The sequence below is a fragment of the Sulfitobacter sp. 1A13421 genome (assembly GCF_043557285.1).
GTDB lineage: Bacteria > Pseudomonadota > Alphaproteobacteria > Rhodobacterales > Rhodobacteraceae > Sulfitobacter > Sulfitobacter faviae.
The window spans coordinates 451,715-508,035 of record NZ_JBIFFQ010000002.1 but is presented as its reverse complement, the minus strand read 5'-3'; the positions used below and the strand labels follow the sequence as shown (position 1 = coordinate 508,035).

The window sequence follows — 56,321 nt, the reverse complement described above, 5'->3', positions numbered from 1 at the left end:
ATTCGTCGAACGCGGATCGACGGCGACCCTTGGGAGGGGCCGGAGGTGCCGCTTGGCGAGGAGAGTGAACGCTATCTCTTACGCGTTTACGAAGGCAACGAGCAACGGCGGGAGGTGCTGGTCGATACGCCGCGGTGGACCTACAGCACTGCGGCACGGGCGGCGGATGGCGTCAGCGGAGCGTTTGACGTGAGGGTGGCGCAGGTCTCGGCCACATATGGCGCGGGGCCGACTACAGGTTTGACCGTTTCCGGATAGGCCCGCGCGTTATCACGATTTTGATCATGTGCGGATTTACAAATGGTCCTACGCTATTGCATGAGCTACCCTTACGGCAGAGTGAAGGAGCCCGTGCCATGGCGCAGACACGCAGAAATATCTCGAAAGTGGACCCGGTTTGGGACCAGATTCAGCAAGAGGCCGAGGATGCGGTGCGTGATGAGCCGTTGATCGGCGGCTTTGTACATGCCTGTATCCTGCACCATAAATCGATCGAGAATGCGCTTTCCTACCGCATCGCGGCCAAGCTTTCGTCGAACGAGATGTCGATGATGGTCGTGCGTGAGATGGTCGAAGAAGCCTATGCCGAAGACCCGGACCTCGTCGCCGCGGCGCGTGCCGATCTCGTGGCCATCTATGACCGCGACCCGGCCTGCCACCGGTTGTTGCAGCCGATTCTGTATTTCAAAGGCTATCAGGCGGTGCAGGCCTACCGTGTGGGCCACTACCTCTATGCCAAGGGCAAGCGCGATCTGGCCTATTTCATCCAGATGCGGGTGAGCGAGATTTTTGGCGTGGATATCCATCCGGCGGCCAAGATGGGCAAGGGCATCATGATCGACCACGCGCATTCCATCGTCATCGGTGAGACGGCGGTGGTGGGCGACAACGTCTCGATGCTGCATTCGGTGACCCTTGGCGGCACCGGCAAAGAGGAAGAGGACCGTCACCCCAAGATCGGCAATGGCGTGTTGATCGGTGCAGGCGCGAAGGTTTTGGGCAATATCTCTATCGGTCATTGCAGCCGCATCGCGGCGGGGTCGGTGGTGCTGGAGCCTGTGCCCGCCTGCAAAACCGTCGCCGGGATCCCCGCGCGGATTGTTGGGGAGGCGGGTTGCGATCAGCCGTCGATGTCGATGAACCATCTTTTCGGGCCAGACGCCGAATAACGGCAGATGCCAATATCGCAATAAAAAGCCGGGGCATGCCCCGGCTTTCTTCGTTTGTGAGGTGCAGCCCTTAGGCCAGCATGATCATCGGATTTTCAAGGTTCTTGACAATCGCGTTCAACAGCTGGGCCCCGAGCGCCCCGTCGATCACGCGGTGATCGACCGAGAGGGTCACGGACATTACCGTTGCCGCCGTGATCTCACCGTCCTTGCCGATGATGGGCTTTTTGACACCAGCCCCCACGGCGAGAATTGCGCCATGCGGCGGGTTGATGACCGCGTCGAAGTTGTCGATCCCGAACATGCCGAGGTTGGAGATGGCGAAGCTGCCGCCCTGATACTCATGCGGAGCGAGCTTGCGTTCGCGAGCGCGGGTGGCGAGGTCTTTCATCTGCGCCGAGAGGGTCGAGAGCGACTTGGTGTCGGCGTCCTTCAAGACGGGGGTAAAGAGGCCGCCTTCGATGGCCACGGCCACGGCCACGTCCGAAGGCTTGAGCTTCAGGATGCGATCCCCGGCCCAAACGGCGTTGGCATCGGGCACCGATTGCAGCGCCAGCGCGCAGGCTTTGATAATGAAATCGTTAACCGAGAGCTTCACGCCGCGGGCTTCGAGCTGCTTGTTCAGGTCGCTGCGGAAGGACAGCAGCGCGTCGATCTGGATATCGCGGCGCAGGTAGAAATGCGGGACCGTCTGCTTGGCCTCGGTGAGGCGCGCGGCGATGGTCTTGCGCATCCCGTCGAGCTTGACCTCTTCGACCTCGCGGTCCTCGTACATCTTGCGCACGGCGTCTGAGGAGGGGCCAGCGGGGGCAGGCTGTGTCACCGGCGCGGCGTCTTTGGCGGCGGCGGGGCTGTCGGCCTCGGCAGCTGTCGGCTGGGCGCTTTCCACATCGGCTTTGACGATCCGGCCGCGCGGGCCGCTGCCTTCGATTTGGGTGAGGTCCAGCCCCTTGTCCGCAGCGATCCGGCGGGCGAGGGGGGAGGCGAAGATGCGCCCGCCCTTGTCGTCTTTGGGGGCGGCGGGGGCTTTGGCGTCGCTCTTGGTCGGCGCGTCATTCGCCTCCGTCGCACCGCGGCCATAGCCGGCTTCGGGCGTCTCAGCTTCGGCGGCTTTGGCCGCTTCCTCGGCCTGAGGCTTCTCTTCTTTGGCCGGGGCGGCGCTGTCGATATCATCGGCGCTTTCGCCTTCCTCGAGCAGCACGGCGATCGGCGTGTTCACCTTTACGCCTTCGCTGCCTTCCTCGATCAAGATTTTGCCGATAGTGCCTTCGTCGACGGCTTCGAACTCCATCGTGGCCTTGTCGGTCTCAATCTCGGCGAGGATGTCGCCCGAGGCGACCTCGTCCCCCTCTTTGACCAGCCATTTGGCGAGCGTGCCTTCCTCCATCGTGGGCGAAAGGGCGGGCATGAGAATTTCTGTAGGCATGATCCGCTCCTTACCGGTAGGTGACTTTGCGCACGGCCTCAATCACCTCGTCGGTGGTGACCAGCGCGTGTTTTTCGAGGTTGGCGGCATAGGGCATGGGCACGTCCTTGCCGGTGCAGGTGATGACCGGGGCGTCGAGGTAGTCGAACGCCTCCTGCATGATCTCGCCGCTTATGTAGCCGCCGACCGAGCCTTGCGGCCAGCCTTCTTCGACCGTCACGCAGCGGTTGGTCTTCATCACGGATTTAAGCACCGTTTCGGTGTCCATCGGGCGCAGGGTGCGCAGGTCGATGACCTCGGCCTCGATACCGTCTTCGGCCAGTTTCTCGGCCGCTTCCAGCGCATAGGTCATGCCGATGCCGAAGCTGACGATGGTGACATCCGCGCCCTCGCGCCAGATCCGGGCCTTCCCGAAGGGGACGGTGTAATCCTCGATATCCGGCACGTCGAAGCTGCGGCCGTAGAGGATCTCGTTCTCAAGGAAGATCACCGGGTTCGGGTCGCGGATAGCGGTCTTCATCAAGCCTTTGTAATCGCTCGCCGAATAGGGCATCGCGACCTTGAGGCCGGGGATCTGCATGAACCATGCGGCGTAGTCTTGGGAGTGCTGGGCGCCGACGCGGGCCGCCGCGCCGTTGGGGCCGCGGAAGACCATGGGCGCGCCCATCTGGCCGCCGGACATATAAAGCGTCTTGGCCGCGGAGTTGATGATCTGGTCCATCGCCTGCATGGCGAAGTTGAAGGTCATGAATTCGACGATGGGGCGCAGACCGCCGAAGGCCGCGCCGACGCCGATGCCGGCAAAGCCGTGCTCGGTGATCGGCGTGTCGATGACGCGCTTGGCGCCGAATTCGTCCAGCAGACCTTGGGAAATCTTGTAGGCGCCTTGGTACTCGGCCACTTCCTCGCCCATGAGGAAGACGTTCTCGTCGCGGCGCATTTCCTCGGCCATGGCGTCGCGCAGGGCTTCGCGCACGGTCTGTTGCTTCATCTCGGTGCCCTCGGGCCAGTCGGGGCTGGTGTCGGGCTCGGGCTGCTTCTTGCCCTCGGCAGGCGCTTCGCGGTCATCGTCCGAGGATTTGGCCTCAGCGGGCTTAGCCTCTTCGCCCTTATCCTCGGCGGGGGCGGATTTCGCGGTGTCGATGTCGTCGGCGCTTTCGCCTTCTTCGAGCAGCACGGCGATGGGGCTGTTCACCTTCACGCCTTCGGTGCCTTCCTCGACGAGGATCTTGCCGATGGTGCCTTCGTCCACGGCTTCGAATTCCATCGTGGCCTTGTCGGTCTCGATCTCGGCCAAGATGTCACCAGAGGAGACTTCGTCGCCTTCCTTGACCAGCCATTTCGCCAGCGTGCCTTCTTCCATGGTGGGGCTGAGGGCGGGCATGAGAATTTCGGTTGCCATTGCTTCAGGCCTCCTGCGGAACTTCGGTTGCGTAGATATCGGTCCAGAGCTCTTCAAGCGCGGGCTCCGGGCTTTCCTTGGCGAAATCGGCGCTTTCGTTCACGATTTTCTTGATCTCTTTGTCGATTGCTTTCAGGTCATCCTCGGTCGCGTGGTTGCCTTCGAGCAGCAGGGTGCGGACCGATTCAATCGGGTCACGCTCGTCGCGCATTTTCTGGACCTCTTCGCGGGTGCGGTATTTCGCGGGGTCGGACATGGAATGGCCGCGGTAGCGGTAGGTCTTGATCTCAAGGATATACGGCCCGTTTTCGCGGGCGTGGGCCACGGCCTTTTGACCGGCCTCTTTTACCGCCAGCACGTCCATGCCGTCGACCGCCTCACCGGGGATGCCGAAGGCGCGGCCGCGCTCCCAGATCTCGGCCGAGGAGGTCGAGCGCTGCTGCGAGGTGCCCATGGCGTATTGGTTGTTCTCGATGACAAAGATCACCGGCAGCTTCCAAAGTGCTGCCATATTGAAGGTCTCATAGACCTGGCCCTGGTTCGCCGCACCGTCGCCGAAATAGGTAAAGGTGACGCGCCCGTTGCCCTTGTATTGATCGGCAAAGGCAAGGCCCGCGCCAAGCGGCACCTGCGCCGCTACAATGCCGTGACCGCCATAAAAATGCTTCTCTTTCGAGAACATATGCATCGAGCCGCCCTTGCCCTTGGAATAACCGCCCTCGCGGCCCGTCAGCTCGGCCATGACGCCATTGGGGTCCATGCCGCAGGCCAGCATATGGCCGTGGTCTCGGTAGGAGGTGATGCGCTTGTCGCCTTCCTCGGCGGCGGCCTCAAGGCCGACAACGACCGCTTCTTGTCCGATATAGAGGTGACAGAACCCCCCGATCAGCCCCATGCCGTAAAGTTGTCCGGCTTTCTCTTCAAACCGCCGGATCAGCAGCATGTCGCGGTAGTAGCTGGTCAGCTCCTCCGCCGAGACATTGGGTTTCTTGCTCGATTTCCTCGCGGCCATGGACGTCTCCTCCGTCGGCTTTGGTCAGGTGCCAAAAGTAGTTTAGCGTTAAACTATTCCCTAACGCATTCCAGAATGGATTGCGAGAGACTTTGTGACGTGGTGCGCGCACCACGGCTGACAAGGCGAAGGAGGCCAGAGATTTCGTATGATTGCAAGGCCGCAGGCGCAGGGCAGGGGCCAAGAGACGATAAGCCGCGAAAGCTCAGCGAATGACGATCTCATCGGTGCGGACCATGCCCAGCACTTTGCGCGCGCGTTCATCCAGAAGATCAAGGTCGAGGTAGTCGTCCGACAGGCGGCGGGTCAGGTTTTCCATCCGGGCCACCTCAGCGCGGACCTCCGCCAGACGGTCGCTCAGCTTTTGGTTCTCGGCCACGATCTCGGTCCGACGGAACAGGCCGAAATCCCCCTGCACGGCGGCAAAGGTGAAATACAGGCTCAGCGCGAAAGCGATTGCGAAGAACAGTAATGTGCCGAAAGCCGGTCGGGTGTTGCGTGTCATGGTACTGCCTCTGCGTCTCTTGGCGGACGTGACACCAGTATGCCACAGGCGATTCGTCATGGGAATCCCACAATTGCGGGAAACCCGTTGTTTTTAGCGGTAAACGCCTTTTTACGCAGCCGACCCATCCAATGCGGCGACGCCGGGCAGGGTCTTGCCTTCCATCCATTCAAGGAAAGCGCCCCCGGCGGTGGAGATATAGGTGAAATCATCCGCCACGCCCGCTTGGTTCAGCGCCGCGACCGTGTCACCGCCCCCGGCGACGGAGGTCAGCTTGCCCTCGCGGGTCTTGGCGGCGGCTGCCCGAGCGGCGGCGACGGTGGCGGTGTCGAAGGGCGGAATTTCAAAGGCCCCCATGGGGCCGTTCCAGATCAGGGTGCGCAGTTCGGCGAAGGCCGTCTCGACCAATGCGACAGTCTCAGGGCCCGCGTCGAGCACCATCTGATCTGTCGCGAGCTTCGCATCGGGGCCAAGCGGGGCGACCTCATGGGCCGCACCCTTGGCGAACTCCCGCGAGACCAGACCGTCGACGGGCAGGATGACCCGGCAGCCTGCCCTCTCGGCCTGCGCCATGATGTCCTTGGCCGTGTCGTAATAGTCTGGCTCTTCCAACGATTTGCCCAGATCGGCCCCGAGTGCGGCGAGGAAGGTGTTCGCCATGCCGCCGCCGATGACCAAGACGTCGAGCCGGTTCACGAGGTTCTCCAAAAGCGCGATCTTGGTGGAGACTTTGGCCCCGCCCACGACAGCGCCCACCGGGCGCTCGGGCTTGGCCAGTGCCGTCTCCAGCGCCGAGAGCTCCGCCTGCATCAAACGGCCCGCGCAAGCGGGCAGCAGCCGCGCCAGCGCCTCGGTCGAGGCATGGGCGCGATGCGCGGCAGAGAAAGCATCGTTGCAGTAGATATCGCCGAGCGCGGCCAATTGGCGGGCGAAATCTTCGTCATTGGCTTCTTCACCGGGGTAGAAGCGGATGTTTTCCATGAGTTGCAGATCGGCCTGCGCGTCGCCTGCGGCGTCCAGCGATGGCAGGAATGCCACGTCGCGGCCCAGTGCCTTTTCCAGCGCGGGGAGGACTTGGCGAAGGCTCATTTCCTCGACGACCTTGCCCTTGGGCCGTCCGAAATGCGCCAGCAGCGTCACCTTTCCGCCGCGCGACAGGATGTCGTCCACCGTGGGCACAATCCGCTCGATCCGCGTGGCATCGGTGACGCGGCCCTCTTCGACCGGCACGTTGATGTCGACCCGCAAGAGCACGCGCTTGCCGCCCAGTTCCATATCGTCCAGTGGTTTCCAGCCCATCGGTCTTCTCCCAATCCAATCTCTTGCGCTGTGTTTTGCTGTTATCTGGCCTCAGGTCAATGCGCGGCTTGGCAATCGCGGCCAAGCTCCTTAGGTATCTGGCAAAGACAAACCAAAGGATTGCCCCATGGCCGAGATCAAAGACCCCGAGAACACCATCCTGATGGAGCTGAAAGGCGGCACCGTCACCATCGAATTGATGCCCGACCTTGCGCCCAAACATGTGGAGCGGATGAAGGAACTGGCCCGCGCCGGGAAATATGACAACGTCGCCTTCCACCGCGTGATCGAAGGCTTCATGGCCCAGACCGGCGACGTGGCCAACGGCAACATGGAAGACAACTTCAACCTGCGCGCGGCCGGCACCGGCGGCTCGGACCTGCCGAACCTGCCCGCAGAATTCTCCAAAGTGCCCCACGCACGCGGCACCATCGGTGCGGCCCGTTCGGCCAACCCCGACAGCGCCAACAGCCAGTTCTTCATCAACTTCAAGGACAATGACTTCCTCAACGGTCAATACACCGTTTACGGGCAGGTCATTTCCGGCATGGAGCATGTCGATGCGATCACCCGGGGCGAGCCGCCTGCGAACCCTGACCGCATGATCTCCGTCAAGGTGGCCGCAGATGCGTAAGATCGCCACCTCCAGCGCAGTTCTCGCGCTTCTCGGCTCGGCGGCCATGGCCACCGGGCTCGAGATTGAGGTCGCGGGCGAGGCCAATGGCACCGTCAAGATCGACCTGCTCGAAGACGTGGCGCCCAAACATGTCGCGCAGATCACCGAACTGGCCGAAGAAGGCGCCTATGACGGGGTGGTCTTCCACCGCGTGATCGACGGTTTCATGGCGCAGACCGGCGACGTGCAGTTTGGCCGCGCCGATGGCGACACCGCACGCGCCGGCATGGGCGGCTCCGAGAAGCCCGACCTAAAGGCCGAGTTCTCGGACATCGCCTATGAGAAAGGCGTCGTCGGCATGGCCCGTAGCCAGAGCCCGAACAGTGCCAACAGCCAGTTCTTCATCATGTTCGACGAAGCACCTTTCCTCAACGGTCAGTACACCGTTGTCGGCAAGGTCACCGAAGGGCAGGACGTGGTCGATGCCATCAAGCGCGGCACCGGCCCGAACGGCGCCGTCGTGGGCACGCCGGACGTGATGAAAACGGTCACCGTGACCGAGTAACGTCCCAACTAACATTGCGTGGGGTGGGCTTGCCCTCTCCACGCATCGGCCAGCTCAGGCCGTGATGAAATGAGCGTTATCGCCAGTGGTCTGCCAGCAGCGCAGCGCGGCGCATATTCCGAACTACTGATATTGGCGAAGCGGGCAGGGTGCAGCGTAAACTGTCCCCCCAAAAGCAAACAGGCGCCGCATTGTCTGCGACGCCTGCGAATGTTCAGCCTGCCGAAACCTTAGGACGCGGGGTTCGGCTTCTGCGCGGGTGCGGATTTCGCGCCGGGGTTCAGCGGGTCGTCCTGACGCTGCACGGAGCCTTCGAAATGCGCGCCGGATTCGATCGCGATGGTCTTGTGGATGATGTCGCCCTCGACCCGCGCGGTCGATGTCAGGCGCACCTTGAGGCCCCGCACGCGGCCCACGATACGGCCATTGATCACCACGTCATCGGCAACCACTTCGCCCTTGATCGTCGCCGTCTCACCGATGGTCAGCAGATGCGCGCGGATGTCGCCTTCGACTGTGCCTTCAACCTGAACGTCGCCCGTCGTTTTCATGTTGCCGGTCACATGCAGGTCCGAAGACAGAACGGACGCAGGCGGCTTGGCCTTGGGCGCGCTGGCCTTGAATTCGCTCTGCTTAGAGGGCGCGGGGGCCGAGGATGCACCGGAGGGTGCCGGTTTGGACACATCTGCATCCTGAGGGGCGGGATCGTTGATTTTGCTTTTAGAAAACATCGTTTGCAGCCTTGATATAGATCATGGGGTTAACAGCCTTGCCACCTACGCGGACTTCATAGTGGAGATGGACACCGGTGACCCGTCCTGATGCTCCCATATCACCAATATGTTGCCCGCGCGAGACTCTTTGACCAACTTTCACGCGCAGCTTGGACATGTGGGCATAACGGGTCTCAATGCCGAACTCATGCTGGATCTTGACCAGACGGCCATAGCCCGAGGACCAGCCTGCGTGAATCACCACGCCATCGGCGGTCGCATAAAGCGGCGTGCCCATCCCGGCGGCAAAGTCGACGCCCTTGTGCATCCGGCGGCCGCCGGTCTTGGGGTCGCGGCGATAGCCGAACTGGCTGGTGAAGCGGAAAGCGTTTTTGACCGGGTTCGCGAAGGGCGCCTTTTCGGCGGCGATGCGGTAGAGGTTCAACCGGTCCATCTGGCCCAGCAGCTTGTTCGCGCGCAGTGTGTCGGGGCTCAGCTCTTCGCCGCGGGTGGTGAAGGACAGCGGCGTCATCGGCCCGCCTTGGCCCGAATAGCCCCGGCGCACGGTAGCGAGGATACGGTCGGTCGGCATGCCCGCGCTGCGGAACATCTTGTCAAGCGGGGCGACGGAAACGCTCATCGCCTCTTCAAGCTGGCGGAAGATCGCGTCGTTCTGATCGCGCATCAGGGCGATTTCTTGGGCCATCTCATCGGCCTGCAAAAGCGCATCCTGCGCGTCGACCACGACTTTGTCACGCTCCGCTGCCGTCCGGGCAAGGGCTTGGGCAAGGAAATCGACCGGCGCTTGATCGGCATCGGCGCGCAGGCTGCCCGCTTCGCCGTTCTCAAGGCTGCCTTCCAGTTCGGCCAGTTTCAGCCGGGCCTTCTGGCGGTCTTTCATCGTGTCGCGCAGGGTGGATTGGATCACCTCGATCCCGGTCTCCAATTCGCGGCGGCGCGTCTCAGAGGCCAGCAGTTCGGACTGCATGACGGAAATCTGCGTCAGCGCGGCGTTAAAGCGGTCTTGGGCGGCAAGCGCCTCTTCGGCGCGCAGGTCGCGCTGCGCGGAAAGCTCGTTCAGCCGGGCCTGATAGGTGCGCTGGTCGCGTTTGGCCTGTTCGCGAAAATTGCCGGAGCCAATGCTGTCCATCAAGATGATGGCGGTGGCAATGATGGCCCAAGAGACCAGAAAGGCCGATCCCGCCAGCCCGAGGATTTGCGTGCCGGGCCGCAGGCGGATGAAACGTGTGTCGCTGTCGGATTTCAGAAAGACGCGGCGTTCGGGAAAGTAATGCTCAAGCAGAGCATGCGTCTTGATGGCAATCCGTGTGCGCACGTTTTCGTCCTTTGTCCCGTCCCGTCGGTGCGCGGGGCTCGGCCCCTTCGCGCCCAACGTGAATAGCCAGTGCCCGCGAATGGGGCAACCCTATTGACCCGCGCCTGCGCGGCATTCCCCCATTCGTCCGAAAAAGCGCTTTTTAATTGGCAAAAATCCGCCGATACCAAGCACTTGCTGCGTCAGGCCTGGTTCAGCTTGGCCCGCCATCCGCGGTCAGGGGCCAGTAGAAATCGGGCGGGATTCCCGCCTCAGCGCGCTTTTCCTCGTTGAAGGGCGGCTTCAGATCGCCGTGGAAATACTTGCGCACGAGGGCATGAAAACGGTCCTTTGGGTCGTCGTCATGACGGCCACAGAGGAAGTGAAACCACTTGCTGCCATAGGCCACATGGGCAACCTCTTCGGCATAGATCGTCTCAAGCGCGGCCACGGCGCTGTCGGCCTTCGCTTTGCGGAAAATCTCGATCATGCCGGGGGTCACATCAAGACCGCGGGCCTCCAGCACCATGGGCACCACGGCGAGGCGGCCCATCAGATCGTCCACCGTGTCTTCGGCGGCGCGCCACATGCCGGCATGGGCGGGCATGGCACCGTAATGGCTGCCCATTTCCTCAAGACAGTCGCACATCAGGTTGAAATGTTTGGATTCGTCATCAGCTGCTTTGACCCAATCGTCATAAAAGCCCAAGGGCAGCGGCACATGGGAGAAGCGGGCGATCACATCCCAATGCAGATCAACGGCGTTCAACTCGATATGCGCCACGGCATGGAGCAGCGCCGCGCGGCCCTCGGGTGTGCCGGGGCGGCGGCGCGGGACGTCGCGGGGCGAGAGCAACTCGGGCTGTGCGGGCCGGGCAGGGTGCAGCGGCGGGTCGGCGCGGCCCACTTCGGGGCGTTCGCCGGCCTCGCGGGCCGAGAGCCACTGCGCCGCATATTTCCGCGACAGCGCCGTCTTCTCGCGCCCATCCGCCGTGCGCAGCACCGCCTCGGCCATTTCCGCCAGCGGCATCATGCGCCGCGCACCGCGTCGAGCACGGCATCCACATGGCCCGGCACCTTCACCTTGCGCCAGACCTGCGCGATCTGCCCTTCGACGTTGATCAGATAGGTCGCGCGTTCGATGCCCATGGATTTCTTGCCGTACATATTTTTCTCGACCCAAACCTCATAGGCTTCGGTCACCGCGCCATCGGTGTCAGACAAAAGCGGCACCGTCAGCGCATGTTTGGCAGCGAATTTGTCGTGTTTGTCCATACTGTCGCGCGAAATGCCGAAGACCTGCACGCCTGCCTCGGCGAAGTCAGGCAAACGCTCGGAAAAGCCGATCGATTCCTTGGTGCAGCCGGGCGTGTCGTCGCGCGGGTAGAAGAACAGAACCACCGGCGCGCCGCGCCAGGAAGAGAGCGTGATCTCGCCACCGCCAGTCACGGGAAGGGTGAAATCCGGGGCCGGTTGGCCGGGCTGGGGTCCGATCTGCGACATGGGGCGGTTCCTTTGGCTTGTGAAGGGTCGTTCAGGGCTGTCATACTGCATCTGATTTGACAACGTCAAAGCCGCCCCAGAGAGCCGCCCTATCCGAACCGGAGCCCGATGCGCGACCCGTCCCTTTCCAGCCCCCCTGCGCCAGATGGCGAAGGGCCGCCGCGCCGCCGGTCGCGCCGCCGCGCGGGGATCGTCTCGGCTGTGGTGCTGGTGCTCTTGGCGGCGCTGACCACCGGGGCGGCGGTCTATTTCACCGGGCGTCCGATTCCGGCGCCGCTTTGGGTGCAGACACGGATCGAGGCGCGGATTGCTTCGGCCCTGCCTCATGCGCGGGTGGATTTCGGCGCGATGGAATTCGTCGTTGACGAGGGTTGGCGCCCCCGCGTGCGTTTGCAAGACATCTTTGTCACCACGCCCGAGGGGGACGAGATTGTCAGTTTCAATGAGTTCAAGGCCAGCCTGTCGATGCGGTCCCTGCTGCGCGGTGTGGCGCAGCCGAGGGCGATTTCGCTATCGGGCGTGGTGGCCAATCTGCGCCGCGGGGCGGATGGCCGGGTGAGCCTGAGCGCCGGGGCCGGGATTGCGCCACCCGAGCGGGAGGCGGCGACCCTGCCGCAACTTATCGGCCAGATCGACGAGGTGCTGGCCGCACCCGCGCTCTCCGCCCTACGCTCGGTCGAGTTGCGCGCCCTGACGCTTCGGTTCGAGGACGCCCGCGCGGGCCGCGCTTGGACCGGGGATGGCGGGCGGCTGCGGCTGTCGCGTAGCGGCGATGCGCTTGACCTCTCCGCCGATCTCGCGGTGCTCAGCGGGGGCGCGGGGGTGGCCACGCTCACCGCCAATTACAGCGGCCAAATCGGTGAGAATGCCGCGACCTTTGGCGTGACCTTCGACGGGGTCGATGCGCGCGACATCGCGGCGCAGGGGCCTGCCTTTTCGTGGCTCGAAGTGCTGCGGACCAATATCTCGGGCGCGGTGCGCAGCGGCATCGACAGCACGGGCCGTTTCGCGCCGATCAACGCCTCTTTGCAGATCGGCAAGGGCGTCTTGCAGCCCAACCCGCAGACCAAGCCTATCCCCTTCGATGGGGCGCAGAGCTATTTCAGCTACGACCCCGCGCGCCAATTGCTTCGCTTTGACGAGATGTCCCTCGACAGCCCTTGGGTCTCGGGCAATATCACCGGCAGCTCGCAACTGGGCGATGTCCCGGGCGGCATTCCGGGGCGGATGGTGGGGCAGTTCAGTCTGCGCGATCTTCGGGCCAATCCGGCGGAAGTCTACCCCGAAACGGTGGCTTTGGATCAGGCGGATATCGACTTTGAACTCAGCCTTAATCCGTTTCGCCTGAAACTGGGCCGTCTGGAGATCAGCGATCAGGGCCGCAACCTGCGCCTTGATGGCGCGTTGGTGGCCGAGGCGGCGGGCTGGAACCTGTCTCTCGATGGGCGGATGGACCGGCTCAGCCCCGAACGCCTGCTGGCGCTCTGGCCCGAGGGGGTGAAACCCAAGACCCGCAAATGGCTGGATGAGAACCTTCACGCGGGCCGGATGCGCAACCTCGATCTGGCGCTGCGCATGGCACCGGGGCAGGCGCCGCAGACCTATGTTGCCTTCGACTATGCCGGGGCCGAGGTGCGGTTTCTGAAGACCCTGCCGCATATCACCGATGGCCGCGGCCATATGAGCCTGCTCGACAACCGCCTTGTCGTCACGGTGGACGTGGGCGAGGTCATCGCGCCGCAGGGCGGGGCGGTGACGCTGGATGGATCCTCCTTCATCATTCCCGATGTGCGGGTGAAAGACGGCAGCCCTTCGGTGATCCGGCTTAACACACGGTCCACCCTGACCGCGGCGCTGTCGCTGCTGAACCAGCCGCCGATGCGGGTGATGGAGAAGGCAGGGTTGCCTGTGACGCTCGCGGATGGGGAGGCGGTGCTGAAAGGCACGCTGGCGCTGCCGTTGAAAAAGGGCGGCAAGCCCGAAGACGTGCGCTATCACTTCGCGGGAGACCTGCTGGCGCTCTCGACCGATACGCTGGTCAAAGACCGCAGCCTTCAGGCCAGCAAACTGTCCATCACCGCCGACAATGACCGTATAACCATCGGCGGCGCGGGGCGTATCGACGGCGTGGGCTTCGACGGGGAATGGTCGCAGGCGATCGGCCCCGGCTCGGACGAAAGCCGCCTAACCGCGCAGGTGGCGCTGACCCCGGCGGGGCTCGAAGCCTTTGGCGTGGCACTGCCCCCCGGGAGCCTTCGTGGCGAGGGGCGCGGGCAGATTGCCGTGGACCTCAAGAAGGGCGAAGCGCCGCGCTTCACCTTGCAAAGTGATCTGGCGGGTTTGGGCGTCTCCGTCCCGCAACTGTCATGGAGCAAGGCGCCGGGCACCAAGGGCGAGTTGCGACTGGCGGGGCGTTTGGGCGAGACGCCGAATATCGACGCCTTTCAATTGAACGCGCCGGGGCTGCGGGTGGCGGGCTCCATCGACCTTGCCCCCGGCGGCGCATTGGACCGGGTGCGGATCGACCGGCTGCGGCGGGGCGACTGGCTGGATATCCCGTTGCAACTGTTCGGGCAGGGCAAGGGCAACCCGGTGCAGGTGGTGCTGGGCGGCGGCACGCTCGACATGCGCCGGGCCGAGTTCGGCGGGGCCGAGGGGCAAGCTGGGCCGCCGATGCGCGTGGCGCTGGACCGGTTGCAGATCACCGACACGATCTACCTGACCGATCTTTCGGGCACATTCGACACCGCCAAGGGGACGGACGGCGCATTCACCGCGCGGCTCAATGGCGGCACGCCGGTTCAGGGGCGGGTGCTGCCCCAAGCGGGGCGCAGCGCGGTGCGGGTGGTCTCGGACGACGCAGGTGGGGTGCTGCGTTCGGCTGGATTGGTGAAACAGGTGGTCGGGGGGAACCTGTCGCTCACCCTGCTGCCCGTGGGTTCGGGCGGCGCCTTTGACGGGCAGCTTACGGTCAGCGATGTCGCCATTCGCGACGCGCCGGGGATCGCGGCGCTGGTCAATGCCATCTCGGTCGTCGGGTTGATTAACGAGCTCAACGGCGATGGGATTTACTTTGACGATGTGGAGGCAAATTTTCGCCTGACCCCGAACCGATTGACCCTGACCGAGGCCAGCGCCGTGGGCGCTTCCTTGGGCCTGTCGATGGATGGGGTCTATGCGCTCGACAGCGGCTTGATCGACATGCAGGGCGTGATCTCTCCGGTCTATATGTTCAACGGGATCGGGTCGCTCTTTACCCGCAAGGGCGAGGGGCTGATCGGGTTCAATTACCGGCTCACGGGGGCCGCGAAAGACCCCAGCGTTTCGGTCAATCCGCTCTCGGCACTCACCCCCGGCATGTTCCGCGAGCTGTTTCGCCGTCCGCCGCCCCAGCCGCCACAGGTGCAGGGCCAAGCGAATCCGGTTGCCCGGGTGCCGGAGGAACGCTAAGCGCCGAAGCGACCCTGCCGCCAGACCCGGAGCCGCGCCGATGAAGCTTTCCGATTTCGATTTTGACCTGCCTGAGACCCTGATCGCCACCCGCCCTGCCAACCCGCGTTCCTCCGCGCGGTTGCTGGTGGCGGAGGGTGACACGCTGCACGACCGGCGCGTGACCGACCTGACCGACTGGCTGCGCCCCGGCGACCGATTGGTGCTGAACGACACCCGCGTGATCCCCGCGCGGCTGAGCGGCATTCGCCACCGCACCTCGGCCCAAGGGGCGGTGCAGGCCAAGATCGAAGTCACCCTGTTGGAGCCGCGCGGGGACGGCACTTGGTCGGCGCTGATCAAGCCGCTGCGCAAGCTGAAGATCGGCGAAGAGGTCGTCTTTTCCGACAATCTGCGGGCGACGTTGGAGGCGGTGGAAGACGGGCAGGGGCATCTGCGGTTTAACTGCGCGGGCGATGATTTCGACGCGGCGCTTAATGCCGCGGGGGCGATGCCGCTGCCGCCCTATATCGCCGCCAAACGCGCCGCTGATGCGCAGGACATGACCGACTACCAGACCGTCTTTGCCCGCCACGCGGGCGCGGTCGCGGCGCCCACAGCCTCGCTGCATTTCGACGAACCGCTGCTCGAAGCACTGGCCGCGAAGGGCATCACCTTTAGCCATGTTACCCTGCATGTCGGCGCGGGCACCTTCCTGCCGGTCAAAGTCGACGACATCTCGGAACACAAGATGCACGCCGAATGGGGCCGGGTTAGCGCAAAGGCCGCTGAAGAGATTGCCGCCACCCGCGCCGCCGGAGGGCGCGTGATCCCCGTGGGCACCACCGCCCTGCGCCTGATTGAGACGGCGGCGCGCGAGGGTGAGATCACCGCATGGGAAGGCGACACCGACATCTTCATCACGCCGGGGTTCAAGTTCAACGTGACCGACGGGCTGATGACGAATTTCCACCTGCCCAAATCCACGCTGATGATGCTGGTCTCGGCCCTCATGGGGGTGCAGCGGGTGAAGGACATCTATGCCCATGCCATCGGCGAGGGCTATCGCTTTTTCTCCTACGGCGATTCCTCCCTTCTGCTGCCTGAGGCGCAAAAACCCGCTTGAATGTCGCACTAGGGGGTGACTAGCCTGCGAATGCCGTCCATGGGAGGGCTTGGGCGAACAAGGAATTGACTGATGATTCAAGTGGTTTCAAGCGCATGGGCGCTTTTGCTGGGCATGTGCCTGTTGATGGTCGGCAACGGCATGCAAGGCACGCTGCTGGGTATCCGCGGCGGCATCGAAGGCTTCTCGACCTTCCAGATGTCGATCGTCATGTCGGCCTATTTCGTGGGCTTCCTCGGCGGATCGCGCATGGCGCCGGGGATGATCCGGCGGGTGGGCCACGTGCGGGTCTTCGCGGCATTGGCTTCGCTGATCTCGGCGGTGATGATCATCTATCCGACCTTCCCCAACACCATCGTCTGGTCGCTGGGCCGGGTGCTGATCGGCTTTTGCTTCTCCGCCGTCTACGTCACAGCGGAAAGCTGGCTGAACAACGCCGCCACGAACGAAAACCGCGGGCAGGCGCTCTCGGCCTATATGATCGTGCAGACACTGGGCATCGTGATCGCGCAGGCGCTTTTGCTGACCGCCGATCCCTCGGGCTTCGTGCTCTTCGTCATCCCCTCGGTGCTGGTGAGCATCGCGGTGACCCCGATCCTTTTGTCGATTAGCCCGACACCGCCTTTTGATACCACCAAGCCGATGAGCCTGCGCGAGTTGATGGACTTCTCGCCGCTGGGCTGCGTCGGCATGTTTCTTCTCGGCGGCGTATTCTCCGCGCAGTTCGGCATGGCGGCGGTTTACGGCGCCGAAGCCGGGCTGAGTGTCGGGCAGATTTCACTTTTCGTGGCCATGTTCTTCGTCGGCTCCGTGATCCTGCAATATCCCATCGGCTGGATCTCGGACCGCATGGACCGCCGCAGCCTGATCGTCATCGTCGCCACGCTCGGCGGTATCGGCTCGGTCATCGGGATGACGCTGGGCCATGTCTTCCCGATACTGCTGGCCACGGCCTTTCTGGTGGGGGGCATGTCGAACCCGCTCTACTCGCTGCTCATGGCCCACACCAACGACTTTCTTGAGCATGAGGACATGGCCTCGGCCTCGGGCGGGATGATATTTATCAACGGCTTGGGCGCGGTTCTGGGCCCGGTGATCACCGGTTGGATGATGGGCACGGCGCTTGGGCCGGGGGGCTTTTACCTGTTCACCGCCGTGCTTTTCGCCGCTCTGGCCGCCTATGCCTCCTACCGCAAGACGCAGCGTGCCGCGGTGCCGGTCGATGAGACGGGCAACTACGTGCCGATCTACCCCTCGGCCACTGCCGTGGCCGTGGAGATCGCGCAGGAATATATCATTGAAACGGAACAGGAGGCCGCCGAGGAGGCTGCCCAAGAAAACGCCGAAGCAGAGAAAAACGCCCCTGATAGCGATAACGATGTCGCGGATGACATAAAACGTGACTAGGCTTTTGCGGTAAGACGTTCTTAACTTTAACGAAACGCCCAGATTGCGGCAAAGGAGTGTGCGGGATGGCTGCCACAAATGCAGAACCCCAAGATGTACTAAATTTCTGGCTCGACGACGTAGGTCCGGCCGGATGGTACAACAGTTCCGAAACGCTGGATGCCGATATCCGCGCGCGTTTCGAGGGGCTTTGGGATGAGGCGCAGGCTGGCAAGCTGAACCATTGGCTGACCAATCCCACCGACGCGCTGGCCTTTCTGATCCTGACCGATCAATTCCCGCGCAACATGTTCCGCGACACGGGCAAGGCGTTTTCCAGCGACCGTACCGCGCTGGCGGCGGCAAAGCTGGCCATCGAAAAGGGGTGGGACATGCGGGTTGAGGCGCCCGCGCGGCAGTTCTTCTACCTGCCGCTGATGCATTCCGAGAACCTCTGCGATCAGGACCGCTGCGTCCGTCTGATGTGCGGGCGGATGCCGAAAAGCGACGGCAGCAACCTGTTGCATGCCCGCGCCCACCGCGAAGTGATCCGCCAGTTTGGCCGTTTTCCCTATCGCAATAAGGCGCTGTCACGCAGTTTCAGCGCGCAGGAGACATCCTATCTCGACGCGGGCGGCTATGGGCGGACGGTCAAGGACCTGCGCGCGGAACTTCAAGCGGCCTGAGCCTTGGGTAGGCCGGGGCAACACGCGTGGTTGTGGCGATTGCAAATATGGTTTAGCGGTAAACTATATTTGCAAACCCTAACGCGAGGTCCTTGCCATGGCTGCCAAATCCTTTGATCTGATCGTGATCGGTGCGGGGCCGGGCGGCTATGTCGCCGCGATCCGTGGCGCCCAGCTTGGGCTGAAGGTCGCGGTGGTCGAGCGGGAGAATCTCGGCGGCATCTGCCTGAACTGGGGCTGCATCCCCACCAAGGCGCTGTTGCGCTCTGCCGAAGTGTTCCACCTGATGCACCGGGCCAAGGATTTCGGTCTGGCGGCGGATAAGATCGACTATGATCTTGCCGCCGTGGTCAAACGCTCGCGCGGCGTGGCCAAACAGATGGAAGGCGGGGTCAAACACCTCCTGAAGAAAAACAAGGTCGAGGTCTTCATGGGCGAAGCCTCGATCCCCGCGAAGGGGAAAGTCTCCGTCAAAACCGACAAGGGCGGCGAGGAGTTGACGGCCAAGAACATCGTGCTGGCCACCGGCGCACGGGCCCGTGAATTGCCGGGGCTAGAGGCAGACGGCAAACGCGTCTGGACCTACCGCCACGCCCTGCAACCTGTGCACGACCCCAAGAAACTACTGGTTATCGGGTCCGGTGCCATCGGCATCGAATTTGCGAGCTTTTACAACACCCTTGGCGCCGATACCACGGTGGTCGAGGTGATGGACCGCGTGCTGCCTGTCGAAGACGAAGAGATTTCGAAGTTCGCCAAAAAGGCATTCGAAAAACAGGGCATGACCATCATGCAAAAGGCCACGGTCAAGAAGCTCGACCGTGCGGACGACAAGGTCACCGCCCATATCGAACGGGACGGCAAGGTCGAGAAGCTTGGGTTTGACACCGTGATCTCAGCCGTTGGCATCGTCGGCAATACCGAAGGGCTGGGGCTGGAAGAGCTCGGCGTCAAGGTTGACCGCACCCATGTCGTGACGGATGAATATTGCCGCACCGGGGTCGATGGGCTCTTTGCCATCGGCGACATCGCGGGGGCGCCTTGGCTTGCGCATAAGGCCAGCCACGAGGGCGTCATGGTGGCCGAGCTGATCGCGGGCCAGAAACCCCATCCCGTCAAACCCGAAAGCATCGCCGGCTGCACCTATTGCCACCCCCAAGTCGCCTCCGTCGGTTTGACCGAGGCGAAGGCCAAAGAGCAGGGCTATGACATTAAGGTCGGGCGCTTCCCCTTCATCGGCAATGGCAAGGCCGTGGCTTTGGGGGAGCCTGAGGGGCTGGTGAAAACCATCTTCGACGCCAAAACCGGCGAACTTCTGGGTGCGCATATGGTCGGGGCCGAGGTGACGGAGCTGATCCAAGGCTATGTCGTGGGCCGCCAGTTGGAGACCACGGAAGAAGACCTGATGAACACCGTCTTCCCGCATCCGACGCTCAGCGAGATGATGCATGAATCCGTGCTCGACGCTTTCGACCGCGTGATTCATATGTAAAGCGCGCGGGGCAGGGCGCGCCCAACGCGACTTGCCCCGTCGCACTTCGGCCAAACCGTCGGGAGCCATGTCGTGGTCAGCCTAAACCGTGTCGTCATGCACCGCAGCACCCGCCGGATGATTGACCGTTTGAACCCTGAAACGCTTGATGCCGCCGAGATCTCCGGCAAGTTCGGCAAACGGTTCACGTTCAAGAGCTACACCCAGTTCGCCTATCCGACCTATGACATCTGCGTAGGTCCCTTCACCGATCCTGCGAGCGGTGCCGTGCGGCAGTTCGATCTGATCCTCGCCAATCAGGTTTGGGAGCATCTCGACCGGCCCTTTACGGCCTTGGGGCATGTTCAACAGATGCTCAGGCCGGGGGGATATTTCTGGATCGCCGTGCCGTTTTTCATCCCCTTTCATGCCGCCCCAAATGACAACTCCCGTTGGTCCGCCCGGGGCCTGAAGAACCTGCTGATCGAAGCCGGGTTTGAGGCGCATCGGATCACCGCCAAACAATGGGGCAACCGCGCCGCCGCCGCACGCAATCTAGAACCCGACTGGCCCCCGGCTTTCGACAAGACCACGGATGATCTGACCAACGACCCCAAGATGCCGCTCTGCGCATGGGCGCTGGCTCAAAAGGCTTGAGGGCAGATGGCTGAACACACCTCCTTTCTGCGCGTCTTTGCGCTTTGGGCCGCGGGGCTGGGGGCGGCTGCGCAATATGGCAAGATGAGTGTCATCTTCGACCTGCTGCCGGATATCTACCCGCAGGCCGGGGCGGCGCTCGGGTTCTTGGTCTCCTTGGTGGGCGGTGTCGGTATCCTCCTTGGTGTCGTGGCGGGGCTGGTGGTCGCCCGGGTCCGCTATCGCCGCGCGCTTCTCTTCGCCCTCTGGCTCGGCGCGGCCGTGTCGGCTTTTCAGGCGTTCTTGCCGGGTTTTGGTTGGATGCTGGCCAGCCGCGTCGTCGAAGGGCTGTCACATCTGGCCATCGTCGTCGCCGCGCCGACCCTCATCGCGCAGCTTAGCGTTGTGAAAGACCGCGGGTTTACCCTGACCCTCTGGGGCACCTTCTTTGGCGTCGCCTTCGCGGTCCTGACGCTTTTCGGCCGTCCGCTCGCTTTGACCTTGGGTGTGCCAGCGCTTTTCGCCGTTCACGCGGCTTATATGGCGGGCTGCGCGCTGGTGCTCTCCACCAGTCTGCGCAGCTTGCCGGAGGAGGGCGCGCAGCCGCCTTTCTCCCTGCCGCAGATACTTCGCGATCACCTTGTGATTTACCGGTCACCCTTCCTCTCCGCCCCGGCGGCGGGGTGGTTGTTCTATACATTCAGCTTCGTCTCTATCCTCACTGTCTTGCCGCCCTACCTCCCCGAGGCATGGCGGGCGGTCACCATGGCAGCCATGCCGCTCACCAGCATTGCGGTGTCGATGACCATCGGCGTGGCCCTGCTGCGCCGCCTGCCAGCGGTTTACGTCGTCCAAACGGGCTTTGGCCTCTCGGCCCTTTCCATGGTCTGGCTCTGGCTCGCCCCCGGCACCCCGCTGGCCTGTCTGGCGCTTGCAGGGGCTATGGGGCTGATCCAAGGGGCAAGTTTCACCGCTGTGGCACAGCTGAATACCGGCCCCGCCGCGCAGGCACAGGCCAACGGCGCGGTGGCGCAGATGGGCAACCTCGGCAACAGCCTTGGTACGCCGGTCATGGCCTTCGGCCTGGCAAGCTTCGGCGGTGCGGCGCTGCCGCTACTCGCGGGCGGGGCTTTCGTTATGGGGCTTGTGGCACATCTTCTCCTCGGTGCGGCCCGACGTCGCAGGCGGCACGTTCCTGTTTAGTTCTCACTTTTCCGTTGGAAAACACTGCATCAGCACCTATGTACAAATCGTTAAGAGGGGCATGTGATGGCTGAGCTGAAGAATATTGAAGTGCGCGGCGCGCGCGAGCATAATTTGAAGAACATCGACGTGGATATTCCACGGGACCAACTCGTTGTAATCACCGGGCTTTCTGGTTCCGGCAAGTCAAGCCTTGCGTTCGACACGATCTATGCCGAAGGGCAGCGGCGCTATGTGGAATCGCTCTCGGCCTATGCCCGGCAGTTCCTTGATATGATGCAAAAGCCGGATGTGGATCACATCTCCGGCCTCAGCCCCGCCATCTCGATCGAGCAAAAAACCACGTCGAAGAACCCAAGGTCGACCGTCGGCACGGTGACCGAGATTTACGACTACCTGCGTCTGCTCTTCGCCCGCGTTGGCACGCCCTATAGCCCCGCCACCGGCAAGCCCATCGAGGCCCAGCAGGTGCAGGATATGGTCGACCGGATCATGACGATGGAAGAGGGCACGCGGGCCTATCTGCTGGCCCCCATCATCCGCGACCGCAAAGGGGAATACCGCAAGGAATTCATTGAGTTGCGCAAGCAGGGGTTCCAGCGGGTCAAGGTGAATGGCGACTTCTACGATCTGGATGAGCCGCCCACCTTGGATAAGAAATTCCGTCATGACATAGACGTCGTCGTCGACCGGATCGTGGTGCGCGAAGGTTTGGAAACGCGGCTTGCGGACTCGCTTCGCACCGCGCTCGACCTTGCCGATGGGATCGCCGTGCTAGAGACGGCCCCCAGCGAAGGTGAGCCGGAACGCCATACGTTCTCCGAGAAATTTGCCTGTCCCGTCAGTGGCTTCACCATCCCGGAGATCGAGCCGCGGTTGTTCTCCTTCAACGCGCCATTTGGGGCTTGCCCGTCTTGTGACGGCCTTGGAGTCGAGCTTTTCTTCGACGAACGTTTGGTGGTGCCGGATCAAAACCTAAAGATCTATGATGGTGCGCTGGCGCCTTGGCGTAAGGGGAAGTCACCTTACTTTAAGCAAACCATCGAAGCCATTGCGAAACATTATAATTTTGACCAGAGGACCCGTTGGAAAGACCTGCCTGAGAAGGTCCAGAACGTCTTCCTCCACGGCTCCGGTAAGGAGGAGATCACCTTCCGTTATGACGAAGGCGGCCGCGTCTATGAGGTGAAGCGGGTGTTCGAAGGCGTCATCCCCAACATGCAGCGGCGCTACCGCGAAACCGATAGTAATTGGGTGCGCGAGGAGTTCGAACGCTATCAGAATAACCGCCCCTGCGGCACCTGCGGCGGCTATCGCCTGCGGCCCGAAGCGTTGGCGGTGCGGATTGGCCCGCGCGACGGTGGTGAAGATGAATTGCTGCATATCGGCAAAGTGGTCGAGATGTCGATCCGCGAGGCTTTCGACTGGTGCAAGACGGTGCCAGACCATCTGACCGATCAGAAGAACGAGATTGCCCGGGCCATTTTGAAGGAAATCCGGGAGCGTCTTGGCTTCCTAAATAACGTTGGTCTTGAGTACCTTACGATGTCACGTTCAAGTGGTACGTTAAGTGGTGGTGAGAGCCAGCGCATTCGTTTGGCGAGCCAGATCGGCTCGGGGCTGACGGGCGTTCTCTACGTTCTTGATGAGCCGTCGATTGGTCTGCACCAGCGCGACAATGACCGTCTGCTCGATACATTGAAGAACCTGCGCGATCAGGGGAACACCGTGATCGTGGTGGAGCACGATGAGGAGGCCATCCGCGAGGCGGATTACGTCTTTGACATCGGGCCGGGGGCCGGGGTGCACGGCGGGCAGGTTATAAGCCATGGCACGCCGCAAGAGGTAGCAGCCGATCCGAATTCTGTGACGGGTCAATACCTTACCGGCGTTCGCGAAATCTCGGTCCCGGCGAAGCGGCGCAAGGGGAATAAGAAGAAGTTGCAGGTGGTAAAGGCCACTGGCAACAACTTGCAGAATGTGACGGTGGACTTTCCGCTGGGGAAATTCGTCTGCGTGACGGGCGTGTCGGGGGGCGGCAAATCAACCCTGACGATTGAAACCTTGTTCAAGACCGCTTCGATGAATCTGAACGGTGCACGACAGACGCCTGCGCCGTGTCAAACGATCAAAGGGTTGGAGCATCTCGATAAGGTCATCGACATTGACCAACGCCCGATTGGGCGGACTCCGCGTTCTAATCCAGCAACTTATACGGGGGCCTTCACCCCGATCCGCGACTGGTTTGCCGGGCTGCCGGAGGCCAAGGAGCGCGGCTATAAGCCCGGGCGCTTCTCCTTCAATGTCAAAGGGGGGCGTTGCGAGGCCTGTCAGGGCGACGGGGTCATCAAGATCGAGATGCATTTCCTGCCGGACGTCTATGTGGAATGCGAGACCTGTAAGGGCGCGCGTTATAACCGTGAGACGCTAGAGGTGAAGTTCAAGGGCAAGAGCATCGCAGATGTCCTTGATATGACTGTAGAAGATGCGCAGAACTTCTTTGCCGCGGTGCCGTCGATCCGTGAGAAGATGGACGCGCTGATGCGGGTTGGTCTTGGGTATATCAAGGTCGGTCAACAGGCCACGACGCTTTCGGGCGGTGAGGCGCAGCGGGTGAAGCTCAGTAAGGAGTTGAGCAAACGCTCGACCGGGCGCACGCTTTACATTCTGGATGAGCCAACCACCGGTTTGCACTTTGAAGACGTGCGTAAGCTTCTGGAAGTGCTGCATGAATTGGTTGATCAAGGCAACTCCGTCGTGGTGATCGAGCATAACCTCGACGTGGTGAAGACTGCGGATCACATTATCGATATTGGCCCCGAGGGCGGTGATGGCGGGGGCCGTGTTGTGGCCACGGGTACGCCCGAAAAGGTCGCGGAAGTGGCCGAGAGCTACACGGGGAAGTATCTCAAGCCCATGTTGCGTAAGGAAACGAAAGTGGCGGCGGAATAACCGCCGCCACTTCACCGTGTCAGTTATGTTAGGGGCTTAGCCCTTATATCCGCGCTGTTCGAACCGCGGGAGCATGGCGGAGAAATCTTTGCCCTTGCCGCCTTCCTCTTCGACGAAGCGGGTGTAGAGCTCTTTCGCCAGCGCGCCCATGGGCGTGTCGGCATTGGCCATTTCAGCGGCTTGCTGCGCGAGGCCAAGGTCTTTCAGCATCAACTCCGCCGCGAAGCCCGGTTTGTAGTCATTGTCGGCAGGCGACTGCGGACCGACTCCGGGCGCAGGGCAGTAGGCGTTCATCGACCATGAATAGCCGGAGGACGTGCTAACCACGTCGAACATCCGCTCACGATCAAGGCCCAGCTTGTCGGCGAGTGCGAAGGCTTCGCAGGTGGCGATCATCGTGGCGCCGAGGATCATGTTGTTGCAGATCTTCGCGGCTTGGCCCGCGCCCGCGTCGCCGCAGTGCACGGCCTTTTGACCCATGATGTCGAAGAGCGGTTTGGCTTTCTCGAAGGCCGCCTCCGCACCGCCTGCCATGAAGGTGAGCGTGCCGCCCTGCGCACCGCCGATGCCGCCGGAGACGGGGGCGTCGACAAAGAGCAGCTCGGCTTTCTGCGCCGCCTCTGCCGCGAAACGCGCGCTTTCAACGTCCACGGTGGAACAGTCGATCAGCAACGCACCCGGGGCCATATGGGCGACAGCTTCTTCGGCGACTTGGCGCAGGATTGCGCCATTGGGCAGCATGGTGATGACGACTTCGGCGTCGGTCACCGCTTCGGCGATGGTCTTGGCTTCGGCGACTCCTTCGGCGGTGGTGCCAGCCACGTCATTGCCGCGCACTGTATGGCCCGCGGCGGCGAGGTTGGTCGCCATCGGGCCGCCCATATTGCCCAGACCGATGAAACCGATTGTGAGTTTGCTCATGAATTTTCCTCCAACTTCAATTCGTTATCGCCCAAGGGGGCGAGCATGGCTGCGACATCGGCCTGCGGTACGTCCCAATCGGCGTGTTGCCATCTGGGGCTGCGATCCTTGTCGATGATCGCGGCGCGCACGCCTTCGATGAAGTCGCCTTTTTCCAGTGACCGCGCAGTAAAGCGGTATTCCTGTTCCAGTGCCGGGATCATGCCGATACCGGGGCCGCGCAGACGGCGCAGCATCTCAAGCGTGCAGGCCATCGACAGCGGCGAATTGCGGCGCAGGATCTTGAGGGTATCGGCGGCGAATTCGCTGTCGGACATGGAGAGCGTGACTTCGACTTCCTCTAAGGTCTCCGGCGCGAGAAGGTGATCTACCTCTTCCTGTACCTCCGCCAGTTTGGACGGGGGCGGGGTGGTCGCCGCACGGTCGAGGATGAAGGGGTCGCCGTTCTCCGCCAATTGCGCGATGAGGTCGGGCCATTCGGTTTCGGGGACGAAGTAGTCGGCAAAGCCCGCGTGGAGCACATCACCCGGCCCCATGCGTGCCCCGGTGAGGCCGAGGTATTCGCCCATCCGCCCCGGCGCTTGCGCCAGCAGCAGCGTGCCGCCCACGTCTGGCACCAGTCCGATGCCGCATTCCGGCATGGCGATCTTGCTCGTCTCGCCCACGACGCGGTGCGAGCCGTGGCAACCGATGCCGACGCCGCCGCCCATGGTGAAGCCCTGCATGAAGGAGATCACCGGTTTGGGGTAGCCATGCAGCTTGTTGTTGAGCCGGTATTCATCGGCCCAGAACTGCCGGCCGAAATCGTAATCGCCCTCCTTGCCGGTCTGGTAGAGTTGCGCGACGTCGCCGCCAGCGCAGAAGGCTTTCTCGCCCTCCGCATCCAGCACGACGACTGCGACCTCCGGATCGTCGCGCCAGTCGTCGATTGCCTTCTCGATGGCGATACACATGTCGTAGCTCAGCGCGTTCAGCGCTTTGGGCCGGGTCAGGGTGATGCGGCCCGCGCGCCCCGTTTTGCGGATGTTGATGTCACTCATGGGGGCCTCAGCGGTTCTTGAGCATGTCGCGGGCGACGATCACGCGCATGATCTCATTAGTGCCTTCGAGGATCTGGTGCACGCGCAGGTCGCGGACCAGTTTCTCGATCCCGTAGTCGGCAAGGTAGCCATAGCCGCCGTGCAGTTGCAGGCACTGGTCGACGACCTTGCTGCCGGTCTCGGTCACGAATTTCTTGGCCATGGCGCAGAACTTGGTGGCGTCGGGCGCGCCGGTGTCGAGCTTCCACGCCGCTTGGCGCAGGAAGGTGCGCGCGGCCTGCAACTCGATCTCCATATCGGCGAGGCGGAACTGCAGCCCCTGGAACTGGTCGATGGTCTGGCCGAAGGCCTTGCGGTCGCCCATGTAGTCCAGCGTCTTGTTGAGCGCGGTCTGCGCCGCGCCAAGCGAGCAGGCGGAGATGTTAAGACGCCCGCCGTCGAGGCCAGCCATGGCGTATTTAAAGCCCTTGCCCTCTTCACCGACAAGGTTCTCGGCCCCGATCTTGCAATCGTCGAACTGCACCAGCGCCGTCGGCTGGCTCCGCCAACCCATCTTGTCCTCGAGCCCGCCGAAGCTGAGGCCCGGGGTGCCGTCCTCAACATAGACGGTGGACACGCCGCGCGCGCCCTCGTCGGAGGTGCGCACCATGGTGACATAGGCATCCGAATAACCGCCGCCTGAGATGAAGGCCTTGGTGCCGTTCAGGGTGTAGCCCTCGTTGCTGCGCTCGCAGCGGGTTTTGAGCGCGGCGGCGTCGGAGCCGGAGCCGGGTTCAGTGAGGCAGTAGCTCAGCACCGTCTCCATGGTCAGCACCTTGGGCATGACGCGCTCTTTCATCTCGTCACTGGCGAAAGTGTCGAGCATTTTGGCGCACATGTTGTGGATCGAGAGGAACGCCGCGACCGAGGGGCAGGCCATCGACAGCGCCTCGAAAACCAGCGTGGCGTCGAGGCGCGTGAGCCCCGCGCCGCCGGTCTCTTCGGAGACATAGAGCCCGCCGAAGCCCAGCTCGCCGATCTGCGGCCACAACTCCTTGGGGATGGTGCCGTCCTTTTCCCACTGATGGGCATGGGGGGCGATATTGTCCTGCCCAAAGGCATGGGCCATGTCGAAAATGGCGGTCTGTTCCTCGTTCAATGCGAAATCCATCGCGGCTCCTCCCTGAAGTCATGTGTCCTTGGAACTGAACACTTGTTTAATTCTATCAGCCGAAAGGAGCCGCAACAAGCGTCACAGATCGGCGTGGTATTCCTCGATCAGATGGCGGACGACAGCCTCGCCGCCTTGGCCCTCGGGCGCGTCGGCCCAGACTTTGCGCTGGCGGTCGGCAGAGGTGCCCTCTTTCACCACATCCCGCAGCGCGCAGACCTCATCCAGACACCCGAGCGCTTCGGCATCCTCGGCGATCATGCCGATGATCTCTTCGAAAATCTGGTCGAAGGGTTTGAGGGTCGGCCCGCCGAAATCAATCAGCGTCTCGTTCACGCCGTAGCGCTGCGCGCGCCAGCGGTTTTCCTCGATCAGGAAACGGTCATACTCACGCCAGCGCAGGTTGCTGTCGCGCAGGCGCAGCAGGAAGCGGGCGATGGATTGCGTCAGCCCCGCCAGCCCAAGCGCATGTGACAGGCGCGGTTGCACATCGCAGATACGACTTTCCAGCGTGGGATAATGTGTCGAAGGGCGCAGGTCCCACCAGATTTTCGACTGGTCGGGGATGATGTCGAGGTCGATCAACGCCTGCGTGCTGCGTTCATATTCCCCCCAGCTATGAAGCAGGGGCGGCAGGCCGGTTCGTGGCATGCTTTCCATCACCGCAAGTCGGTAGGAAGCCAACCCGGTGTCTTCGCCCTGCCAATAGGGCGAGGAGGCCGAGAGCGCCAGCAGATGTGGCAGGAAATAGGAGAACTGCGGCATCAGATCGATGCGCAGGTCATCGCCCTCTATCCCCACATGCACATGCATCCCGCAGCTCAACATGCGGCGGGCGACGTTTTCCAACTCGTTCTCGATCTTGGCGTAGCGTTCCTTATGGGTGATCTCCTGGTTCTTCCAATCCGAAAACGGATGGCAGGACACGGCGATGGGGGCGAGGTTATGTTTGGCGGCATGTTTGGCGATGGTGCTGCGCAGGTGGCGCAGATCGTCGCGGGCCTCGGCCACAGTGGCGCAGGGTTTGCTGCCAATCTCGATCTGACAGAGCAGCATCTCGGGGCTGACCTGATCGCCAAGGTCTTTGCGGCAATCCTCCATCAGCCCTGCGGGCGTGTCGGCCAGCGCCAGTGAATCCTTGTCGACCAGAAGGTACTCTTCTTCGATACCGATGGTGAATTCTTTTTGCATGGCGCTGGCCTCGTTCAATGGGGCCGACTGCCGCGGGGGCAGCCGGCGTGATGGATCACTCCATCACGGGGATGGAGAACTCGCCACCCTCCTTGATGCCGCTCGGCCAACGGGCCGTGACGGTTTTGGTGCGGGTGTAGAACTTGAACGCATCGGGCCCGTGCTGGTTCAAATCGCCGAAGACGGATTTCTTCCAGCCGCCGAAGGTGTGATAGGCCAGCGGCACCGGGATCGGCACGTTCACGCCGACCATGCCGATGTTGATGCGGTTGGCGAAGTCACGCGCCGCGTCACCGTCACGGGTGAAGATCGCCGTGCCGTTGCCGTATTCATGGTCCATCGCAAGGCCAAGCGCCTCTTCGTAGTCCTTGGCGCGGACGCAGGTCAGCACGGGGCCGAAGATTTCCTGCTGGTAGATGTCCATGTCCTTGGTCGCGCGGTCAAACAGGTGCGGGCCGACGAAATAGCCGTTCTCGTAGCCTTGCAGTTTAAAGTCGCGCCCGTCGACGACCAGTTCCGCGCCCTGATCGATGCCGGTCTGGACCAGACGCTCAATGTTGGCCTTGGCGGCGGCGGTGACCACGGGGCCGTAGTCCACGTCATTGCCCGCGGTGTAGGGGCCGACTTTCAGCTTCTCGATGCGCGGCACCAGCTTCTCGATCAGACGGTCGGCGGTTTCCTCGCCCACCGGCACGGCGACGGAGATCGCCATGCAGCGTTCGCCCGCGGCACCGTAGCCCGCACCCACCAGCGCGTCGGCGGCCTGGTCGAGGTCGGCGTCGGGCATGATGATCATGTGGTTCTTGGCACCGCCGAAGCACTGCACGCGTTTGCCGTTGGCACAGCCGGTAGCATAGATGTACTCGGCGATCGGGGTGGAGCCGACGAAGCCGATGGACTGGATCACGTCATGGTGCAGGATCGCGTCGACCGCTTCCTTGTCGCCGTTGACGACCTGCAGGATGCCCTTGGGCAGACCGGCTTCTTCCAGCAGTTCGGCCAGCATCAGCGGCACGGAGGGGTCACGCTCGGACGGCTTGAGGATGAAGGCGTTGCCGCAGGCGATGGCGGGCGCGAACATCCACATCGGGATCATCGCCGGGAAGTTGAAGGGCGTGATGCCCGCGGTGACACCCAGCGGTTGGCGCATGGAGTACATGTCGATGCCGGGGCCCGCGCTGTCGGTGAAGTCGCCCTTCAGCAGTTCCGGCGCACCGATGCAGTATTCCACCACTTCGAGACCACGCTGCACGTCGCCTGCGGCATCGGGTAGGGTCTTGCCGTGCTCGCGGCTCAGCGCTTCGGCCAGCTTGTCCATGTCGCGGTTCAGCAGGGCCACGAATTTCATCAGCACGCGGGCGCGGCGCTGCGGGTTGGTGGCGGCCCATTTCGGCTGTGCAGCAAGGGCGTATTCCACGGCCTTGTTCAGCTCTTCGCCATTGGCGAGCGGCACCTTGGCCTGCACCTCGCCGGTGGCGGGGTTCATCACGTCGGCAAAGCGCCCGGAGGTGCCCTTAACGTGTTCGCCGTTCAAATAATGCGTCATCTCTTGCATGATCGGTCTCCTCTATGGTTGGCGGCACGATAGCCTTGCAAAAAGAACCGGAACAGAGGAAGGATGGCAAAACCGTCTTGCATTTTTGCAAAGTGTGGGGGCAGATAGATGGATCAAAATTGGGACGACCTGCGGCTGTTTCTGGCCGTCGCACGAGAGGAAAGCTTGTCTGGTGCGGGCAAGCTGCTGCGGCTCGATCCCGCAACGCTGGGCCGCCGCATGGCGCGGTTGGAAAAGGCGTTGCAAACCGTCCTCTTCGTGAAATCGCCGCAGGGCTATATGCTGACCGAAGCAGGGCGAGACCTCATGCAGCGGGCAGAGCGGGCCGAACAGGCGATGCGCGCGGCCACCGCCGGGGTGCAGGTGCAAAGCGATCAGCTTTCGGGGCAGATCCGTGTCGGCGCGCCCGACGGGGCGGCGAACTATCTGCTGCCACAGGTCTGTGCGGCGATTGCCGCGAAGAACCCCGATCTGGACGTGCAGATCATCGCATTGCCGCGCGTATTCAACCTATCCCGGCGCGAAGCGGATATGGCCATCGGGGTAAGTGCGCCCACGGCGGGGCGGTTGGTGGTGCAGAAAGTGACGGACTACCACCTCCATCTCGCCGCCGCGGAAAGCTATCTGGCACAGCATCCTGAGGTGACCGCCGTGGGCGATCTGCAAGGGCACCGGATGGTCGGCTATATCCCCGATATGATCTTTGACCGTGAGTTGGATTACCTCGCCGACCTTGGCATCAGCCGCGTGGCGCTGGCGTCGAATTCCGTATCCGTACAGGTGCGGATGATCCAGCAGGGCGGGGGAATTGGGGTCGCGCATGACTTCTCGCTCGCCGCGACGCAGGGGGTGCGGCGCATCCTCACCGATGCCGTGAGCCTCAAACGCGCCTTCTATCTGATCCGCCACGCCGATGACCGCCGCAACGCGCGGTTGGCGGCCTTTGCCGAGGCGCTGGCCACCGGACTGCGGACCGAGACCGCGCGGCTGGAGGCGCGGGCCTCGGGGCGGGCTGCGCCAAAAGCTTGACAGAAAAGGATTTCGCGGTGACGCTGGAGGTGACTTTGCCCTGTACCCAAGGAGGCGCCAGATGCTCGTATCGCAGATTCTCAAGACCAAGCCCGATGACAAGGTGGTGACGGCCAAACCCGGATTGGCGATCTCCGAAGCGGCGGCGATGCTGGCCGAGAAACGGATTGGGACGCTGGTGATCTCGGCCGATGGCAAGACGCCTGATGGGATCCTGTCTGAGCGGGACATCGTGCGCGAGCTGGGCCGTGCGGGCGCGGGCTGTCTGGAGCAGGCGGCCGAAACCCTGATGACCCGCAAATTGGTGACCTGTAGCCGCGATGACCGGTCCGATGCGGTTCTGCAAAAGATGACCGATGGGCGGTTCCGCCATATGCCGGTGCTGGAGGACGGCGAGTTGGTGGGGCTGATCTCCCTCGGCGATGTGGTCAAAGCACAATTGCAAGAGCTGTCGATGGAGAAACAGGCTCTTGAAGGCATGATCATGGGCCACTGAAGCGGCCTTTAAACTGTGGCACCCGCCGACTGACGACGGGGCAATGCTATCGCTAACCGACTTGCGCTTGGGGCGGTGAAATGATTGGCTGCGCCGCAACGCAGCAGATACGCAGGACAATTACATGCGCATAGCCCTTTACCCCGGTACGTTCGACCCGATCACGCTGGGGCATATCGACATCATCCGCCGCGCGGCCCGTATGGTCGACCGGCTGGTGATCGGCGTGGCCATCAACCGCGACAAGGGGCCGTTGTTCACCCTCGAAGAACGGGTCGCCTTGATCGAAGCGGAGTGCGCGCAATTGGCCGAAGAGACCGGCGTCGAGATCGTGGTGCATCCTTTCGAAAACCTGCTCATTGACTGTGCCCGCGACGTGGGCGCCCAGACCATCGTGCGCGGCCTGCGCGCCGTGTCCGATTTCGAATATGAGTTCCAGATGGTCGGTATGAACCGGCAGCTAGACGATTCCATCGAGACGGTCTTCTTGATGGCCGAGGCCACCCATCAGGCGATTGCCAGCAAATTGGTGAAAGAGATCGCGCGGTTGGATGGGGATGTCAGTAAATTCGTGACGCCGGCGGTGAATAAGGTGCTGATTGAGCGGTTTTCGCAGAGGTAGCGTTTGGAGTGGTGAGTGGGCCGCGTGAGGCGTGGTTCTGCGAGGTATTTTTAAAAGGATGAAGGGGAGGGGCGTGGCGCTTGATTAGCGGCCGCGTCTTTTTTTGGCTATGGGGGCGAGCGATTGGGGGAAGGTTACCGCCAGAAGGCCACCCATTCGATCAGCGCGAAGAGTTTCTTGCCGAGATAGATCATATGGTCGGCCCCATAGACATAAAGGTCGACCGCCATCGCCCCGGCGATGACGAGGGCCAGCACGATGGCGATGGGATTGGTCATGGTGTGGCTCCGGCCCGGGAATGGCCTGATATTACAGCCACATCCTCGCCGTGCAAGCCTCAGCCCAGTTTGCCCATGGCGACGGCCACATCGGCCATGCGCACCGAGAAGGCCCATTCGTTATCGTACCACCCCAGCACGCGCACCGTGCGGCCTGCGACGACGATGGTCTGGTCGGGGGCGAAGATGCAGCTTTCCTCGGTATGGTTGAAGTCGATGCTGACCTTCTGCTCGGGGTCGTAGGCCAGCACGCGTTTCATCGGGCCATCGGCGGCGGCGCGGGCGGCGGCGTTGATCTCCTCGACGGTCACGTCACGGCTGGCTTGGAAGGTGAGGTCGACGGCCGAGACATTGGGGGTGGGCACGCGCATTGCGGTGCCGTCGAGTTTGCCCTTCAGCGCGGGCAGCACTTCGCCCAGAGCCTTGGCAGCGCCGGTGGAGGTGGGGATCAGCGCCATGGCGGCGGCGCGGGCGCGGTAGAGGTCGTTGTGGCGGCGGTCGAGCGTTGGCTGGTCGCCGGTGTAGCTGTGGATCGTGGTCATCAGGCCGCTTTCGATGCCCACGGCCTCATGCATCACCTTGGCCAGCGGCGCGAGGCAGTTGGTGGTGCAAGACCCGTTGGAGATCATCCGGTCGGAGACTTCGAGCTGGTCATCGTTGACGCCGTAGACGATGGTCTTGTCGACGTTCTTGCCCGGCGCCGAGAGGAGCACGCGTTTGGCGCCGTTTTCGAGGTGTACATTGGCCTTGTTGCCGTCGTTGAACTTGCCGGTGCATTCCAGCACCACGTCGCAGCCGGACCAGTCGAGCTCTTCGAGGTTGTAGGTCGACATCATCTCGATGTCGTTTTGGCCGAGGTTCATGTAGCCGTCGTCGATCTGCACCCCGCCCGGGAAGCGGCCATGGACGGAATCGTATTTGATGAGATGCGCCGCGGTGCTGAGCGGGCCGGTGGCGTTGACCTTGATCACTTCGATATCATCGCGCCCCGAGGCCGCGATATGGCTGAGCGTACAGCGGCCGATGCGGCCAAATCCGTTGATGCCAACTTTGATGGTCATGGTGCATTCCTTGTCTCGGGCCGCGCGGGTGGGGGGCCGTATGTCGGGGTCGCGGGTTCTATATCCGGCAGGAGCGGTCAGGGGAAAGGGGCAAAACCAAATGATTTCCATATGTTAGCGTTAAACTTGCATGTTAGCGGTAAAGGTCGCATCGGCTTCGGACTTGCCAGATGGGCTGCACATGCTACTTCGGATGCAGCACGCAAAAAGGGGCATGGAATGAGCGGTTTACTGGCACTTGTGGATGACGTGGCGGCCATCGCCAAGGTTGCAGCGGCGAGCGTGGATGACGTGATCGGGCAGGCGGCCAAGGCGGGCTCTAAAGCGGCGGGCGCGGTGATCGATGATGCCGCCGTGACGCCGAAATATCTGCATGGGTTCAAGGCCGAGCGTGAGTTGCCGGTGATCTGGCGGATCACCAAGGGGTCGTTGCGCAACAAGCTGGTCTATTTGCTGCCCGTGGGTCTGCTTTTGGCGAATTTTGCGCCATGGGCGATCCCGCCGCTTTTGATGCTGGGCGGGGCTTACCTGTGTTTCGAGGGGGCCGAAAAGGTCGCCCATGCGCTGGGTTGGGGGCATGGGCATGAGGATTATCCCGATAAGGAGAAGGTGGTCGAAGACCCCGCGCAGCTGGAGGAGAAGAAGGCCGCGGGCGCGATCAAGACTGACTTTATCCTGTCGGCGGAGATCATGACCATTGCCCTTTCTGCGATCCCCGAAAGCAACTTTTGGATGGAGGCGGCGACGCTTGCGGCGGTGGCGATTATGATCACCGTGGCGGTCTATGGCGCTGTCGCCTTGATCGTCAAAATGGATGATGTGGGGCTTGTGATGGCGAACCGGGGACGGTTTGGCCTGACGCGGAGCCTGGGCCGCGGTCTGGTCCGCGGGATGCCGGGGTTCCTGAAGCTGCTGACCATTGTCGGGACCGCGGCCATGCTTTGGGTCGGTGGGTCGATTATCATCCACGGGTTGGAGCAGATGGGTTATGCCGCACCTTACAAATGGATTCATGACATCGCCGTGACCGTTGGTCATGCAGTGCCGGCGCAGTTCCAAGGGGCCGTCGAATGGATCACCACGGCAGGGTTTGACGGGATCTTTGGTCTGGCGCTTGGTCTTGTTCTGATCCCAATCGGGGAAAAGATCGTGACGCCGATCTGGCGTAAGGTGTTTCATAAGGCAGCCGTTTAAGAGCGACCTAATCTGGTAAATGAAAAAGGGGGCGACGGATGAACCGTCGCCCCCTTTTGGTATTGTATGACCCGCAGATCAGAGCAGCGCTTTGGCCTTCTCTGCCACGTTCTCTGCGGTGAAGCCGAAGCGCTCGAAGAGTTCTTCCGCCGGGGCAGAGGCGCCGAAACGGTCCATGCCAACGAAATCCGCCTTGCCGTATTTGCCACGCTCGCCAAAAAGCCACTGGTCCCAGCCCTGACGGGCACCGGCCTCGATCCCGACGCGCACGGCGCCACCGGGCAGGACGCGCTTGCGGTAGGCTTCGTCCTGCGCGGCGAAGAGTTCCATGCAAGGCATGGAGACGACGCGGGTGCCAATGCCTTCGGCTTGGAGCAACTCACGCGCGGCCAATGCGACATGCACCTCAGAGCCGGTGGCAATCAGGATCACCTGACGCTTGCCCTCGGCATCGGCCAGCACATAGGCGCCTTTTTCGGTGAGGTTGTTGTTTTTGTGCTCCAGGCGCACGGTGGGCAGGCCCTGACGGGTCAGCGACAGAACCGATGGCGTGGTTTTCGCGGTGAAGGCGATTTCCCAAGCCTCTGCCGTTTCCACCGCGTCGGCGGGGCGGAAGACGTAGGTGTTGGGCGTGGCACGGCTGATCGCCAGATGTTCGATCGGCTGGTGGGTCGGACCATCTTCGCCAAGGCCGATGCTGTCATGGGTCATGACGAAGGCCGTGGGGATTTGCATCAAGGCCGCCAGACGCATCGCGGGGCGCGCGTAGTCGGTGAAGCACATGAAGGTGCCGCCATAGGGGCGCAGGCCGCCGTGCAGCGCCATGCCGTTCATTGCCGCGGCCATGCCGTGCTCACGAATGCCCCAGTAGACATAGCGCCCGCCACGGTTGTCGGTGTCGAAGATGCCGAGATCGCTGGTCTTGGTGTTGTTCGAACCGGTCAGGTCCGCCGAGCCGCCAACGGTTTCCGGCAGGATCGGGTTCAGCACTTCGAGGGCTTTCTCGCTTGCCGCGCGGGTCGCCATCTTGGGCGCGCCTTCGGTGATCTGCTTTTTGAAGGCCTTGACCGTCGCGCTCATCTTTTTCGGCGCGTCGAGGGCGAGGGCGCGGTTGAAGGTCTCGCGCTTGGCGCGGGGCAGTTTGTCGAAACGCTCTTCCCAGTCGCGGCGGGCGTCGGCGCCGCATTTGCCGATCTCTTCCCAAGCGGATTTCACGTCAGCGGGCACTTCGAAGGGGCCGGTGGTCCAGCCATAGGCGGCTTTGGCTTCGGCCATCTGGTCAGCGTCGGTCAGCGCGCCGTGGCCTTTCGAGGTGTCCTGCGCGGCGTGGCCGAGCGCGATATGCGTCTTACAGGCAATCATCGAGGGCAGGTCAGTGGATTTCGCTTCGGTCAAGGCCGCGTCGATCTCATCGGGGTTGTGGCCGTCGATCTCAATCACATGCCAGCCGGCGGCCTTGAAGCGGGTGACCTGATCGGTGGTGTCTGACAGGGTGACGGGGCCGTCGATGGTGATGTTGTTGTTGTCCCACATCACGATGAGCTTGCTCAGCTTGTGACGGCCGGCCAGCGTGATTGCCTCTTGGCTCACGCCTTCCATCAGGCAGCCGTCGCCGGCGATGACATAGGTGTAATGGTCCACGACCTTTGCACCGTATTGCGCGCGCAGCATCTCTTCGGCCATGGCGAAACCGACGGAATTGGCGATGCCTTGGCCCAGCGGGCCGGTGGTGGTCTCAATCGCATCGGCGAGGAAGTTCTCCGGGTGGCCCGCGGTGCGCGCGCCCATCTGGCGGAAGTTCTTCAACTCTTCGATGGGAAATTGCTCATAGCCCGTCAGGTGCAGCAGCGAGTAAAGCAGCATGGAGCCGTGGCCCGCCGACAGGATGAATCGGTCGCGGTCGGGCCAAAGCGGGTTGGACGCGTCGAACTTCAGGTGCTTTTCGAAAAGGACGGTGGCCACATCGGCCATGCCCATCGGCATGCCGGAGTGGCCGGAATTGGCGGCGGCCACGGCATCGAGGGTCAGCGCGCGAATGGCGGTGGCCTTGGACCAGTGGTCGGGGTTTGCGCTTGCGAGGGCTGTCAGATCCACGGGGGCTTCCTTTGGGGCTGTGGCAGATTGGGCTCGTGCATACCAGCGATGGGGCAAAGTTCAAGCACAACTGGGGTGCGCGGGCGGGTCCGGCGCGACCCGTAGCGCGGGCCAGAGTGAACTTGGCGGCTCAAGTCGCTGAAACGAAAGGGGGGGCGCAATTTGAGCGCGCTTTGGCTAGGATTGCGAAAACCGGCTGATACGGGCGATTCGCGCGCGTGACATTGGGCGGGGCGCGCGCTATCTGCGGGACGGGCCGCCGCAACAGGGCGCAGCCCGGGGCACGGCAGGCGAAAACGCCGCCGAGAGAGCAGGACGAGTGAGGAGAATTCATGCGGATGAGTGAACTTGAAGACTATCAGCGCCGCATCACGGCCGCGATGGACCAGATGGCCAAGGGGGTGGACCGGCTGAGCGCCGCGCCCGCAGAACCGGATGAAGATATCGTGCAGGCCTTGGAAGAGGAGCGGCAAGCCAACGCTCAGCTGACCGACCGGGTCAAGACGCTGAAGGAAAGCCATCAGGACGAATTGAACGACCTGCGTGCGCAGATGGACTTTAACAACGACCGGGTGACCCAGCTTGATATGGACGTGCAGCGTCTGCGTCAGGCGAATGAGCAGCTGTCGGCGGCCTGTGAGCAGTTGCGGCTGGCCAATGCCGAGGGGCTGGCCGATCCCAAGCTGATCGACACCGCCGTGATTGCCGAGTTGGAAAGCCTGCGCGCCACCCGCGCGATCGAGATGGCCGAGATCGACGCGGTATTGACCGCGCTGGCCCCCTTGGTCGAAGAAGGCGAGCCGGAAGTTGAAGCTGCGGATGAAACGGGGGCAGAGGCCAAAGCCGAAGCGCCCGCGCCCGAGACAACTGCGCAAGACGATAGCGCCGAAGAAGAACCCAAGTCAGGAGGGGCCGACTGATGCCCGAGGTACGGATCACCATTGGCGGCCGCCATTTCGAGGTCGCCTGTCAGGAAGGTGAAGAAAGCTATCTGCAATCCGCCGCCAAGATGCTGGACGACGAAGCCCGCGTGCTGAGCGATCAGGTGGGCCGCATGCCCGAGGCGCGGATGTTGCTGATGGCGGGCCTGCTTCTGGCCGACAAGACCGCAAGCGTCGAGGATCGCATCGCAGAGTTGCGCGCGGAACTGGCCGAGCGTGAGGCCGAACTCACCAGCCTGCGCAACGTCAAGGTCGAGCCTGAGCGGATCGAAGTGCCGGTGGTGCCGCAGGGGGTGAAAGACACCCTTGCTGAAATCGCCGCCCGGGCCGAGGCGCTGGCCGCCGAGATCGAGGAGAAGGCGGGCAAATGAGGCGGGTCCTCAGGGCAGCCTTTTGCGCGCTGCTCTGGGCCGCGCCCGCGGGGGCCGAAACCTCCGCCGTTACTTACATTTGTGAGCGCGGCGTTTCGGTGCCGGTGGTCTATGTGCCCGATGCCGATCCGGGCGTGGCAGTGCTCTATGTCGAGGGGCGGTTGATCCAGTTGCGCCGCCTGCCATCCGCCTCTGGCGCGCGCTATGGCTGGCCTTCGGACGGTGCGGGCTATGAGTGGTGGGAGCATCAGGGCCGTGCTTCGCTGGCTTGGCGGGCAGGGGCGGGCGACGGGATGACCCCGATTTATAGCGACTGTTTGCCTCAGGACTAACAGCGCGGGATTGCGGCGCGGGCTGCAATATGCTCTGGGAGGCGCGAAACGCACCCCTGCGGCGCGACCACCTAACGCGCCCCTGCGGCGCGACCACCTAACGCGCCCCTACGGCGCGACCACCTAACGCGCCCCAACGGGGCGACCCTCCGTGACGCAAAATCAGGACGCCCTCAGATGACCACCAAACCCCGCATCATCGTCTCAAGTGACCACGCCGACATCGCCCTGCGCCAAGACATCGCGCGCCATGTGGCCGAACGCGGGTTCACTGTCGAAGACATCGGCCCCGCCACGGCGGAAAGCACCGATTACCCCAAACATGGCGAAGCCGCTGCACGGCGCATCGCGGCGGGGGAATTCGATCTGGGCATTTTGATCTGCGGCACGGGGCAGGGCATCATGATGGCGGCCAACAAGGTCAAAGGCATCCGCTGCGGCGTGTGCAGCGACACCTTCTCGGCCAAGATGATCCGGGCGCATAATGACGCGAATATGCTGTCGATGGGCGCGCGGGTGATCGGCGGCGGTCTGGCGCTTGAGATCGTGGATGCCTTTCTCGACACCGAATTCGAAGGCGGGCGGCATGGCCGCCGTGTCGATATGATCTCGGCCATCGAAGACTGAGCTGCCCCCCGGCCTTACATACAAAAACACCCCGGAGCGCGAAACCGCTCCGGGGTGTTTTGTTTGACGCGGGCGCCCGGCTTAGCCGTTGGCTTCGCGGATCTTGTCGGCGGCTTCCTTGTCGAAGGCGACGCCGTTCTCGTCGAACAGGGTGTCCAATTCGCCCGACAGCGTCATCTCGGTGATGATGTCGCAGCCGCCGACGAATTCGCCTTTGACGTAAAGCTGCGGGATGGTCGGCCAGTCGGAGAAATCCTTGATCCCCTGACGCAGGTTCTCATCCGCCAGCACGTTCACGTCGCTGTAGTTCACGCCCATGTAGTTCAGCACTCCGGCCACGCGGCTGGAGAAGCCGCACTGCGGCATTTCTTTCGTGCCTTTCATAAACAGAACCACGTCATTCTCGGTGATCTGTTCCTTAATCTGGCTTGCGGCATCGCTCATGTCATTCGTCCTTCGTATCTGGTTTCTTGAACGCAGCGTGATAGCGCCGCGCATAGGTTTCGTCGTCGGCCCAGGGTTTGACCTCAACCTCGGCCCCGCCAAGGAAAAAGCCGCCCCGCTTCTTGGTCCAATTCGTATGCCCGCGCTCTAGGCTTTCGTTGCGCCGCGCGGTGCGGGCCACGGCATCCAAATCCAGCGCCTCCATCCCCAGCGGCACCTTGCCGGTCTCAGGCCGGGGTGGCTGGCGCTGCGACAGCGGCACATGCTGGCCGCGCCGGGCGCGGTGCTGGGCATAGGCGGTGGCGGCGATCCCGCTCACGACTGCCGCAGCGACCCAGCCCCACATGGTTAGTCCGGGGTCCGGGTGGTCAGCGCCAGCGCGTGCAATTCGCCGTTTGACCCGTCCATCTTGCCCTTGAGGGCCGCATAGACGGCGCGCTGCTGCTGCACCCGGTTCATGCCGCGAAAGCTTTCGTCCACGACCATGGCCGCCATATGCACGCCATCATTGCCTTCGACGGTGATCTTGGCATCCGGAAAGGACGCGCGGATCAGGTCTTCGATTTCGCTGGCTTGCATGGGCATGGGGTGGCTCCGGCTGTTGTGAGTGCTTGGGCTAGATGTAGTGCCGCAGGCCACGGCGTGCAAGGCGAAGCCGAAGGCCGGATCGGCCATTGACCTTTGCCCCTATTGCGACACACTTTGCGCCCTCACGTTGAAAGGACAACCGATGGACCGGATCCCCGAACAAGCGCTCGACTGGGCCGAGGCCGGAGAGCCTGTGGCCCTTGCCACGGTGGTGGAAACATGGGGCTCCGCCCCCCGCCGCGCAGGCGCGCAACTGGCGGTGGCGGGCGACGGCACGATGATGGGGTCCGTCTCGGGCGGTTGCGTCGAAGGGGCCGTGGTGGTCGAGGCTCTGGAGGCGTTGGAGGATGGCCGCACGCGGCTGTTGGAATATGGCGTCAGCGATGGTGATGCCTTTGCCGTGGGGCTGGCCTGCGGCGGCACGATCAAGGTGCTGGTGGAGCCGGTGGGGCCGGAGGCGCTGAGCCTCGAGATGCTGCGCGAGTTGGTGGCAAGGCGCGCGGCCCGTAAGTCGGTGGCCTATGAGGTGGCGTTGGACGGCAGCGACCGTCGGCTGACAGAGGCGGGGCATGATGACCGCTTTCGCCGCGACCGCTCTGGCGTGGAGGATGAAACCGGGCGGTTCATCGCCATCCACAATCCGCCGCTGCGGCTGGTGATCGTGGGCGCCGTGCATATCGCGCAGCATCTGGTGCGCATGGCGACAGAGGCGGGGTTCGATCCGATCGTCATCGACCCGCGGGAGGCTTTCGGCTCACCCGCCCGTTTCCCCGATTGCCAAGTGGTGAACGATTGGCCCGATGCCGCCCTGCGCGAGATCGGTGTTGACGCGCGTACCGCCGTGGTCTTGCTGACCCATGACCCGAAACTCGACGATCCGGCGCTGCATGTGGCGCTCGGGTCCGAGGCTTTCTATATCGGCGCGCTCGGCTCGACCCGGACGCAGGCCAGCAGGCTTGATCGGCTGGCGGAAGCAGGTGTGGCGGCAGAGCAGGCGGCGCGTATCCACGGGCCGGTCGGCCTCGATATCGGCGCGGCCAGCCCGGCTGAAATCGCCGTGTCGATCCTTGCCCAGATGATCCAAAGCCTGCGCCGCCCATGAGGTTTGGCCCGGTCCCTTTGAGCGCGGCTTTGGGCGCGACGCTGGCCCATTCCGTCGCCGTTGAGCAGGGGCGGCTGCGCAAAGGCCGCGTGCTGACCCAAGAGGATATCGCAGCGCTGGAAGGCGCAGGCATCGAAGAGGTGATCGTCGCCCGGCTCGACCCCGGTGATATTGATGAGAACGCAGGTGCCGCGCGATTGGCCGAAAGCCTCTGCGGTTCGGGCCTGCGGATGTCGAAACCCTTCACCGGGCGGGTGAACCTGCTGGCCGATGGGCCGGGGGTGGTGGTGATGGACCGCGCGGCGCTTGAGGCGGTCAATGCGGTGGACCCGATGATCACGCTGGCCACCGTGCCACCCTATCAGCAGATGGGCGAAAACGGCATGGTGGCGACAATCAAGATCATCTCCTACGCCCTGCCTGAAAGCACAGTCGCGGCCGCCTGCACGGCGGCGGGAGAGGGCGCCTTGCGCCTCGCGCCGCCTGTGCTGCGCGATGCCACGCTGATTATTACCGACGTGCCCGGCGGCGCCGGTGACAAGGGCCGCGCCGCGGTGGAGGGGCGGCTGACCGCGCTTAATGTGACCCTGCGCGATGTCGTAACCGTCCCCCATCGCAGCGCCCCGCTGACCGAGGCGATTGCCGCGGCTGAGACCGATCTGGTCCTGATCCTCACTGCCTCCGCCACGTCGGACATCAATGACGTGGCCCCCTCCGCCCTGCGCGCGGCGGGGGGCGAGGTGACGCGCTTTGGTATGCCGGTCGATCCGGGCAATCTGCTCTTTCTCGGCCAACTTGGCGCCCGCGCGGTGATCGGCCTGCCGGGCTGCGCCCGTTCGCCCGCGCTGAACGGGGCGGATTGGGTGCTGTCGCGGCTGGTCTGCGGCATTCCCGTCACCAGCGCGGATATCGCGGCGATGGGGGTGGGCGGCTTGCTGAAAGAGATCCCCACGCGCCCGCAGCCGCGCAGCCCCGGCAAAAGCGCGGGCAACGGCTGAGGCAAAACCTTAGGAAAATATATGTTCTCAACTAGGGCTTGTCGTGCTTAACTGATCTCAACAAGCGTCAGACTGGGAGGAAGAACATGACACAGGTCAAGATGACCGTGAACGGCAAACCCGCGTCGGGAGAGGTCGAGGGCCGCACTTTGCTGGTGCATTTCCTGCGCGATGATCTGGAACTGACCGGCACCCATGTGGGCTGCGACACCAGCCAATGCGGCGCCTGCGTGGTGCATGTGAACGGCAATGCGGTCAAAGCCTGCACCATGTTCGCGGTCGAGGCCGATGGCGCCGAGGTCGAGACCATTGAAGGGCAGGCGGCCCCCGATGGCACGCTCAGCACCATCCAACAGGCGTTTCAAGATCACCACGGGCTGCAATGCGGCTTTTGCACGCCGGGCATGGTGATGTCGGCGGCGGCGCTGCTCAAGGAAAACCCGAAACCTTCGGAGGCCGAGGTGCGCCATTACCTTGACGGCAACATCTGCCGCTGCACCGGCTACCACAATATCGTCAAAGCGATCATGGCGGCCAGCGGCCAAGAGGTCAGCGCGCTGGCGGCAGAGTAACGTTGGAAGCAGTGTCGCGCTGAGCAGACCGGTGATGGCGGAGGGAGGACCGCCAGAACCGGAACCCGCGTGACGGATCAGGTGCATCGCACCGCCACCAAACGGGAGGATATTATGCCAAAGGATTTTGAACCGACGAGCGGTATTGGGGCCAGCAGCAAAAGACGGGAGGATGTGCGCTTTCTCACCGGGGCGGGGCGCTATACCGATGACATCAACCTGCGCCGCCAGACCCATGTGTTTTTCCTGCGCTCGGATGTGGCCCATGGGCGGCTGACCGGGGTCGATACCTCTGCCGCCGAAGACATGCCCGGCGTGCTAAAGGTTTTCACCGGCGCAGATTTCGCCGAAGTGGGCGGGATGCCCTGCGGCTGGCAGGTGACCGACAAACACGGTCAACCCATGCAGGAGCCGAAACACCCCGTGCTGGCCCATGAAAAGGTCCGCCATGTGGGCGAGCCCATCGCCGCCGTCGTGGCCGAGACGCTGGCGCAGGCCCGTGACGCCGCCGAGGCGATTGTTGTCGATATTGACGAGTTGCCCGCCGTGGTGAACATGAAAGACGCGCTGAAAGACGATGCGCCCAAGGTGCATGACGACCTGACCAGCAACCTCTGCTACGACTGGGGTTTCGTGGAAGAGAATAAGGAGGCGGTGAACAAAGCCTTTGACGAGGCCGCCCATGTCACCACGTTGGAACTGGTCAACAACCGCCTCGTCGCCAACCCGATGGAGCCGCGCGTGGCCATCGGCGATTACAACCGCTCGGACGGGGAGCATACGCTCTATACCACCAGCCAGAACCCGCATGTGATCCGTCTGCTGATGGGCGCCTTCGTGCTGGGCATCCCCGAGCACAAGTTGCGCGTGGTGGCCCCTGACGTGGGCGGTGGCTTCGGCACCAAGATCTTTCACTATCAGGAGGAGGCCTTCTGCACCTTCGCGGCCAAGGCGGTGGGGCGTCCGGTCAAATGGACCTCAAGCCGCTCGGAAGCCTTCATGTCCGACGCCCATGGCCGCGACCATGTCACCAAAATCGAACTGGCGCTGGATGCGGAGAATAACTTCACCGCCCTGCGCACCGATACCTATGCCAATATGGGGGCCTATCTGTCGACCTTCGCGCCCTCGGTGCCGACCTGGCTGCACGGCACGCTCATGGCGGGGAATTACAAAACGCCGCTGATCTACGTGAACGTTAAGGCGGTCTTTACCAATACCGTGCCAGTAGATGCCTATCGCGGGGCCGGTCGGCCCGAAGCGACCTATCAGTTGGAGCGTTTGATCGACAAGGCCGCGCATGAGTTGCAGGTCGATCCAATCAAACTGCGCCGCCAGAACTTCGTGACGGAGTTTCCCTATGCCACACCGGTGGCGGTGGAATATGACACGGGCGATTACAACGCCACGATGGACAAGCTCGAAGAGATCGCCGACCACGCGGGTTTTGAAGCCCGGCGCCGTGAGAGTGAGGCGAAGGGGAAGCTGCGCGGCTTTGGCGTGAACTGCTATATCGAGGCCTGCGGCATTGCGCCGTCGAACCTTGTGGGCCAACTCGGCGCACGCGCGGGGCTTTATGAAAGCGCGACGGTGCGGGTCAACGCCACCGGCGGGCTGGTCGTGATGACCGGAAGCCACAGCCACGGGCAGGGGCATGAGACCTCATTCGCGCAGGTGGTGGCCGATATGATCGGCATCGACGAGAATATGGTCGAGATCGTCCATGGCGACACCTCCAAGGTGCCGATGGGCATGGGCACCTATGGCTCGCGCTCGCTCGCGGTGGGCGGCAGCGCCATGGTGCGCGCGACCGAAAAGATCATCGCCAAAGCCAAGAAGATCGCAAGCCACCTTCTGGAAGCCTCGGAAGGGGATATCGAGTTGAAGGATGGGGCCTTTAGCGTTGCGGGCACGGATAAATCCGTGGCGTGGGGCGATGTGACGCTTGCCGCCTATGTGCCGCATAACTACCCGTTGGAAGTGATCGAACCGGGGCTTGAGGAAACCGCCTTTTACGACCCGTCGAACTTCACCTATCCGGCGGGGGCCTATGCCTGCGAGGTCGAGTTGGACCCTGAAACCGGCCATGTCACCGTCGAACGTTTCACCGCTGCGGATGATTTTGGCAATGTGGTGAACCCGATGATCGTGACGGGCCAAGTCCACGGCGGTCTGGCCCAAGGTATCGGTCAAGCGCTGTTGGAGAACTGCGCCTACGACGAGGACGGCCAACTGCTTAGCGCGTCTTACATGGATTACGCCATGCCGCGCGCAAGCGATTTGCCGTTTTATGACGTGGATCACTCCTGCCAGACGCCTTGCACCCACAACCCCTTGGGCGTGAAAGGCTGTGGGGAGGCGGGGGCCATCGGCTCCCCGCCTGCGGTGGTCAATGCGGTGCTTGACGCCATGCGCGCGGGCGGGAAGGACATCGGCCATATCGACATGCCGGTCAGCCCCGCGCGGGTCTGGGAGGCGATGAATGGCTAAGCGCCTGCTGAAGATTGGTTTGAGAAAAGAGGCGACGCTCGGGCGGCCTCTGGGAAGGATGAAAGATGTATGATTTCGAAGTAGAGCGCCCCAGCAGCGTGGCGGATGCGGTCAAGGCTGTGGGGCAGGAGGATGCGCAACCGCTCAGCGGCGGTCAGACGTTGATCCCCACGCTGAAGGCGCGGCTGGCGATGCCCTCGGTTCTGGTGTCGCTGGCGGGGATCGATGCGCTCAAAGGGGTTGAGATGCGCGATGGCGCGCTTTGGATCGGTGGCGGCACGACCCATGCCACGGTCATGCGCGAGGCGGCGGAGAGCTACCCGGCGCTCGCCAGCCTCGCCGCACGGATCGGCGACCCGGCGGTGCGCAACCGGGGGACCATCGGCGGATCGCTCGCCAATAACGACCCCTCTGCCTGCTACCCGGCGGGCGCTCTGGCCAGTGGCGCGACGATTGAGACCGACCGCCGCGAGATTGCCGCGGATGACTATTTCCAAGGCATGTTCACCACCGCGTTGGAGGAAGGGGAGATCGTCACCGGCGTCCGTTTCCCCATCCCTGAGGCCGCGCATTACGAGAAATTCATCCAGCCCGCCTCGCGCTTCCCGCTGGTCGCGGCCTATGTCGCGCGCCTCGGCGATGGGGTGCGCGTGGCAATCACGGGTGCGTCGAACGACGGTGTCTTCCGCTGGAGTGAAGCCGAAACTGCCCTGTCGGAACGGTTCGCGCCGGAGGCGTTGGAGGGGCTGACACTGGACGCGGGTGACATGATCAGCGATCTGCACGGCAGCGGCGCCTACCGCGCCCATTTGTGCGGCGTGATGACCCGCCGCGCTGTGGCCGCCATCGCCTGATAGCCGATAACAGCAGCGTAAACCTTTGCCGCGTCCTTATAGGGGGCGCGGTATTTTCATGGGGTAAGCTCTTGATATTGGATAGCGGAACCAGCGCCCCCATCATGCGTTGGGTGACAAGCGCTGCCCGAACGGCGTTCCCGTAATGATGAGGACGTGAAAATGAAAAACCTACTGAGATCTACGACTTCGCTGGGTCTGAGCCTTGCCTTGGCTTTCCCGCATGGCGCCTTTGCGCAGGAGCAAAATCTGAATGAATGCGGCCCCGTGGGCGAAGCGACCGAATTCCCCTGCGCATTCGACGATCAGACGGTAGAGAGTGCCGAAGAGCTTCGTGTTATGGCCGGGCTGAGCGGTGAGGCCGAGGCGGAAGTCGAAGCGGAAGGTGAAGCAGAGGTCGAGGCCGAGGCGGAAACCGAAGCCGAGGCGGGTTCGCTGCTGGATCAGGCAACTGGCGCGGTTGAAGCGACGGGTGACGCTGCTGCCGCTGCTGTGAACGACGTGACCGAACAGGCCGAAGAGGCCGCCGATGCAGCAGAGGCGCAGGCTGAAGCCGCAGCCGAGGCGGCAGAGGAAACTGCGAGCGAAGCGGAAGCGGAAGCCGCAGAGGCCGAAGCCGAAATGACCGCCGAGACTGAGAGCGAGGTCGAAGTCGAGGAAGAGGTTGAGACCGAATCGGAAGTTGAAGCCGAGCAGGAAAGCGAAGTCGAGGTTGAGGCCGAGGCCGAGATTGAAGACGACGCCGAGGCCGAGACCGCGCAGGACGTGGAAGCTGAAGCCGAAGCGACCGCTGAAGCTGATGCCGAGGTGACCGAAACCGTAGAAACCGACGAAAACGCCGAAGCTGCGACTGACGCGGAAGCCAATGAGACTGTGGTCGAGACCTCGGAAGAAGCCGAGGCCGAAATGGAAGCCGAAACCAGCGGCGAAGCAGTCGGCGAGGAAGACAACGCCGGTCTGACCGAAGAGCAGATCCAAGCCCGTGAAGAGCGCCGCGAAGCCCGCCGTGCCGAACGCCGCGAAGAGCGCCGTGAGCAACGCCGCGCCGAGCGTGAAGCTGCCGCCGCCGCCGCCGCTGCTGCCGAAAGCGATGCGGACGCCGAAGTCGTGACCGAAGAAGTTACCGAAGAAGACGTGCGCAGCTCGGACGAAGACTTCGAAACCGAAGTGACTGCCGCAGGCGAAGCCGATGCCGCCGCCGCTGAGGACGAAGACAGCGGGATGTCGGACTTCGAAAAAGCGCTGCTGCTCGGCCTTGGGGCCGTGGCTGTCGGCTCGGTTCTGAACAATGGTGAGAAGATCGTCAGCCGCTCCGGTGACCGTGTGGTCGTGCAGGACGACACTGGCGAGTTGCGCGTGCTGAAGGACGATAACGCTCTGCTTCGCCGCCCCGGTGACGAGGTGCAGACCCAGACTTTCGACGACGGCTCCACCCGGACCATCGTGACCAAAAGCGACGGCAGCCGGGTCGAGACTATCCGCTCGCGCGATGGCACCGTGCTGCGCCGGACGAACTTCGATGCGCAGGGCCGTGAATATGTGCTGGTAGATGACCTCGTGGAAGAGCGCGAAGTTGTCGTGAACGATCTGCCGCAGGTTCAGCAGACCCAGCAAGCACAGCGCGCCAGCACCCAAGACGAAGCCGCGCTCCGTCAGGCGCTGCAAGCTGAGATGCGCAACGATCAGGGGCGGACATTCTCCCTGCGTCAGGTGCGTGAAATCCGTGAGGTACGCTCGCTTGCGCCGGAACTGGAACTCGATGCCGTACGCTTCCCCACTGGCTCCGCCGCGATCCAGCCTGAACAGGCCCGCGCGCTTGCCAATATCGGCACCACACTGCGTGACCTGATCCAGAAGGACCCGCGCACCGTGATCCTCGTCGAAGGTCACACCGATGCGGTTGGCGATGCGAGCTATAACCTCGCCCTGTCGGACCGCCGCGCGGAGACCGTGGCTCTGGCGCTGACCGAGTACTTTGATGTGCCGCCCGCCAACCTGATCACGCAGGGCTATGGCGAGAGCCAGCTGCGCGTGCCGACCACGTCGGCGGAACCTGCGAACCGTCGTGCCGTGGTGCGCAACATTACAGGTCTGCTGCGCTAAGCAGACAAACACCCCAAACAGAAAACGCCCCCGGAGCGATCCGGGGGCGTTTTGCGTTTTTGGATGGTGAAGGTGCCAGTCGGGCCCGTCATGCGGACCCGATTGAGCTGATCACTTGTTGGGCAGCGGCCCGATCACCATGACCATTTGGCGGCCTTCCATCTTGGGGAAGTTCTCCACCCGGCCGATCTCTTTGGTGTCGGCAGCGACGCGCTCCAAAAGCTCACGACCGAGGTTCTGGTGCGCCATCTCGCGGCCACGGAACCGGAGGGTAACCTTCACCTTGTCGCCACCTTCAAGAAACTTGAAGACATTGCGCATCTTCACATCGTAGTCGTTCTTGTCCGTATTGGGACGGAACTTGACCTCTTTGATCTCGATGATCTTCTGTTTCTTGCGGGCTTCGCTCTCGCGCTTTTGCTGTTCATATTTGAACTTGCCGAAATCCATGATCTTGCACACGGGCGGCTTGGCATTGGGCGAAATTTCAACAAGGTCGAGGCCGGCTTCGTCGGCCATTTCCATGGCACGCTGCGGCGTCACGACGCCGACGTTTTCGCCATCTGCACCGATCAGGCGGATTTCGGAGGCACGGATCTTGTCGTTGACGCGCGGGCCGGTGTCACGTTGGGGCGGCGCGTTATGAGGTCTGCGAGCGATGGTGATGGTCCTTTGATTGTTACCTAATTCCAGAATGCAAGGTAAACCCGCGAGGGGGCATCTTCAAGTCGCAAAATCACGCTATGCGTGGGGTTTGCGGCGATTTACCCTTGATCTGGGGCGAATGTGGCGCAATTCACGGCTATGCGGCCCCGGGGGAAATCTTTAACCTCGCGGGGCGTAGATTAAGGGGAATGGAATGAAGAATCTGGTCTGGTTGGTTGTGGCGGCGCTGATTGCGCTGGCGGGCTATATGCTTTTCACCGGCAAGGGGCCGCAAGAAGTGGCCATCGAAGCTTCTGAGGCGATAAATGCGCCCGAGGTGGCCGAAGATATGACCAACGCCGCCGAAGACGCCGCCGATGCAATCGCAGGCAGCGTGGATGCCGCCGGGGAGGCGATCAGCGATGCCGTGGATGACGCAACCGAGAGCGCCAATGACGCGGCGGAGCCTGCGGCGCAGAATTAAGCTGCCCTGCGCAATGCGGAAAAGCAAAGGCCGCGTCCGGGGAACCGGGCGCGGCCTTTGCTTTGGTTTGATCCGTCTGGCGGGTTACTCGGCGGCGGGCTTCATCTGGAAACCTTCCTTAACCTGATCGGCAGGGGTCACCGGGTAGTCGCCCGAGAAACAAGCGTCACAATATTGCGGGCAGTCGGCGTTGCGGCCTTCGGCTTCGCCCACCGCGCGGTAGAGACCGTCGAGCGAGATGAACTTGAGACTGTCGACCTGCAAGTGGTCGCGCATCTCATCCTCGGACATGGTCGCCGCCAGTAGCTTTTCGCGCTGCGGGGTGTCGACGCCGTAGAAACAGGGCCAAGCCGTGGGGGGGGAGGCGATCCGGAAGTGCACCTCTTTCGCGCCCGCGTCGAGGATCATCTCTTTGATCTTGCGCGATGTCGTGCCGCGCACCACCGAGTCGTCGACCAAGATCACCCGCTTGCCCTTGATCAGCGCGCGGTTGACGTTGAGCTTGAGACGGACCCCCATGTTGCGGATCTGCTCGGTCGGCTCGATGAAGGTCCGGCCCATGTATTGGTTGCGGATGATGCCCATCGCGTAGGGGATGCCGGATTCAAGGCTATAGCCAATCGCCGCCGGGGTGCCGCTATCAGGCACAGGGCAGACGAGATCGGCCTCCACCGGGCTTTCCTTGGCCAGTTCGCGGCCAATATTCTCACGCGTTTCATAGACCGAACGACCACCGAGGATGCTGTCGGGGCGGCTGAAGTAGACATGCTCAAAAATACAGAAACGCGAGGCGACACGGCGGAAGGGGAAATGGCTTTCGACCCCTTTCTCGGTGATCACCACCATCTCGCCCGGTTCGATCTCGCGGACGAATTCCGCGCCGATGATGTCGAGCGCGCATGTCTCCGAGCTCAGCGCCCAGCCATCGCCGACACGGCCCAGCACGAGCGGGCGCACGCCCAGCGGATCGCGCACGCCGATCAGCTTGGTGCGTGTCATGGCAACGACCGAAAAGGCCCCCTCGACCCGGCGCAGCGCATCTTCCATCCGCTCGGGGATGTTTTGCTGCAAGGATCGGGCCATCAGGTGAATGATGCACTCACTGTCGGATGAGGATTGGAAGATCGAGCCCCGCTCGATTAACTCACGGCGCAGGGCGTTGGCATTGGTGATATTGCCATTATGGGCAATCGCGGCTCCGCCCATGGCGAACTCACCAAAGAAGGGCTGCACGTCGCGGATCGCGGTGGGGCCCTTGTTGCCAGAGGTCGAATAGCGGACGTGACCGATGGACAACTCGCCGGGCAGGGTCTGCATCACATCCTGCGAGGTGAAGTTGTCGCGGACATAGCCAAAGCGGCGGGCCGATTGGAAACCGGCGGCGGGATCGTAGCTGACGATGCCGCCAGCCTCTTGTCCACGGTGCTGGAGGGCGTGCAGGCCAAGGGCCACGAAAGTGGCGGCATCGGCAACGCCAACCACGCCAAAGACGCCGCATTCCTCCTTCAGTTTATCCTCATCTCCGCTGTCGCGCAGATAGGAAGTGTCAAAGGGATGGGCGGGCGGCATGTGCTTGGACAACGGGGCAACTCCGAATCCGGGTGAGGTCGCTGCCTATGTAGGGGCTTCGCAAGCGGCTGTCACCCCGCATGTCGCCTGCGGGGGGCATGAGGCAGGATAAAGCGCCGCATTGCCCGCCAAGGAGGCGGCCCCCGTAACCTGCCCAGCCCAAACGCAAAACAGGCGGCCATTATGCTCTGGCCGCCTGTCTAAAAGGATTGTGTTAAGAGGTTATGAAGGCCTTAGGCGCTACATTTGCCCACCAGCGCCTCATAGCGGTTGGTGATCCAGCCGAGCGCCTCTTGCGGGTCTTTTTCTTCGATCTGGCCGGTGAAGCGCGAGAATACGGCGGCGGAGCGGCTGTTTTCGACCATTGTGGTCCGCTCACCGGTGATGACGGTGTCGTAGACGAAGAAGGCAATCGCGACGAGCAGCACGCCGCGCACGACTCCGAAGATGAAGCCAAGCCCTTGGTCCACGCCGCCCAGCATTGAGCGGTGCACGAGCGAGGAGAAGAGCGGCGTGAAGAGCGAGACCACGATAAGCGCCGCGGCAAAGACCAGCGCGAAGGCACCGATCACCGACAATTCGCAGCTATCGGCCAAAAAATCGCCTACATAGGGCAGTTCACGCACCAGCGGTTCGACCTGCGGCGCAAAAAGAAAGGCCAGCACAGCCGCTGCAATCCAGCCGACAATCGCCATCAACTCGCGCACCAGCCCACGGCCATAGGCCAGCAATGCCGATAGCACGATGACAACCGCGACCACCCCGTCAATAATGGTAAAACCGTCCATGCGCGTTCTCGCCCTCGTCTAAGGGGGGATCAGCCCGCCCCGAAAATTTCGCCAACAAATCCGGTCAGATCGCTCATCGTATTCAGCGCAATTCCGGTCACACCCACAGCCTTGCCGCCGCGCGGTGCAATAGCGCTCGTAAAACCAAGTTTTTGCGCCTCTTTCAACCTGTTTTCCGTCTGGCTGGCGGGGCGCAGCGCACCGGAGAGGCTAATCTCACCGAAAACAACGGTTTCGGCGGGCAGGGCCGCGTCTTCCCGCGCCGAGAGGATCGCGGCGGCCACGGCGAGATCGGCGGCGGGTTCGGAGATCTTCATACCACCGGCCACATTGAGGTAGACATCCAGCCCCGCGAAAGGAATCCCGCAGCGCGCTTCCAAGACCGCGAGGATCATCGCCAAACGGCCCGAATCCCAGCCCACCACCGTCCGGCGCGCTTGGGAATGGGGCGAGGGGGCCACGAGCGCCTGAAGTTCGACCAAGACAGGCCGGGTGCCTTCGATGCCCGCAAAGACGACCGAACCGGGAGAGGGTTGTCCGCGTTCCGACAAGAACAGCGCCGAGGGGTTGATCACCTCTGACAGACCGCCGCCCGTCATCTCGAAAACGCCGATCTCATCCGCCGGGCCAAAGCGGTTTTTCACCGCGCGCAGGATGCGGAACTGGTGCCCGCGCTCACCTTCGAAATAGAGCACGGTGTCGACCATATGCTCCACCACGCGGGGGCCAGCGATCTGGCCTTCCTTGGTGACATGGCCCACGAGGATCACCGCGACCCCGCGGCGTTTGGCGAAGCTGGTCAACTCATGTGCCGCGGCGCGGACCTGACTGACCGATCCGGGCGCGCTTTCGACGTTGTCGGCCCACATGGTTTGGATCGAGTCGATGATGGCAAGCTGCGGGCGCTCGGCCTCGAGCGTGGTTAGGATGTCGCGCAGGTTGGTTTCCGCGGCCAGTTTCACCGGCGCTTCGGAAAGGCCCAGACGTTGCGCGCGCATGCGGACCTGCGCGCTGGCTTCTTCGCCGCTGACATAGATCGTCTTGAGGCCGGAGTTGGCGAAATGCGCGGCGGCTTGCAGCAGGAGGGTTGATTTCCCGATGCCGGGATCGCCGCCCACGAGGATCGCCGAAGCAGGCACCAGCCCGCCGCCCAACACGCGGTCCAACTCCGCAATGCCCGACTGTGCGCGCGGGGGCGGGGTTTCTTGTGTGGCAAGATCGGTGAGTTCAATGGCAGAGCCGCGCCTTGCGCCCAAGGATTTGCTGGGCGGGCCTGCGGAGATGCCTTTGTCTTCGACGATGGAATTCCACGCGCCGCAGGCGTCACAGCGCCCGGACCATTTGGAATGTTTCGCGCCGCATTCGGCGCAGGAAAAACTGGAGGAGGATTTGGCCATGGGTCCTTTTCGCGCAGGTGCCCGATGGCGTCAAAGGAAAAGCATCCGGCCCTTGGGTGATGATCCCGGGGGGGGAACCCAATGGGCCGGATGCCGCCGCTGGCATTACTCAGCGGCTTTGGGCGGCAGGTCGATCACGATATTGTCGAGTGATGTCGTCTCAGGCTTGCGCTCGGGTGCTTCGGTTTGGACCACACGTTCAAGGCCAAGCTCTGGCATGATCTCACGCATTTCCTCGCGCAGACGCTCAAGCTGGGCCACGGCGACGCTTTCTTCGAGTTCGACTTCGTGCAACCAATGTTTCATCTCGGTCGAGATCGCTTTGGCCTGATCGAGGCGGCTGTTGAAGAGTTCGACCTCTTCCTGACGCTGCTTGAGGAAGCTGCGGGCACGGGCCAGTTTCTCATCCGAATAGACTTCGGCCAGATCGCGGGCCACGTGGCTCATCTGAGCGGCCATTTCCAGCACGGCAGGCTCCAGCGTGGCGAGGTCGGGATGATCGCGCAGATAGGCCAGACGTTCGCGCACGGAATCGAATTCCGAGCTCATCTGAAAGGTTTCGGCCCGGTCGGCGGCGTGCACGGCGGCATAGGCGCGGGCCACGTCCTGCATGCCGACATTGAATTGGCGGTGCGAGGTCTCAAGCTGCATGACACGGCGGTTGGTGGGCAGGAAAAAGCACAGGCCCACGGCAAGGACGGTCAGCGCCAGTTGGGCGTACATCCCGGCGTTTTCGACAGGCTCACCGCCGTATTGCAGATCAAGGCTGATCCAATTCCAAAGGCCAAGGGCCGCCATGAAGCTGGCCCCCGTAAGGGCAAGCGCGGCGAGGGCAAAAACCACAACGGCGAGCCGCTGAAAGGCGAATTGAATGAGGTAGGCAAAGGAACGAAGCTGGGACATACTTTCTCCCCCCTGGAAGAGCTACTAAGCAAGTTTCTGCCGACCAACGCCTCCTTATCCTTCTTTGTTCCCATTCCCTGCGGGATTATGCTGAGGATTTAACGTAGTTTTGCCGAGATTATGGCACAACCGCAGGTTTTTCGGAAGTTATTTGCGCCTGCGCAGTGCAATTTCGTGATCGGCAGCGCAGGGCAGGGACGATGCGTACCCTGGGGAAATGGCAGTGAGTCGCGCAGCATCTTTCGCGGCGGCGTGCTGCGACGCGGGGAAAATCGCCGACCTAACCGGCGTAGTTTCGCGCATATCTTGCGCCCAAAGAGGTGAGCACCTCATAGCCGATCGTGCCCGCCCAATCCGCCAAATCGTCAACGCCTTGGCTTTGCCCCAGCAGTTGCAAGGTCGCGGGCACCTCCTCCAATGCAGAAACATCTACCGTGATCAGGTCCATTGAGACGCGGCCAAGGATGGGCAGGGTAACACCCTCATGCTGGAAACAGGCGGTGCCGGTCGCATTGCCCATCGCGCGCAGAAGGCCGTCGGCGTAGCCCGCGGCCACGGTGGCGATCTTGACGGTGCTCTCCGCCGTCCATGTGTTGCCATAGCCCACAGTCTCCCCGGGGGTGACGCTGCGGCTCTGGATCACTGGTACGTCGAGGGTGACCACGGGCCGCGCCTCTGTGAAAGGGCGCCCGCCGTAAAGACCGATGCCGGGGCGGGTGACGTCGAAATGATACTCCGGCCCCAACAAAATGCCCCCCGTGGCGGAGAGCGAGCGCGGCACTTCAACCCCTTGGGTCATGTCGCTGAAACTGCGCAGTTGCGCATCGTTCATTTCATGATCCGGCGCGTCCGAGCAGGCCAGATGCGACATGATCAGCCTGGGGTTCTGACTCAGCGCGATGTCGCGCAGGGCTGCCCATTCCGCAGGCTCCATCCCCAGCCGGTTCATCCCGCTGTCGAGTTGGATGCCGAAAGCATGGCCGGGCAGGGTCTCTAGCTGGCGCAGCAGTTGCTCGGTCGAGTTGATCATCGGCGTCAGCGCGGCACCGGCAATCGCCTCTGCATCGCCCGGCATATGCCCGGAAAAGACATTGATCACCGGGCCTTCGCCCAAGGCTTGGCGCAGGGCCACGCCCTCTTCGGTCAGGGCCACGAAGAACTGTCGCGCCCCGGCCTCGGCCAATGTCTTGGCCACACGGGCGGCGCCCAGCCCATAGCTGTCGGCTTTGACCACGGCGGCAGTCTCGGCCTTTGTCATACGGTCGAGGGCGCGCCAATTGTCGGCGATGGCTTGTAGGTCGATGGTCAGGGTCGCTTTGCTCATGCGCGGATGTGGGCCGGAATGAGGGGGGAGGTCAAGCGGCCAAGGGCACCTAACGTCATGCGCGACAGGCAGGCGGGGGATTTGTTACAGTTTTGCCTACCGGATGCGCAGGATGGGGAGGTCAGGCGGATGTCACGGATCAAGATCATGTTCGGCCATGCGGGCGTGTCGCTCATGGCGCTGGCCGCTGTGGTGGCCTTTGTTGCGATGCTTTGGGGGGCGCCGCTGTGGTCTTGGGCGCTGGTGCCGCTGGGGGTCGCGGCGCAGATGCTCAATGAATACAACCTGCACCGGCATGTCTTTCACCTTGCCCCGCCCAAGCGGCAATGGGCCTTTGATCTGCTGTACCGCGCGCATTACGGGCACCATGACTTCCCGACCAATCACGGGCTGTTCTTCGTGCCGCTCTGGGTCGCGCTGCCGATGCTCGTGGGGAATTTCCTTCTGGTCTGGGGCATCGCGGCGCTTTTGGGGGTCGAGGCGAGCATCTGGATCGCCACGGCGATCGTGCCTCTGGGCGGGGTGCTGACCTTTCTGGGCTATGAGTGGTTTCACATGACGGCGCATCTCACGGTGCCGAAAACGGCGGTGGAGCGGCATGTTACCCGGCTGCACAATCAGCATCACTTTCGCGACTTCAACAAGTGGTTCCACGTCAGCCCGGGCGGGGAGATCATCGACCGGGCCATGGGCACCGATATCGACACCGAGGCTTTGAAACAGCAGCAGCGGGTGGCTTTCATC

Annotated in this window: 54 protein-coding genes (2 of these 54 running past the window's edge); 28 read left to right on the top strand and 26 right to left on the bottom strand. The window is 62.9% G+C overall.

Annotation, left to right across the window (positions count from 1 at the left end; genetic code table 11):
- Nucleotides 1-258, top strand: partial view of a glycoside hydrolase/phage tail family protein gene (locus ACGYLI_RS06220; protein ID WP_394418160.1) — the 3' end only. Its footprint begins 3,672 nt before the window's first position; 258 of the gene's 3,930 nt are visible here — the last part of the coding sequence; its start codon lies beyond the left edge, outside the window; the stop codon is at nt 256-258.
- Between the two features lie 98 nt (nt 259-356).
- Nucleotides 357-1,169: a serine O-acetyltransferase gene (gene cysE / locus ACGYLI_RS06215; protein WP_209217607.1), complete on the top strand. Its 813-nt coding sequence runs from the start codon at nt 357-359 to the stop codon at nt 1,167-1,169.
- A gap of 70 nt (nt 1,170-1,239) precedes the next feature.
- Here cysE and ACGYLI_RS06210 read toward each other — a convergent pair whose 3' ends face one another.
- From ACGYLI_RS06210 to ACGYLI_RS06190, 5 genes are all read right to left on the bottom strand, one after another.
- Nucleotides 1,240-2,595 (bottom strand): pyruvate dehydrogenase complex dihydrolipoamide acetyltransferase, encoded by a 1,356-nt coding sequence (locus ACGYLI_RS06210; RefSeq protein WP_394418157.1) that lies wholly within the window; start codon nt 2,593-2,595, stop codon nt 1,240-1,242.
- A gap of 10 nt (nt 2,596-2,605) precedes the next feature.
- Complete coding sequence (locus ACGYLI_RS06205) at nt 2,606-3,997, bottom strand: pyruvate dehydrogenase complex E1 component subunit beta (RefSeq protein ID WP_394418154.1); 1,392 nt, start codon at nt 3,995-3,997, stop codon at nt 2,606-2,608.
- A 4-nt stretch (nt 3,998-4,001) separates the two neighbouring features.
- Nucleotides 4,002-5,009, bottom strand: a complete 1,008-nt coding sequence (gene pdhA / locus ACGYLI_RS06200) for a pyruvate dehydrogenase (acetyl-transferring) E1 component subunit alpha (protein ID WP_394418151.1) — start codon at nt 5,007-5,009, stop codon at nt 4,002-4,004.
- Between the two features lie 205 nt (nt 5,010-5,214).
- On the bottom strand, nt 5,215-5,514 hold the full coding sequence (locus ACGYLI_RS06195; protein WP_067265383.1) for a septum formation initiator family protein: 300 nt from the start codon (nt 5,512-5,514) through the stop codon (nt 5,215-5,217).
- A 111-nt stretch (nt 5,515-5,625) separates the two neighbouring features.
- Entirely contained in the window at nt 5,626-6,813 is a 1,188-nt protein-coding gene (locus tag ACGYLI_RS06190; protein WP_394418148.1) for a phosphoglycerate kinase, read from the bottom strand.
- 127 nt (nt 6,814-6,940) lie between these two features.
- Here ACGYLI_RS06190 and ACGYLI_RS06185 point away from each other — a divergent pair, with 127 nt between their 5' ends.
- Nucleotides 6,941-7,447: a peptidylprolyl isomerase gene (locus tag ACGYLI_RS06185; protein ID WP_174858656.1), complete on the top strand. Its 507-nt coding sequence runs from the start codon at nt 6,941-6,943 to the stop codon at nt 7,445-7,447.
- On the top strand, nt 7,440-7,994 hold the full coding sequence (locus ACGYLI_RS06180) for a peptidylprolyl isomerase (RefSeq protein WP_394418145.1): 555 nt from the start codon (nt 7,440-7,442) through the stop codon (nt 7,992-7,994). Before ACGYLI_RS06185 ends, ACGYLI_RS06180 begins: the two co-directional genes overlap by 8 nt.
- 230 nt (nt 7,995-8,224) lie before the next feature.
- Here ACGYLI_RS06180 and ACGYLI_RS06175 read toward each other — a convergent pair whose 3' ends face one another.
- The 4 genes from ACGYLI_RS06175 to ACGYLI_RS06160 form a co-directional block, all read right to left on the bottom strand.
- Nucleotides 8,225-8,725: a polymer-forming cytoskeletal protein gene (locus ACGYLI_RS06175; RefSeq protein WP_209217613.1), complete on the bottom strand. Its 501-nt coding sequence runs from the start codon at nt 8,723-8,725 to the stop codon at nt 8,225-8,227.
- Nucleotides 8,715-10,043 (bottom strand): M23 family metallopeptidase, encoded by a 1,329-nt coding sequence (locus ACGYLI_RS06170; RefSeq protein ID WP_067265396.1) that lies wholly within the window; start codon nt 10,041-10,043, stop codon nt 8,715-8,717. Before ACGYLI_RS06170 ends, ACGYLI_RS06175 begins: the two co-directional genes overlap by 11 nt.
- A 193-nt stretch (nt 10,044-10,236) precedes the next feature.
- Nucleotides 10,237-11,055 carry a ferritin-like domain-containing protein gene (locus ACGYLI_RS06165; protein WP_209217615.1) on the bottom strand — a complete coding sequence of 273 codons (819 nt, stop codon included), beginning with the start codon at nt 11,053-11,055 and terminating at the stop codon, nt 10,237-10,239.
- A complete protein-coding gene (locus ACGYLI_RS06160; protein WP_394418141.1) occupies nt 11,052-11,525 on the bottom strand; it encodes a peroxiredoxin in 474 nt (157 codons plus the stop codon). Before ACGYLI_RS06160 ends, ACGYLI_RS06165 begins: the two co-directional genes overlap by 4 nt.
- Nucleotides 11,526-11,633: 108 nt before the next feature.
- Between ACGYLI_RS06160 and ACGYLI_RS06155 the strand changes: the two genes are divergently transcribed.
- The 8 genes from ACGYLI_RS06155 (at nt 11,634) to uvrA (ending at nt 24,414) form a co-directional block, all read left to right on the top strand.
- Nucleotides 11,634-14,975 carry a DUF3971 domain-containing protein gene (locus ACGYLI_RS06155; RefSeq protein WP_394418138.1) on the top strand — a complete coding sequence of 1,114 codons (3,342 nt, stop codon included), beginning with the start codon at nt 11,634-11,636 and terminating at the stop codon, nt 14,973-14,975.
- 40 nt (nt 14,976-15,015) lie between these two features.
- Complete coding sequence (gene queA, locus ACGYLI_RS06150; RefSeq protein WP_394418135.1) at nt 15,016-16,080, top strand: tRNA preQ1(34) S-adenosylmethionine ribosyltransferase-isomerase QueA; 1,065 nt, start codon at nt 15,016-15,018, stop codon at nt 16,078-16,080.
- 72 nt (nt 16,081-16,152) lie between these two features.
- Nucleotides 16,153-17,487: an MFS transporter gene (locus ACGYLI_RS06145; RefSeq protein WP_209217619.1), complete on the top strand. Its 1,335-nt coding sequence runs from the start codon at nt 16,153-16,155 to the stop codon at nt 17,485-17,487.
- Between the two features lie 65 nt (nt 17,488-17,552).
- Complete coding sequence (locus ACGYLI_RS06140; protein WP_394418132.1) at nt 17,553-18,152, top strand: DUF924 family protein; 600 nt, start codon at nt 17,553-17,555, stop codon at nt 18,150-18,152.
- 97 nt (nt 18,153-18,249) lie between these two features.
- The gene (lpdA, locus tag ACGYLI_RS06135; RefSeq protein ID WP_394418129.1) at nt 18,250-19,644 is read left to right on the top strand and encodes a dihydrolipoyl dehydrogenase; all 1,395 of its coding nucleotides are present in this window, start codon (nt 18,250-18,252) and stop codon (nt 19,642-19,644) included.
- A gap of 72 nt (nt 19,645-19,716) precedes the next feature.
- Nucleotides 19,717-20,280 (top strand): class I SAM-dependent methyltransferase, encoded by a 564-nt coding sequence (locus tag ACGYLI_RS06130; protein WP_394418126.1) that lies wholly within the window; start codon nt 19,717-19,719, stop codon nt 20,278-20,280.
- 6 nt (nt 20,281-20,286) lie between these two features.
- Nucleotides 20,287-21,462 carry an MFS transporter gene (locus ACGYLI_RS06125; RefSeq protein ID WP_394418123.1) on the top strand — a complete coding sequence of 392 codons (1,176 nt, stop codon included), beginning with the start codon at nt 20,287-20,289 and terminating at the stop codon, nt 21,460-21,462.
- Nucleotides 21,463-21,528: 66 nt separating this feature from the next.
- A complete protein-coding gene (gene uvrA / locus ACGYLI_RS06120) occupies nt 21,529-24,414 on the top strand; it encodes an excinuclease ABC subunit UvrA (protein WP_394418120.1) in 2,886 nt (961 codons plus the stop codon).
- Nucleotides 24,415-24,450: 36 nt separating this feature from the next.
- Here uvrA and mmsB read toward each other — a convergent pair whose 3' ends face one another.
- The 5 genes from mmsB to ACGYLI_RS06095 form a co-directional block, all read right to left on the bottom strand.
- A complete protein-coding gene (gene mmsB, locus ACGYLI_RS06115) occupies nt 24,451-25,335 on the bottom strand; it encodes a 3-hydroxyisobutyrate dehydrogenase (RefSeq protein WP_394418117.1) in 885 nt (294 codons plus the stop codon).
- Nucleotides 25,332-26,375, bottom strand: coding sequence for an enoyl-CoA hydratase/isomerase family protein (locus ACGYLI_RS06110; protein WP_394418114.1), 1,044 nt, complete (start codon nt 26,373-26,375; stop codon nt 25,332-25,334). The genes mmsB and ACGYLI_RS06110 overlap by 4 nt, the downstream gene beginning before the upstream one ends.
- 7 nt (nt 26,376-26,382) lie before the next feature.
- Nucleotides 26,383-27,525, bottom strand: coding sequence for an acyl-CoA dehydrogenase family protein (locus ACGYLI_RS06105; protein ID WP_394418111.1), 1,143 nt, complete (start codon nt 27,523-27,525; stop codon nt 26,383-26,385).
- Between the two features lie 81 nt (nt 27,526-27,606).
- Nucleotides 27,607-28,716: a carboxylate-amine ligase gene (locus ACGYLI_RS06100; RefSeq protein WP_394418108.1), complete on the bottom strand. Its 1,110-nt coding sequence runs from the start codon at nt 28,714-28,716 to the stop codon at nt 27,607-27,609.
- A 55-nt stretch (nt 28,717-28,771) separates the two neighbouring features.
- Nucleotides 28,772-30,271, bottom strand: a complete 1,500-nt coding sequence (locus tag ACGYLI_RS06095) for a CoA-acylating methylmalonate-semialdehyde dehydrogenase (RefSeq protein WP_394418105.1) — start codon at nt 30,269-30,271, stop codon at nt 28,772-28,774.
- A gap of 108 nt (nt 30,272-30,379) precedes the next feature.
- On the opposite strand from ACGYLI_RS06095, the gene ACGYLI_RS06090 reads away from it, so the two are divergent.
- The 3 genes from ACGYLI_RS06090 to coaD all read left to right on the top strand — a co-directional run bounded on the left by ACGYLI_RS06090 (nt 30,380) and on the right by coaD (nt 32,418).
- Nucleotides 30,380-31,300, top strand: coding sequence for a LysR family transcriptional regulator (locus ACGYLI_RS06090; RefSeq protein ID WP_394418102.1), 921 nt, complete (start codon nt 30,380-30,382; stop codon nt 31,298-31,300).
- 61 nt (nt 31,301-31,361) lie between these two features.
- A complete protein-coding gene (locus ACGYLI_RS06085; RefSeq protein ID WP_067265447.1) occupies nt 31,362-31,796 on the top strand; it encodes a CBS domain-containing protein in 435 nt (144 codons plus the stop codon).
- A 124-nt stretch (nt 31,797-31,920) separates the two neighbouring features.
- A complete protein-coding gene (coaD, locus tag ACGYLI_RS06080) occupies nt 31,921-32,418 on the top strand; it encodes a pantetheine-phosphate adenylyltransferase (protein ID WP_067265450.1) in 498 nt (165 codons plus the stop codon).
- 134 nt (nt 32,419-32,552) lie between these two features.
- Here the strand turns inward: coaD and ACGYLI_RS06075 are convergent, their stop codons facing one another.
- Both ACGYLI_RS06075 and gap read right to left on the bottom strand, forming a co-directional pair.
- A complete protein-coding gene (locus tag ACGYLI_RS06075) occupies nt 32,553-32,696 on the bottom strand; it encodes a hypothetical protein (RefSeq protein WP_394418099.1) in 144 nt (47 codons plus the stop codon).
- 59 nt (nt 32,697-32,755) lie between these two features.
- Entirely contained in the window at nt 32,756-33,757 is a 1,002-nt protein-coding gene (gene gap / locus ACGYLI_RS06070) for a type I glyceraldehyde-3-phosphate dehydrogenase (protein ID WP_394418096.1), read from the bottom strand.
- A gap of 219 nt (nt 33,758-33,976) precedes the next feature.
- Between gap and ACGYLI_RS06065 the strand changes: the two genes are divergently transcribed.
- On the top strand, nt 33,977-34,951 hold the full coding sequence (locus ACGYLI_RS06065; RefSeq protein WP_394418093.1) for a DUF808 domain-containing protein: 975 nt from the start codon (nt 33,977-33,979) through the stop codon (nt 34,949-34,951).
- A 78-nt stretch (nt 34,952-35,029) separates the two neighbouring features.
- Here the strand turns inward: ACGYLI_RS06065 and tkt are convergent, their stop codons facing one another.
- Nucleotides 35,030-37,045: a transketolase gene (gene tkt / locus ACGYLI_RS06060; RefSeq protein ID WP_394418090.1), complete on the bottom strand. Its 2,016-nt coding sequence runs from the start codon at nt 37,043-37,045 to the stop codon at nt 35,030-35,032.
- A gap of 338 nt (nt 37,046-37,383) precedes the next feature.
- On the opposite strand from tkt, the gene ACGYLI_RS06055 reads away from it, so the two are divergent.
- The 4 genes from ACGYLI_RS06055 to rpiB all read left to right on the top strand — a co-directional run bounded on the left by ACGYLI_RS06055 (nt 37,384) and on the right by rpiB (nt 39,316).
- Nucleotides 37,384-37,965 carry a hypothetical protein gene (locus ACGYLI_RS06055; protein WP_394400829.1) on the top strand — a complete coding sequence of 194 codons (582 nt, stop codon included), beginning with the start codon at nt 37,384-37,386 and terminating at the stop codon, nt 37,963-37,965.
- Nucleotides 37,965-38,357, top strand: a complete 393-nt coding sequence (locus ACGYLI_RS06050; RefSeq protein WP_168613525.1) for a cell division protein ZapA — start codon at nt 37,965-37,967, stop codon at nt 38,355-38,357. Before ACGYLI_RS06055 ends, ACGYLI_RS06050 begins: the two co-directional genes overlap by 1 nt.
- Nucleotides 38,354-38,689, top strand: coding sequence for an MliC family protein (locus tag ACGYLI_RS06045; RefSeq protein ID WP_394418087.1), 336 nt, complete (start codon nt 38,354-38,356; stop codon nt 38,687-38,689). Before ACGYLI_RS06050 ends, ACGYLI_RS06045 begins: the two co-directional genes overlap by 4 nt.
- Before the next feature lie 177 nt (nt 38,690-38,866).
- Nucleotides 38,867-39,316 carry a ribose 5-phosphate isomerase B gene (rpiB, locus tag ACGYLI_RS06040; protein ID WP_271691487.1) on the top strand — a complete coding sequence of 150 codons (450 nt, stop codon included), beginning with the start codon at nt 38,867-38,869 and terminating at the stop codon, nt 39,314-39,316.
- Nucleotides 39,317-39,397: 81 nt separating this feature from the next.
- On the opposite strand, the gene grxD is transcribed toward rpiB, so the two are convergent.
- Genes grxD through ACGYLI_RS06025 form a run of 3 tightly spaced genes read right to left on the bottom strand, consistent with a single transcriptional unit; the run spans nt 39,398 to nt 40,345 of the window.
- Nucleotides 39,398-39,760 (bottom strand): Grx4 family monothiol glutaredoxin, encoded by a 363-nt coding sequence (gene grxD / locus ACGYLI_RS06035; RefSeq protein WP_209217636.1) that lies wholly within the window; start codon nt 39,758-39,760, stop codon nt 39,398-39,400.
- Between the two features lies 1 nt (nt 39,761).
- Nucleotides 39,762-40,106, bottom strand: coding sequence for a hypothetical protein (locus ACGYLI_RS06030; RefSeq protein ID WP_394418084.1), 345 nt, complete (start codon nt 40,104-40,106; stop codon nt 39,762-39,764).
- A gap of 2 nt (nt 40,107-40,108) precedes the next feature.
- Entirely contained in the window at nt 40,109-40,345 is a 237-nt protein-coding gene (locus ACGYLI_RS06025) for a BolA family protein (protein WP_067268222.1), read from the bottom strand.
- A gap of 145 nt (nt 40,346-40,490) precedes the next feature.
- Here ACGYLI_RS06025 and ACGYLI_RS06020 point away from each other — a divergent pair, with 145 nt between their 5' ends.
- The 6 genes from ACGYLI_RS06020 (at nt 40,491) to ACGYLI_RS05995 (ending at nt 48,467) form a co-directional block, all read left to right on the top strand.
- A complete protein-coding gene (locus ACGYLI_RS06020) occupies nt 40,491-41,450 on the top strand; it encodes an XdhC family protein (protein WP_394418081.1) in 960 nt (319 codons plus the stop codon).
- Entirely contained in the window at nt 41,447-42,448 is a 1,002-nt protein-coding gene (locus tag ACGYLI_RS06015; protein WP_394418078.1) for a molybdopterin-binding protein, read from the top strand. Before ACGYLI_RS06020 ends, ACGYLI_RS06015 begins: the two co-directional genes overlap by 4 nt.
- A gap of 86 nt (nt 42,449-42,534) precedes the next feature.
- Entirely contained in the window at nt 42,535-43,020 is a 486-nt protein-coding gene (locus tag ACGYLI_RS06010) for a (2Fe-2S)-binding protein (RefSeq protein ID WP_067268228.1), read from the top strand.
- Between the two features lie 114 nt (nt 43,021-43,134).
- On the top strand, nt 43,135-45,510 hold the full coding sequence (locus tag ACGYLI_RS06005; protein ID WP_394418075.1) for a xanthine dehydrogenase family protein molybdopterin-binding subunit: 2,376 nt from the start codon (nt 43,135-43,137) through the stop codon (nt 45,508-45,510).
- Between the two features lie 65 nt (nt 45,511-45,575).
- Nucleotides 45,576-46,364, top strand: a complete 789-nt coding sequence (locus ACGYLI_RS06000) for an FAD binding domain-containing protein (RefSeq protein ID WP_394418072.1) — start codon at nt 45,576-45,578, stop codon at nt 46,362-46,364.
- A 162-nt stretch (nt 46,365-46,526) separates the two neighbouring features.
- Entirely contained in the window at nt 46,527-48,467 is a 1,941-nt protein-coding gene (locus ACGYLI_RS05995) for an OmpA family protein (RefSeq protein ID WP_394418069.1), read from the top strand.
- Between the two features lie 111 nt (nt 48,468-48,578).
- On the opposite strand, the gene infC is transcribed toward ACGYLI_RS05995, so the two are convergent.
- Nucleotides 48,579-49,127: a translation initiation factor IF-3 gene (gene infC / locus ACGYLI_RS05990; RefSeq protein ID WP_394418298.1), complete on the bottom strand. Its 549-nt coding sequence runs from the start codon at nt 49,125-49,127 to the stop codon at nt 48,579-48,581.
- Between the two features lie 199 nt (nt 49,128-49,326).
- Here infC and ACGYLI_RS05985 point away from each other — a divergent pair, with 199 nt between their 5' ends.
- Nucleotides 49,327-49,596, top strand: coding sequence for a hypothetical protein (locus tag ACGYLI_RS05985; RefSeq protein ID WP_271687103.1), 270 nt, complete (start codon nt 49,327-49,329; stop codon nt 49,594-49,596).
- 84 nt (nt 49,597-49,680) lie between these two features.
- Here the strand turns inward: ACGYLI_RS05985 and purF are convergent, their stop codons facing one another.
- The 5 genes from purF to alr form a co-directional block, all read right to left on the bottom strand.
- The gene (gene purF, locus ACGYLI_RS05980; RefSeq protein WP_209217844.1) at nt 49,681-51,165 is read right to left on the bottom strand and encodes an amidophosphoribosyltransferase; all 1,485 of its coding nucleotides are present in this window, start codon (nt 51,163-51,165) and stop codon (nt 49,681-49,683) included.
- Between the two features lie 233 nt (nt 51,166-51,398).
- A complete protein-coding gene (locus ACGYLI_RS05975) occupies nt 51,399-51,953 on the bottom strand; it encodes a CvpA family protein (RefSeq protein ID WP_394418066.1) in 555 nt (184 codons plus the stop codon).
- Between the two features lie 29 nt (nt 51,954-51,982).
- Complete coding sequence (gene radA / locus ACGYLI_RS05970; protein WP_067268243.1) at nt 51,983-53,350, bottom strand: DNA repair protein RadA; 1,368 nt, start codon at nt 53,348-53,350, stop codon at nt 51,983-51,985.
- A 105-nt stretch (nt 53,351-53,455) separates the two neighbouring features.
- On the bottom strand, nt 53,456-54,253 hold the full coding sequence (locus ACGYLI_RS05965; protein ID WP_394418063.1) for a DNA repair protein: 798 nt from the start codon (nt 54,251-54,253) through the stop codon (nt 53,456-53,458).
- 280 nt (nt 54,254-54,533) lie between these two features.
- Nucleotides 54,534-55,577 (bottom strand): alanine racemase, encoded by a 1,044-nt coding sequence (alr, locus tag ACGYLI_RS05960; RefSeq protein ID WP_394418060.1) that lies wholly within the window; start codon nt 55,575-55,577, stop codon nt 54,534-54,536.
- Between the two features lie 129 nt (nt 55,578-55,706).
- On the opposite strand from alr, the gene ACGYLI_RS05955 reads away from it, so the two are divergent.
- A protein-coding gene (locus tag ACGYLI_RS05955) for a sterol desaturase family protein (RefSeq protein WP_394418057.1) crosses the window boundary here: on the top strand, nt 55,707-56,321 show its 5' portion. The gene runs 111 nt beyond the window's last position; only the first 615 of its 726 coding nucleotides appear in the window; its start codon is at nt 55,707-55,709; its stop codon lies beyond the right edge, outside the window.

Coding starts and splice junctions, on each gene's coding strand:
- ACGYLI_RS05985 (WP_271687103.1), top strand. CDS start 49,327: ATGAAGAATCTGGTCTGGTTGGTTGTGGCGGCGCTGATTGCGCTGGCG.
- queA (WP_394418135.1), top strand. CDS start 15,016: ATGAAGCTTTCCGATTTCGATTTTGACCTGCCTGAGACCCTGATCGCC.
- ACGYLI_RS06190 (WP_394418148.1), bottom strand. CDS start 6,813: ATGGGCTGGAAACCACTGGACGATATGGAACTGGGCGGCAAGCGCGTG.
- ACGYLI_RS06175 (WP_209217613.1), bottom strand. CDS start 8,725: ATGTTTTCTAAAAGCAAAATCAACGATCCCGCCCCTCAGGATGCAGAT.
- ACGYLI_RS06005 (WP_394418075.1), top strand. CDS start 43,135: ATGCCAAAGGATTTTGAACCGACGAGCGGTATTGGGGCCAGCAGCAAA.
- ACGYLI_RS06085 (WP_067265447.1), top strand. CDS start 31,362: ATGCTCGTATCGCAGATTCTCAAGACCAAGCCCGATGACAAGGTGGTG.
- ACGYLI_RS06105 (WP_394418111.1), bottom strand. CDS start 27,525: ATGGATTTCGCATTGAACGAGGAACAGACCGCCATTTTCGACATGGCC.
- purF (WP_209217844.1), bottom strand. CDS start 51,165: ATGCCGCCCGCCCATCCCTTTGACACTTCCTATCTGCGCGACAGCGGA.
- ACGYLI_RS05995 (WP_394418069.1), top strand. CDS start 46,527: ATGAAAAACCTACTGAGATCTACGACTTCGCTGGGTCTGAGCCTTGCC.
- lpdA (WP_394418129.1), top strand. CDS start 18,250: ATGGCTGCCAAATCCTTTGATCTGATCGTGATCGGTGCGGGGCCGGGC.
- ACGYLI_RS06020 (WP_394418081.1), top strand. CDS start 40,491: ATGGACCGGATCCCCGAACAAGCGCTCGACTGGGCCGAGGCCGGAGAG.
- ACGYLI_RS05975 (WP_394418066.1), bottom strand. CDS start 51,953: ATGGACGGTTTTACCATTATTGACGGGGTGGTCGCGGTTGTCATCGTG.
- cysE (WP_209217607.1), top strand. CDS start 357: ATGGCGCAGACACGCAGAAATATCTCGAAAGTGGACCCGGTTTGGGAC.
- ACGYLI_RS06055 (WP_394400829.1), top strand. CDS start 37,384: ATGAGTGAACTTGAAGACTATCAGCGCCGCATCACGGCCGCGATGGAC.
- ACGYLI_RS06030 (WP_394418084.1), bottom strand. CDS start 40,106: ATGTGGGGCTGGGTCGCTGCGGCAGTCGTGAGCGGGATCGCCGCCACC.
- ACGYLI_RS06140 (WP_394418132.1), top strand. CDS start 17,553: ATGGCTGCCACAAATGCAGAACCCCAAGATGTACTAAATTTCTGGCTC.
- rpiB (WP_271691487.1), top strand. CDS start 38,867: ATGACCACCAAACCCCGCATCATCGTCTCAAGTGACCACGCCGACATC.
- ACGYLI_RS06160 (WP_394418141.1), bottom strand. CDS start 11,525: ATGTCGCAGATCGGACCCCAGCCCGGCCAACCGGCCCCGGATTTCACC.
- uvrA (WP_394418120.1), top strand. CDS start 21,529: ATGGCTGAGCTGAAGAATATTGAAGTGCGCGGCGCGCGCGAGCATAAT.
- ACGYLI_RS06015 (WP_394418078.1), top strand. CDS start 41,447: ATGAGGTTTGGCCCGGTCCCTTTGAGCGCGGCTTTGGGCGCGACGCTG.
- radA (WP_067268243.1), bottom strand. CDS start 53,350: ATGGCCAAATCCTCCTCCAGTTTTTCCTGCGCCGAATGCGGCGCGAAA.
- ACGYLI_RS06205 (WP_394418154.1), bottom strand. CDS start 3,997: ATGGCAACCGAAATTCTCATGCCCGCCCTCAGCCCCACCATGGAAGAA.
- ACGYLI_RS06195 (WP_067265383.1), bottom strand. CDS start 5,514: ATGACACGCAACACCCGACCGGCTTTCGGCACATTACTGTTCTTCGCA.
- ACGYLI_RS06090 (WP_394418102.1), top strand. CDS start 30,380: ATGGATCAAAATTGGGACGACCTGCGGCTGTTTCTGGCCGTCGCACGA.
- ACGYLI_RS06165 (WP_209217615.1), bottom strand. CDS start 11,055: ATGATGCCGCTGGCGGAAATGGCCGAGGCGGTGCTGCGCACGGCGGAT.
- ACGYLI_RS06095 (WP_394418105.1), bottom strand. CDS start 30,271: ATGCAAGAGATGACGCATTATTTGAACGGCGAACACGTTAAGGGCACC.
- ACGYLI_RS06185 (WP_174858656.1), top strand. CDS start 6,941: ATGGCCGAGATCAAAGACCCCGAGAACACCATCCTGATGGAGCTGAAA.
- pdhA (WP_394418151.1), bottom strand. CDS start 5,009: ATGGCCGCGAGGAAATCGAGCAAGAAACCCAATGTCTCGGCGGAGGAG.
- ACGYLI_RS06210 (WP_394418157.1), bottom strand. CDS start 2,595: ATGCCTACAGAAATTCTCATGCCCGCCCTTTCGCCCACGATGGAGGAA.
- ACGYLI_RS06045 (WP_394418087.1), top strand. CDS start 38,354: ATGAGGCGGGTCCTCAGGGCAGCCTTTTGCGCGCTGCTCTGGGCCGCG.
- ACGYLI_RS06065 (WP_394418093.1), top strand. CDS start 33,977: ATGAGCGGTTTACTGGCACTTGTGGATGACGTGGCGGCCATCGCCAAG.
- alr (WP_394418060.1), bottom strand. CDS start 55,577: ATGAGCAAAGCGACCCTGACCATCGACCTACAAGCCATCGCCGACAAT.
- ACGYLI_RS06025 (WP_067268222.1), bottom strand. CDS start 40,345: ATGCCCATGCAAGCCAGCGAAATCGAAGACCTGATCCGCGCGTCCTTT.
- ACGYLI_RS06075 (WP_394418099.1), bottom strand. CDS start 32,696: ATGACCAATCCCATCGCCATCGTGCTGGCCCTCGTCATCGCCGGGGCG.
- ACGYLI_RS05965 (WP_394418063.1), bottom strand. CDS start 54,253: ATGTCCCAGCTTCGTTCCTTTGCCTACCTCATTCAATTCGCCTTTCAG.
- mmsB (WP_394418117.1), bottom strand. CDS start 25,335: ATGAGCAAACTCACAATCGGTTTCATCGGTCTGGGCAATATGGGCGGC.
- ACGYLI_RS06155 (WP_394418138.1), top strand. CDS start 11,634: ATGCGCGACCCGTCCCTTTCCAGCCCCCCTGCGCCAGATGGCGAAGGG.
- ACGYLI_RS06125 (WP_394418123.1), top strand. CDS start 20,287: ATGGCTGAACACACCTCCTTTCTGCGCGTCTTTGCGCTTTGGGCCGCG.
- ACGYLI_RS06050 (WP_168613525.1), top strand. CDS start 37,965: ATGCCCGAGGTACGGATCACCATTGGCGGCCGCCATTTCGAGGTCGCC.
- grxD (WP_209217636.1), bottom strand. CDS start 39,760: ATGAGCGATGCCGCAAGCCAGATTAAGGAACAGATCACCGAGAATGAC.
- ACGYLI_RS06010 (WP_067268228.1), top strand. CDS start 42,535: ATGACACAGGTCAAGATGACCGTGAACGGCAAACCCGCGTCGGGAGAG.
- ACGYLI_RS06100 (WP_394418108.1), bottom strand. CDS start 28,716: ATGCAAAAAGAATTCACCATCGGTATCGAAGAAGAGTACCTTCTGGTC.
- gap (WP_394418096.1), bottom strand. CDS start 33,757: ATGACCATCAAAGTTGGCATCAACGGATTTGGCCGCATCGGCCGCTGT.
- ACGYLI_RS06110 (WP_394418114.1), bottom strand. CDS start 26,375: ATGAGTGACATCAACATCCGCAAAACGGGGCGCGCGGGCCGCATCACC.
- ACGYLI_RS06180 (WP_394418145.1), top strand. CDS start 7,440: ATGCGTAAGATCGCCACCTCCAGCGCAGTTCTCGCGCTTCTCGGCTCG.
- ACGYLI_RS06000 (WP_394418072.1), top strand. CDS start 45,576: ATGTATGATTTCGAAGTAGAGCGCCCCAGCAGCGTGGCGGATGCGGTC.
- coaD (WP_067265450.1), top strand. CDS start 31,921: ATGCGCATAGCCCTTTACCCCGGTACGTTCGACCCGATCACGCTGGGG.
- ACGYLI_RS06145 (WP_209217619.1), top strand. CDS start 16,153: ATGATTCAAGTGGTTTCAAGCGCATGGGCGCTTTTGCTGGGCATGTGC.